This is a genomic window from Acidobacteriota bacterium, assembly GCA_039028635.1.
Lineage (GTDB): Bacteria > Acidobacteriota > Thermoanaerobaculia > Multivoradales > JBCCEF01 > JBCCEF01.
Genome location: JBCCHV010000001.1, coordinates 1 through 56950 on the forward strand (window position 1 = coordinate 1; position 56950 = coordinate 56950).

47 protein-coding genes and 1 tRNA gene (1 of these 48 cut by a window edge) are annotated in these 56950 nt (G+C 68.2%); 26 read left to right on the forward strand and 22 right to left on the reverse strand.

Annotated features, from left to right (window positions below):
• Positions 1–160: 160 nt before the first annotated feature.
• The 3 genes from AAF604_00005 to epmB all read right to left on the reverse strand — a co-directional run bounded on the left by AAF604_00005 (position 161) and on the right by epmB (position 2589).
• Positions 161–652 (reverse strand): helix-turn-helix transcriptional regulator, encoded by a 492-nt coding sequence (locus AAF604_00005; protein ID MEM7048005.1) that lies wholly within the window; start codon positions 650–652, stop codon positions 161–163.
• Positions 653–802: 150 nt separating this feature from the next.
• Positions 803–1564, reverse strand: coding sequence for a thioesterase domain-containing protein (locus AAF604_00010; protein ID MEM7048006.1), 762 nt, complete (start codon positions 1562–1564; stop codon positions 803–805).
• Positions 1561–2589, reverse strand: coding sequence for an EF-P beta-lysylation protein EpmB (epmB, locus tag AAF604_00015; GenBank protein MEM7048007.1), 1029 nt, complete (start codon positions 2587–2589; stop codon positions 1561–1563). Before epmB ends, AAF604_00010 begins: the two co-directional genes overlap by 4 nt.
• A 68-nt stretch (positions 2590–2657) precedes the next feature.
• Here epmB and efp point away from each other — a divergent pair, with 68 nt between their 5' ends.
• The 6 genes from efp (at position 2658) to AAF604_00045 (ending at position 9263) form a co-directional block, all read left to right on the forward strand.
• The gene (efp, locus tag AAF604_00020) at positions 2658–3227 is read left to right on the forward strand and encodes an elongation factor P (GenBank protein ID MEM7048008.1); all 570 of its coding nucleotides are present in this window, start codon (positions 2658–2660) and stop codon (positions 3225–3227) included.
• 5 nt (positions 3228–3232) lie between these two features.
• Positions 3233–4198: an EF-P lysine aminoacylase EpmA gene (gene epmA, locus AAF604_00025; protein MEM7048009.1), complete on the forward strand. Its 966-nt coding sequence runs from the start codon at positions 3233–3235 to the stop codon at positions 4196–4198.
• Between the two features lie 55 nt (positions 4199–4253).
• Complete coding sequence (locus AAF604_00030; GenBank protein MEM7048010.1) at positions 4254–5135, forward strand: metallophosphoesterase; 882 nt, start codon at positions 4254–4256, stop codon at positions 5133–5135.
• An 84-nt stretch (positions 5136–5219) separates the two neighbouring features.
• Positions 5220–7136, forward strand: coding sequence for a biosynthetic arginine decarboxylase (gene speA, locus AAF604_00035; GenBank protein MEM7048011.1), 1917 nt, complete (start codon positions 5220–5222; stop codon positions 7134–7136).
• A gap of 67 nt (positions 7137–7203) precedes the next feature.
• Positions 7204–8088 carry a ribonuclease HI gene (rnhA, locus tag AAF604_00040; protein ID MEM7048012.1) on the forward strand — a complete coding sequence of 295 codons (885 nt, stop codon included), beginning with the start codon at positions 7204–7206 and terminating at the stop codon, positions 8086–8088.
• The gene (locus tag AAF604_00045) at positions 8085–9263 is read left to right on the forward strand and encodes an HRDC domain-containing protein (protein MEM7048013.1); all 1179 of its coding nucleotides are present in this window, start codon (positions 8085–8087) and stop codon (positions 9261–9263) included. Before rnhA ends, AAF604_00045 begins: the two co-directional genes overlap by 4 nt.
• A gap of 157 nt (positions 9264–9420) precedes the next feature.
• On the opposite strand, the gene AAF604_00050 is transcribed toward AAF604_00045, so the two are convergent.
• Complete coding sequence (locus AAF604_00050) at positions 9421–10446, reverse strand: DUF4397 domain-containing protein (GenBank protein ID MEM7048014.1); 1026 nt, start codon at positions 10444–10446, stop codon at positions 9421–9423.
• 300 nt (positions 10447–10746) lie between these two features.
• Here AAF604_00050 and AAF604_00055 point away from each other — a divergent pair, with 300 nt between their 5' ends.
• Positions 10747–11520, forward strand: coding sequence for an alpha/beta fold hydrolase (locus AAF604_00055; GenBank protein MEM7048015.1), 774 nt, complete (start codon positions 10747–10749; stop codon positions 11518–11520).
• Positions 11521–11716: 196 nt separating this feature from the next.
• Here AAF604_00055 and AAF604_00060 read toward each other — a convergent pair whose 3' ends face one another.
• The gene (locus AAF604_00060; GenBank protein MEM7048016.1) at positions 11717–13993 is read right to left on the reverse strand and encodes a transglycosylase domain-containing protein; all 2277 of its coding nucleotides are present in this window, start codon (positions 13991–13993) and stop codon (positions 11717–11719) included.
• 156 nt (positions 13994–14149) lie between these two features.
• On the opposite strand from AAF604_00060, the gene AAF604_00065 reads away from it, so the two are divergent.
• From AAF604_00065 to AAF604_00075, 3 genes are read left to right on the forward strand one after another with little or no spacing between them, the layout of a single operon-like run.
• Positions 14150–16639, forward strand: a complete 2490-nt coding sequence (locus AAF604_00065; GenBank protein ID MEM7048017.1) for a LamG-like jellyroll fold domain-containing protein — start codon at positions 14150–14152, stop codon at positions 16637–16639.
• Between the two features lies 1 nt (position 16640).
• On the forward strand, positions 16641–18050 hold the full coding sequence (locus AAF604_00070) for an MBOAT family protein (protein MEM7048018.1): 1410 nt from the start codon (positions 16641–16643) through the stop codon (positions 18048–18050).
• Positions 18050–19204 carry a hypothetical protein gene (locus AAF604_00075; protein ID MEM7048019.1) on the forward strand — a complete coding sequence of 385 codons (1155 nt, stop codon included), beginning with the start codon at positions 18050–18052 and terminating at the stop codon, positions 19202–19204. The genes AAF604_00070 and AAF604_00075 overlap by 1 nt, the downstream gene beginning before the upstream one ends.
• Positions 19205–19251: 47 nt before the next feature.
• On the opposite strand, the gene AAF604_00080 is transcribed toward AAF604_00075, so the two are convergent.
• From AAF604_00080 to AAF604_00090, 3 genes are read right to left on the reverse strand one after another with little or no spacing between them, the layout of a single operon-like run.
• Positions 19252–20142, reverse strand: coding sequence for a 5'-3' exonuclease H3TH domain-containing protein (locus AAF604_00080; protein MEM7048020.1), 891 nt, complete (start codon positions 20140–20142; stop codon positions 19252–19254).
• On the reverse strand, positions 20135–21469 hold the full coding sequence (locus AAF604_00085) for a hypothetical protein (GenBank protein ID MEM7048021.1): 1335 nt from the start codon (positions 21467–21469) through the stop codon (positions 20135–20137). The genes AAF604_00080 and AAF604_00085 overlap by 8 nt, the downstream gene beginning before the upstream one ends.
• Before the next feature lie 9 nt (positions 21470–21478).
• The gene (locus AAF604_00090) at positions 21479–22582 is read right to left on the reverse strand and encodes a hydroxymethylglutaryl-CoA synthase (GenBank protein MEM7048022.1); all 1104 of its coding nucleotides are present in this window, start codon (positions 22580–22582) and stop codon (positions 21479–21481) included.
• Positions 22583–22663: 81 nt separating this feature from the next.
• Between AAF604_00090 and AAF604_00095 the strand changes: the two genes are divergently transcribed.
• Together AAF604_00095 and AAF604_00100 are read left to right on the forward strand one after the other, a co-directional pair.
• A complete protein-coding gene (locus tag AAF604_00095; protein MEM7048023.1) occupies positions 22664–23872 on the forward strand; it encodes an endonuclease/exonuclease/phosphatase family protein in 1209 nt (402 codons plus the stop codon).
• Positions 23869–24522, forward strand: coding sequence for a hypothetical protein (locus AAF604_00100; GenBank protein MEM7048024.1), 654 nt, complete (start codon positions 23869–23871; stop codon positions 24520–24522). The genes AAF604_00095 and AAF604_00100 overlap by 4 nt, the downstream gene beginning before the upstream one ends.
• 201 nt (positions 24523–24723) lie before the next feature.
• Here the strand turns inward: AAF604_00100 and hrpB are convergent, their stop codons facing one another.
• The 5 genes from hrpB to AAF604_00125 all read right to left on the reverse strand — a co-directional run bounded on the left by hrpB (position 24724) and on the right by AAF604_00125 (position 29275).
• Positions 24724–27267, reverse strand: coding sequence for an ATP-dependent helicase HrpB (gene hrpB, locus AAF604_00105; GenBank protein ID MEM7048025.1), 2544 nt, complete (start codon positions 27265–27267; stop codon positions 24724–24726).
• Complete coding sequence (gene bla, locus AAF604_00110) at positions 27264–27995, reverse strand: subclass B1 metallo-beta-lactamase (GenBank protein MEM7048026.1); 732 nt, start codon at positions 27993–27995, stop codon at positions 27264–27266. The genes hrpB and bla overlap by 4 nt, the downstream gene beginning before the upstream one ends.
• A 38-nt stretch (positions 27996–28033) precedes the next feature.
• The gene (locus AAF604_00115) at positions 28034–28642 is read right to left on the reverse strand and encodes a hypothetical protein (protein MEM7048027.1); all 609 of its coding nucleotides are present in this window, start codon (positions 28640–28642) and stop codon (positions 28034–28036) included.
• 108 nt (positions 28643–28750) lie between these two features.
• Entirely contained in the window at positions 28751–29167 is a 417-nt protein-coding gene (locus AAF604_00120; protein ID MEM7048028.1) for a DUF3052 domain-containing protein, read from the reverse strand.
• A gap of 33 nt (positions 29168–29200) precedes the next feature.
• Positions 29201–29275: transfer RNA gene (locus AAF604_00125), tRNA-Glu, on the reverse strand.
• A gap of 110 nt (positions 29276–29385) precedes the next feature.
• Here AAF604_00125 and AAF604_00130 point away from each other — a divergent pair.
• Entirely contained in the window at positions 29386–29787 is a 402-nt protein-coding gene (locus tag AAF604_00130) for a nuclear transport factor 2 family protein (GenBank protein MEM7048029.1), read from the forward strand.
• Positions 29784–30683 (forward strand): hypothetical protein, encoded by a 900-nt coding sequence (locus tag AAF604_00135; protein ID MEM7048030.1) that lies wholly within the window; start codon positions 29784–29786, stop codon positions 30681–30683. The genes AAF604_00130 and AAF604_00135 overlap by 4 nt, the downstream gene beginning before the upstream one ends.
• Before the next feature lie 37 nt (positions 30684–30720).
• Here AAF604_00135 and AAF604_00140 read toward each other — a convergent pair whose 3' ends face one another.
• Together AAF604_00140 and AAF604_00145 are read right to left on the reverse strand one after the other, a co-directional pair.
• Positions 30721–31281 (reverse strand): ECF-type sigma factor, encoded by a 561-nt coding sequence (locus AAF604_00140; GenBank protein ID MEM7048031.1) that lies wholly within the window; start codon positions 31279–31281, stop codon positions 30721–30723.
• Entirely contained in the window at positions 31278–33647 is a 2370-nt protein-coding gene (locus tag AAF604_00145; protein ID MEM7048032.1) for a serine/threonine-protein kinase, read from the reverse strand. Before AAF604_00145 ends, AAF604_00140 begins: the two co-directional genes overlap by 4 nt.
• Positions 33648–33748: 101 nt before the next feature.
• On the opposite strand from AAF604_00145, the gene AAF604_00150 reads away from it, so the two are divergent.
• Positions 33749–35173 (forward strand): CSLREA domain-containing protein, encoded by a 1425-nt coding sequence (locus AAF604_00150; GenBank protein ID MEM7048033.1) that lies wholly within the window; start codon positions 33749–33751, stop codon positions 35171–35173.
• A 146-nt stretch (positions 35174–35319) separates the two neighbouring features.
• On the opposite strand, the gene AAF604_00155 is transcribed toward AAF604_00150, so the two are convergent.
• Complete coding sequence (locus tag AAF604_00155; protein ID MEM7048034.1) at positions 35320–36630, reverse strand: amidohydrolase; 1311 nt, start codon at positions 36628–36630, stop codon at positions 35320–35322.
• 218 nt (positions 36631–36848) lie between these two features.
• Here AAF604_00155 and AAF604_00160 point away from each other — a divergent pair, with 218 nt between their 5' ends.
• On the forward strand, positions 36849–38441 hold the full coding sequence (locus tag AAF604_00160) for a hypothetical protein (GenBank protein ID MEM7048035.1): 1593 nt from the start codon (positions 36849–36851) through the stop codon (positions 38439–38441).
• A gap of 20 nt (positions 38442–38461) precedes the next feature.
• Here AAF604_00160 and AAF604_00165 read toward each other — a convergent pair whose 3' ends face one another.
• The gene (locus AAF604_00165; GenBank protein MEM7048036.1) at positions 38462–39202 is read right to left on the reverse strand and encodes a hypothetical protein; all 741 of its coding nucleotides are present in this window, start codon (positions 39200–39202) and stop codon (positions 38462–38464) included.
• Positions 39199–40443 (reverse strand): PQQ-binding-like beta-propeller repeat protein, encoded by a 1245-nt coding sequence (locus AAF604_00170; protein ID MEM7048037.1) that lies wholly within the window; start codon positions 40441–40443, stop codon positions 39199–39201. Before AAF604_00170 ends, AAF604_00165 begins: the two co-directional genes overlap by 4 nt.
• A 291-nt stretch (positions 40444–40734) precedes the next feature.
• Here AAF604_00170 and AAF604_00175 point away from each other — a divergent pair, with 291 nt between their 5' ends.
• Positions 40735–41829 carry a DUF3187 family protein gene (locus AAF604_00175; protein ID MEM7048038.1) on the forward strand — a complete coding sequence of 365 codons (1095 nt, stop codon included), beginning with the start codon at positions 40735–40737 and terminating at the stop codon, positions 41827–41829.
• 340 nt (positions 41830–42169) lie between these two features.
• Here AAF604_00175 and AAF604_00180 read toward each other — a convergent pair whose 3' ends face one another.
• Both AAF604_00180 and AAF604_00185 read right to left on the reverse strand, forming a co-directional pair.
• Complete coding sequence (locus AAF604_00180; GenBank protein MEM7048039.1) at positions 42170–43585, reverse strand: hypothetical protein; 1416 nt, start codon at positions 43583–43585, stop codon at positions 42170–42172.
• A 237-nt stretch (positions 43586–43822) separates the two neighbouring features.
• Positions 43823–44086: a hypothetical protein gene (locus AAF604_00185; protein ID MEM7048040.1), complete on the reverse strand. Its 264-nt coding sequence runs from the start codon at positions 44084–44086 to the stop codon at positions 43823–43825.
• Positions 44087–44391: 305 nt separating this feature from the next.
• On the opposite strand from AAF604_00185, the gene AAF604_00190 reads away from it, so the two are divergent.
• The 5 genes from AAF604_00190 to AAF604_00210 are packed head-to-tail and all read left to right on the forward strand — an operon-like array spanning position 44392 to position 51777.
• The gene (locus tag AAF604_00190; GenBank protein ID MEM7048041.1) at positions 44392–45741 is read left to right on the forward strand and encodes a hypothetical protein; all 1350 of its coding nucleotides are present in this window, start codon (positions 44392–44394) and stop codon (positions 45739–45741) included.
• On the forward strand, positions 45738–46418 hold the full coding sequence (locus AAF604_00195) for a methylamine utilization protein (GenBank protein MEM7048042.1): 681 nt from the start codon (positions 45738–45740) through the stop codon (positions 46416–46418). The genes AAF604_00190 and AAF604_00195 overlap by 4 nt, the downstream gene beginning before the upstream one ends.
• 43 nt (positions 46419–46461) lie before the next feature.
• Positions 46462–49008 carry a protein kinase gene (locus AAF604_00200; protein MEM7048043.1) on the forward strand — a complete coding sequence of 849 codons (2547 nt, stop codon included), beginning with the start codon at positions 46462–46464 and terminating at the stop codon, positions 49006–49008.
• Between the two features lies 1 nt (position 49009).
• A complete protein-coding gene (locus AAF604_00205) occupies positions 49010–50218 on the forward strand; it encodes an HD domain-containing phosphohydrolase (protein ID MEM7048044.1) in 1209 nt (402 codons plus the stop codon).
• 2 nt (positions 50219–50220) lie between these two features.
• A complete protein-coding gene (locus AAF604_00210) occupies positions 50221–51777 on the forward strand; it encodes an adenylate/guanylate cyclase domain-containing protein (protein MEM7048045.1) in 1557 nt (518 codons plus the stop codon).
• On the opposite strand, the gene AAF604_00215 is transcribed toward AAF604_00210, so the two are convergent.
• Positions 51726–52232 (reverse strand): tRNA (cytidine(34)-2'-O)-methyltransferase, encoded by a 507-nt coding sequence (locus AAF604_00215; GenBank protein ID MEM7048046.1) that lies wholly within the window; start codon positions 52230–52232, stop codon positions 51726–51728. The two genes, AAF604_00210 and AAF604_00215, sit on opposite strands and share 52 nt — an antisense overlap.
• Entirely contained in the window at positions 52229–53104 is an 876-nt protein-coding gene (gene speB / locus AAF604_00220) for an agmatinase (GenBank protein MEM7048047.1), read from the reverse strand. The genes AAF604_00215 and speB overlap by 4 nt, the downstream gene beginning before the upstream one ends.
• 138 nt (positions 53105–53242) lie before the next feature.
• Between speB and radC the strand changes: the two genes are divergently transcribed.
• From radC to metG, 4 genes are all read left to right on the forward strand, one after another.
• Complete coding sequence (gene radC, locus AAF604_00225) at positions 53243–53932, forward strand: DNA repair protein RadC (protein MEM7048048.1); 690 nt, start codon at positions 53243–53245, stop codon at positions 53930–53932.
• A 26-nt stretch (positions 53933–53958) separates the two neighbouring features.
• A complete protein-coding gene (larC, locus tag AAF604_00230) occupies positions 53959–55437 on the forward strand; it encodes a nickel pincer cofactor biosynthesis protein LarC (protein MEM7048049.1) in 1479 nt (492 codons plus the stop codon).
• Positions 55430–56314: an Hsp33 family molecular chaperone HslO gene (hslO, locus tag AAF604_00235; protein MEM7048050.1), complete on the forward strand. Its 885-nt coding sequence runs from the start codon at positions 55430–55432 to the stop codon at positions 56312–56314. Before larC ends, hslO begins: the two co-directional genes overlap by 8 nt.
• An 80-nt stretch (positions 56315–56394) precedes the next feature.
• Positions 56395–56950, forward strand: the start of a protein-coding gene (gene metG / locus AAF604_00240) for a methionine--tRNA ligase (GenBank protein ID MEM7048051.1). It continues 1394 nt past the right edge of the window; the window shows 556 of its 1950 coding nt (coding positions 1–556); its start codon is at positions 56395–56397; its stop codon lies beyond the right edge, outside the window.

Consider the following 56950-nt stretch of genomic DNA (forward strand, 5'->3'; position numbering starts at 1 on the left):
CGGCAACCTGCGACCGGGCCCGAGAGGGCCCGGCGGCGAAGCCGTGAGACGGGGTGAGCCCGAAAAATCGCACTTTTTCGGGCGAGGGGGCGCTTAGCCCCCTGAAACAAACAGCTAGCAGCGCTGGAAAAGCCGCGAAGCGGACTTTTTCAGCAGCCTGCTAGCCCTTGCCGTTGGCCGATCGTCGGTCGCTGCGCGCCTCGCGGGCGGCTCGCCGAGCCTGCTCGAGGTGGAGATAGCGCAGCAGCTTGTGAAAGCCGCCGAGCATCTCCGTCAAGGCCAGCTCCTCGGCCGGCGGCAGCGGATCCTGAACTCCCAGAACGCGGTAGACATCCGGATTCTCGGCGACCTCGAGGGCCGGCGCCGGCAGGCGGCGGTAGAGAGCTTCCGGTGAGGGCCGGGGCGAGAGCAGGGCCTGATCCCGCTGCTCGGCGACCAGGGCGCGGTGGAGGTCGCCGAGGTCGGCTCCCAGGGCGTCGAGGAGATGGGCGAGGGTACCCAGGGAGGGGCGTCGCTTGGCGGTTTCGTAGGCAGAGAGCATGGCCTTGGTGATGCCGGCCGCCTGAGCGGCCTCGAATTGCTTCAGCCCACGGTGAACCCGTAGGCGGCGAAGCGCTTGCCCGATACCGTCGAAGTGCGTGCCCTGAACCATCCCTTTCTCCTTCTGCGACGGGCACCATGCCCGATTCCCTTTTTCCGGCAGAGGCTGATCCGCCCACCTTGATTCTGGGTGAGATTGTAGGCGTAAACAAGGCGTAAGTCAAGGGCGTAAACCGGCCGATGAAGGGACCAGGGCCGGGCCTCAGGAGCTGGAGGGGAGCAGCGTTTCGACCACCAGCCGGCGCAGGTTGGCGCCCTCGGGGCCATGGAGAAAGAAATGATCCCCGGGGAACTGGCGGCTGGAGAAGGCTCCCCGGGTATGTTGCCGCCAGGCCTCCAGATCATCGGCCGTGACGTCGCCGTCGGTGACGCCGCCGAAGGCCGACATGGGAATGTCGAGGGCCGCGTCGGGAGCGCAGCGATAGGTCTCGTTGAGGGCGAAGTCGGCCCGCAGGACGGGCTCCAGCAGCTCCATCAGCTCGGGATGCTGGAGGACTTCTTCGGGGGTGCCATTGAGGCGCCGCAGCCGATCCCGGAACTCCTCCGGAGGAAGATCGTGGATCGCTTCCTCGCGCAGCGGTTGGTGGGGGGCACGATGGGCCGACATGAACAGGTGCCGGGGAGCCGGCAGCTGCTGCCGTCGCAGCCAGCGGCTGAGCTCGAAGGCGATCAGCGTCCCCATGCTGTGGCCGAAGAAGGCGAAGGGCAGATCCGTGAACCAGGAGCGGTGGCGCTCGCCGAAGTCCTCCACCAGCGGCTCGACGCTGCGATAGGGGGACTCCTGGATGCGGTTCTCGCGCCCCGGAAGCTGAACCGGGCAGACATCGATCGCCGCCGGCAGCTCTTGGGGCCAGAGGCGAAAGATCGACGCTCCGCCGCCGGCGTAGGGGAAGCAGAACAGGCGAACCTCGGCCTGCGGCCGGGGCTGCCGGTGACTGAACCAAGAGGGTTTCGAGCGGGTCATTGGGAGGGCTCCGCGCGGTAGGCGCTGCGTAGGTCGACGGGTACTTTGGCGGCGGCTCCGGGCTCTTCTCGCACCAGCCGGGGTACCAGATAACCGGGCAGGCGAGCGGCGGTGGCGGCGAGCAGCTCCTGAGCGCGCCCCTCCGGAACGTCGAAGTGAGCCGCACCGGCAACCGGGTCGAGAAGATTGAGATAGTAGGGCAGGACGCGGTTGGCGAACAAGCTCTCGGAGAGCTCGCACAGGGTGTCGACCCGGTCGTTGACGCCCGCCAGCAGCACGGCCTGGTTGAGGACCGTCGTGCCGCCTGCCACCAGCCTTTGCAGTACGTCGCCGACCTGGTCGTCGATCTCGCGGGGGTGGTTGGCGTGGACCACCATCACGGTCTGGAAACGGGGCCCGCCGAGGATCTCGAGGAGCCCGGCGTCGACCCGCTCCGGCAGGACGATCGGTAGCCGGCTGTGAATGCGCAGCCGGCGCAGGTGGGGAATCGCGGCGAGCTCGGCGACGAGCTCACCGAAGGCGCGATTCGACAGCGACAGGGGGTCGCCGCCGCTGAGGATGATCTCGCGGATCGAAGGATCCCCTTCGAGGGCCGCCAAGGCCTGGCGCCGAACCCGCTGCGTCGCGCTTTGCTCGCCGTAGGGAAAGTGGCGCCGGAAGCAGTAGCGGCAGTGCACGGCACAGGCCCCGGTGGCCACCAGCAGGGCGCGGCCGCGGTACTTGTGCAGCAGGCCCGGTGCTTTGATGGCCTGCTCTTCGGCGAGGGGATCATCGACGTAGTCCGGATGCCGCGACTCCTCGGCGCGGGTCGCCAACACCTGCAGCAGCAGAGGGTCGCGGGGATCGCGCGGCTGCATGCGGGCGACGAAGGACCGTGGCACCCGCAACGGGAAGTCGAGGTGCTCGTCCGGCAGCTCGACCTGGTCACTGGTCAGCTCCAGATGGTCGAGCAGGACACCGACGTCGGTGATCGCCTGGCGATAGGAAGATTGCCAGTCAAAGTCGCCCTCGCTTCGCGATATCATCGCCAGAAGGTACCCTTTCGGGTCGATCCTTTCAAGACAATTTCCAGTGGGTTTCGGGTGAGGAGAGTATGCCGAGCTACAGCACCAACGAGTTCCGGTCGGGCCTGAAGATTCTGATCGACGGGGACCCGTGCGCCATCATCGACAACGAGTTCGTCAAGCCCGGCAAGGGCCAGGCCTTCGTGCGCGTGAAGTACCGCAATCTGCTCACCGGACGGGTGATCGAGAAGACCTTCAAGTCCGGCGAGAGTGTCGAGGCCGCGGACGTTCGCGAGACCGACATGCAGTACCTCTACAACGATGGCGAGACCTGGCACTTCATGGTGCCGGAAACCTACGAGCAGCACGAGGCCAACGCCGACGCCGTAGGCGATGCGGCGCAGTGGATCAAAGAGCAGGACATCTGCGCCGTCACCGTCTACAACGGCAGCCCGCTGTTCGTGGCGCCGCCGAACTTCGTCGTCCTCAAGGTCACCCAGACCGATCCCGGTCTGCGTGGCGACACCTCGAGCGGTGGCAACAAGCCGGCGACCCTCGAGACCGGCGCCGTCGTGCGAGTTCCCCTCTTCATCCAGGAAGGGGAGCTGCTCAGGGTCGACACGCGCACCGGCAACTACGTTTCACGCGCCAAGGAGTAGCCCCCATTTCGCCTTCCGGAGGGCCCCAGTGGCGCCCCACGGCGGCGCCCGAGGCCCTGCGCCTGCGAGCGCGCCTGGCGGCTCGAGTGCGGGCTTTCTTCGCCGCCCGCGAAGTGCTCGAGGTGGAGACTCCGCTGCTCTGCGGGGCGACCGTCACGGATCTCCATCTCGCCAGCATTTCAGCGGCCGTCGGCGGCCGGGAGCACTTCCTCCAAACCTCGCCGGAGTACGCCATGAAGCGGCTTCTGGCGGCGGGTCTCGGGGCGATCTTTCAGCTCGGCAAGGCCTTTCGCGATGGCGAGTCGGGGCGACACCACAATCCCGAGTTCACCCTTCTCGAGTGGTACCGTCCGGGATTCGATCATCACGCCTTGATGGCTGAGGTCGAGTCGTTCTTCCGTGAGGTCGTGGCGGCGCCGGAAGCGGACTGGCTGTCCTATCGCGAGGCCTTCGAACGGGTCTTCGCGATCGATCCCCACAGCGCGCCGGTGGCTGTCCTCGATGCCGTGATCGCCGCCCTGCCGACGTCCCCTCCTGCCTTCGCCGAGGACGATCGCGACGGTCGCCTCGACTACCTCCTGACCCACGGCGTCGAGCCTTCCTTCGCCAGCGATCGGCCGACCCTGCTCTACGACTATCCGGCCTCCCAGGCGGCCCTGGCGCGGCTGCGACCGGGGGATCCGCCGGTCGCTGAGCGCTTCGAGGTCTACTGGGGCCGGATCGAGCTCGCCAACGGCTTCCACGAGCTCACCGATGCCGTCGAGCAGCGCCGGCGTTTCGCGGCGGATCTCAAGCGACGACGCGCTGCGGGCCTGCCGCCGGTCGCCCTCGACGAGCGCTTCCTCGCCGCCCTCGAGGCGGGCATGCCGGCGGCGTCCGGGGTGGCCCTGGGGTTCGATCGCCTGGCGATGATCGCCGCCGGCGCCGACCACCTCGACGAGGTGCTGGCTTTTCCCCTCGCGCGCGCTTGAGAATCAGCGGCCGAGTCTCGAAAACCGATCGCGCTGGAACCACGGAATCGTCATCATGAAGCTCTACGCCATCGCCGACCTCCATCTGCGCCATCGCGAGACCCGTGAGGCCCTCGAAGCTCTGCCCGCGATGCCCGACGATTGGCTGATCGTGGCCGGCGACGTCGGCGAATCGGCGAATCTGATGCGCTGGGCTTGGCACACCCTGACGCCGCGCTTCGCCCAGCTCATCTGGGTGCCTGGCAACCACGACCTCTGGACGCTGCCCAACGATCCCGACCCGCGGCGCGGCGTCGCCAAGTACGAGCACCTGGTGTCGATCTGCCGCGACGCCGGAGTGTTGACGCCGGAGGATCCCTTCCCGCGCTGGACCGGCGAAGGGTCGCCGTGCACCCTGGCGCCGCTCTTCTTGCTCTACGACTACACCTTTCGGCCCGACGAGGTGGCGGTGGAGAAGGCGGTCGCCTGGGCCGCCGAGGCGGAGATCGTCTGCGCCGACGAAATGCTCCTCTATCCGGATCCCTATCCCAGCCGGCAGGCCTGGTGCCGGGCCCGTTGTGACCAGGCCGAGGAACGGCTTTCGGCGGTGGAGGGGCCGACGGTGTTGATCAATCACTGGCCGCTGCGCCAGGACATCCTGACCTTGCGCAAGGTGCCGCGCTTCTCGATTTGGTGCGGTACCCGGCGTACCACCGACTGGCACCTGCGTTTCGATGCACTGGCCGTGGTGCACGGTCATCTCCACGTCCGGGCGACCCATCGGCGCGATGGCATCGCCTTCGAGGAGAGCTCGCTGGGTTACCCGCGAGACTGGGACCGGGATCTCGGCGTCGCCCCTTATCTGCGGCAGATCCTGCCCATCCCGCAGGGGTATCACGAGCTGCCAGAGCTGACCTTCCGGACCCGACCGGATGGTGCTAGGCTGCCGCCGCCCTAGGCGCTCCGGCGGCCGCCGCCCTGGGCGCCCCGACATCACGAACGGTAGATCGAAGGACTTCCGAGACGCACAGGAGATCGCCCCATGGCGCCCAAATCTCTCGCTTCGCGTTGGTCTTCCGAGGACTCGAGCGAGCTCTACAACATCGGAGGCTGGGCCAACGGTTACTTCTCGGCGACGCCGGCGGGAACCCTCGCCGTCCATCCGGAAGGCGAGGCTGGTCCCCGCATCGATCTCAAGGAGCTGGTCGACGAGGTCAGCGAGCGGGGCATCGGATTGCCCTTGTTGATCCGCTTCTCGGAGATCGTCAAGGCGCGGGTCGAGGAGCTCCACGCCGCCTTCGAAGGCGCCATCGACGCCTACGACTACCGGGGCAGCTATCAGGGCGTCTATCCCATCAAAGTGAATCAGAACCGCTTCCTGGTGGAGAAGCTGGTCGAGTACGGGCGGCCGTACAACTACGGCCTCGAAGCCGGCTCGAAGCCCGAGCTGCTGGCGGTGATGGCGATGCTAGACGATCCCGCAGCCCTGATCATCTGCAATGGCTACAAGGACGAAGAGTACGTCGAGACCGCCCTGTTGGCCTCCAAGCTGGGCCTCAGGGTCGTGCTGGTGGTCGAAAAGCAAAGCGAGCTCGAGCTGGTCCGGCGGGTGGCGGAGCGCACCAAGGTGCGACCGATGTTGGGGATTCGGGCTCGGCTCTCGGCCCGCGGCTCCGGCCATTGGGAAGAGTCCGGTGGCGACGGCTCCAAGTTCGGCCTCGGCAGCCGTGGCCTGGTGGCGGCGGTGCATTTTCTCGCCGCCGCCGACATGCTCGACTGCTTTCAGCTCCTGCACTTCCATATCGGTAGCCAGATCTCCGCCATCCGCTCGGTCAAGGAGGCTCTGCGGGAAGCCAGCCGGCTCTATGTCAACCTGGTGCGCATGGGGGCGCCCCTCGGATTTCTCGATGTCGGCGGAGGTCTGGGGGTGGACTACGACGGCTCGGGAACCGATTTCGCGTCGTCCCTCAACTACACCCTGCAGGAGTACGCCAACGACGTCGTCTTCGGGGTCAAGGACGTCTGCGACTCCGCCGGCGTCGCCCATCCGGTGCTGGTCTCCGAGTCCGGCCGCGCCACCGTCGCCCACCACGCCGCCTTGGTGGTGGAGACCCTGGGCGTCGCCGAGTTCACCGTCGGCGAAATCCCCGAAGCCCTGCCGGACGACGTCGAGGCGCCGTTGCGCAACCTTCTCGACGGCCACCACGAGCTCAGCGAGGAGAACTTCCTCGAGACTTTTCACGACGCCCTCTCCTACCGCGACGAGTGCCTCAGCCTGTTCAGCCTCGGCCACCTCTCCCTCGAGCATCGCGCCCTCGCCGACGACATCTTCCTCGCCACCTGTCGGCGCATTCTCGACATCGCTCGGGCCCGTCGCCAGATGCCGGACGAGCTCGAAAGCCTCGAGCATCTGGCCGCCGACACCTACTTCTGCAACTTCTCGATCTTCCAGTCGCTGCCCGATTCCTGGGCCATCGACCAGCTCTTTCCGGTGATGCCCATTCACCGCCTCGACGAGGAGCCGGAGCGGCGGGCGACGCTGGCCGACATCACCTGCGATTCGGACGGCAAGATCGACCGCTTCATCGATCGGCGCCAGGTCAAGCGGCTGCTCGAGCTCCACCGGCTGCGGCCGGGCGAGCCCTACCTCCTGGGCGTCTTCCTGGTGGGGGCCTACCAGGAGTCCCTGGGCGATCTGCACAATCTCTTCGGCGACACCAACACGGTGCAGGTCTCCCTCGACCGGGAGGGCGGCTACAGCATCGACGACGTCGTCGAGGGGGACACCGTCACCGAAGTGCTGCGCTACGTGCGCTACTCGCGCCGCGAGCTGCTGGCGCGGATTCGGCGTTCCGCCGAAGGTGCCTTGCGCCGTGGCATGATGAGCCGCCAAGAGGCCCGCGACCTGATCTCCCTCTACGAGACCGGCCTGTCCGGATACACCTACCTGGAGCACTGATTCTCGAGGAAGCGAGTGCGCCGGCGGTCGGCGTTGCCGGCCGTACGAGGCGTGGCGAGGGAAAGCGATGAACACGAACCTGCTGACGATCTACACCGATGGCGGCGCCAGTCCCAATCCCGGCCCGGGAGGCTGGGGGGCGGTTCTCCTGGAAGGCTCCGAGGTCCGCGAGCTCTCCGGTGGCGAGGAGCGCACCACCAACAACCGCATGGAGCTGACGGCGGCGATCCGCGCCCTCGAGTCCCTCGGCGGGGAGCCGCGCGAGGTTCGGCTGATCACCGATTCGCAGTACCTGCGCCGCGGGGTGACCGAGTGGCTCGCCGGTTGGCAGGCCCGCGGCTGGCGCAAGAAGACCGGCGACGAGGTGCTCAATGCCGATCTCTGGAAGCGCCTGGCCGCGGTGATCTCGAGCCACCGCATCGAGTGGTCGTGGGTCAAGGGGCACTCCGGCGATCGCTGGAACGAGCGTGCCGACGAGCTGGCCACGGAGGCCGGGCGCAAGCTGCGCCCCAGCCCGCCGCCCCCGCCCGTGGCCGAAGGCGAGGTCTTTCTCAAGGTCTCCTGCTCGCGCGGCCGCGGAGGCTGGGCGGCGCTGATCCGCGATGCCGCCGGCGAGCGGGTCCTGCAGGGCCGCCGGCAGCGCACCACCGCCAACGAGCTCGAGGTTCTGGCGGCGGCGGAGGCTCTCGAAGCGGCCGCCGGGGACGGCTCGCTGTCGGTTTTCACCGGCTCCGACTATCTGCGCCTGGGGGCCACCCGCTGGTTGGCCGGCTGGCGTCGCAAGGGATGGCGAACGGCTACCGGCAAAGCGGTGCAGAATCGCGCCGCCTGGGAACGCCTGGCGGCGGCGATGAAGGGACGGAAGCTCTACTGGCCGGGTGCCGGCGATGATCCCGATGCGATGGCGAGGCTGGCGCAGGCGCTGGGTCGAGCCGCGGGAGGTGGGCGATGAGCGCTTCCGGGGCGGTGATCGGCGATGCCTCGGCCCTCGAGCACCTGGTCGACGAGCTGCGCAGTGTCGGCCGCTTCGCCATCGACCTGGAGTTCGTTTCAGAGTCGCGCTACGTCCCCGAGCTGTGCCTGGTGCAGGTGGGTTGGGGCGAGGTCGAGGACCCCCGGGTCGCGGCCGTCGATCCGTTGGCGGTGGACGTCGGTTCCCTGGCGCAGCTCGTGGCGGATCCCGCCGTCGAGAAGGTGCTGCATGCCGGCCAGGCGGATCTCGCCCTTCTCGGCCAGCGCTTCGCAGTCCGCGGTCGCAACGTCTTCGACACCCAGATCGCAGCGGCCTTCGTCGGCGTCGGCGATCAGATCGGCTATGGCCCGCTGGTCGGCCGGCTGCTCGACCTCGAGCTCGACAAGGGAGCCCAGTTCACCCACTGGGATCGTCGCCCGCTGGCGGCGGAGCAGCTGCGCTACGCCCTCGATGACGTGCGCTACCTGCCTCGGCTCCACCGCGAGCTGGTGCGGCGCCTCGAGGGCCGGCAGCGCCTCGCCTGGGTCGCCGAGGAGTCGAAACGACTGGCCGAGACCGCCGCCACTCGACCGGCGCCGGGCGATCGCTTCCTCAAGGTCAAGGGCTGGGACCGGCTGCGTCCGCCGGCGTTGGGTGCGCTGCGGGCGCTGGCCGCCTGGCGCGAAGAGCAGGCCCTCGAGCGCAATACACCGCCGCAGTGGATTTTGCAGGACCGGGTGCTGCTCGAGATCGCTCGCCGGTTGCCCAAGTCGACGCGTGACCTGGGCGCCATGCGTGGCATCAAGGACGGTCTGGTGCGCCGCCACGGCAGCGCGCTGGTGGAGATCCTGCAGTCCGGCGCCGGCAACCCCCCGAGCCTGCCGAAGCGCCCCAAGCCGCTGAGCGATCGCGGCAAGGTGTGGAGCGCCATGGCTTCGGCCATCGTTCAGGCCCTGGCGCGGAAGGCCGGCGTGGCGCCGCGATTCCTGGCGGCTCGTGACGATCTCGAGAGCCTGGTGCGCTGGTACCTGTCGGGCAATGACGTCGAGCCCGAGATTCCTCTGCTGCAAGGTTGGCGGCGGGAGCTGGCCGGTGCTGCGGTCTGTGATTGGCTGGCCGGAGGATCGGCGATCATCGCCAGCGAGCAGGGGATCGAGCTCGTCTCCCGTCGCTGAACCCAGGATCGGTGGCGACAGCCTCCGCCAAAATCAAAAAGAGGCCATCCGTGAGGATGGCCGTGGGAGGGTTGAGATGGAGGACCGTCGGGGCCGGACGGTCCTCCGTGAAACGGCGGCTGCGAAGGACCGCCGATGCCATGATGGCGAAAGAACGTCAGTTGGCGCAGGCGAAGGCGGTGGTGTCGCCGAAGGAACCGAAGTTGCGCGCCTCGTTGCGGTAGACGCGGTTCTCGCCGGTGGCCGTGTAGGTCACCCGGATGTCGTACTCGACGTTGCTGAGGGCGCCGTAGAAGAACCAGAAGAAACCGTTCTCACTGCAGCCATCGAGGGACTTGATCACCAGCTCGATATTGTCGTCGTCGAAGAACCAGAAGAAGCCGCTCTCGGCGGTGCGGCCGACGGCGCGGCCGAAGCCGGAACGGTTCTCGAAGTCGGTCCAGTCGACCTCGACCCGGATCTGGTCGTTGGCCACGTAGAGGGTGCGGTCAGCGGCACCATCGGCCACCAGGCCGGTGGCGTAAGCGGTGTAGATGGTGTCAGCGTTGAGCATGATGCCGGGAAGCGTCAGGACCACCGTCTGGGTGCCGGCGACCCGCACCTCGAGATCATAGGTGTTGGCCGGCACGGAGATGTAGTCGCTCGCCTCCTGGAAGGAGATGTTCGGGAACAGCACCGCGCCGCCGTTCGCCAGCGCGATGTCGACCGCCGGCGCATCGGCCGAGCCGTGGAGGAAGCGCACCTTGGCCTCACCAGCCGCCGGAGCGGCGTTGTCGTCGACCAGCACCAGCGGCGTGATGTTGGCGAGGAGATCCGAAGCCACCACCGTGTAGTCGGTGCCGGCGGTGAGGGTCAGATTGGCGTCGATCACGAAGGGACCCGCGTTGTTGGCGCCGGCGGGCTCGACCTGCACCTGGTAGGTGCCGGCCGGCAGCATGGCGTAGTCGGTCACCTGCTCGAAGGGAATGTTCTCGAAGGCCAGACCACCGTCGACGCGCACATCGACGTTGGGGGCGTCGGGCGAGGCGTGGACGACGCGAACCCGCACCATGCCGGCGCCGGGGCTGCCGCCGTCGACGCTGATAACGGCGTTGAGGGGCGCCGGCGAGGCGACGGCGGTGCCGGTGAACACGGTGGTGAGAAGAACTGCGAGAGCGGACAGAAGAGCAGTCTTGGACTTCATGGGCATCCTCCAAGAGTTTTGAGAATCCTCGGCCGGCCGCGGTATTGCGGCCGGTCCTCTCGGGGGATCGGGGAAGAGGTTCGACCGACTCGGGACTGAGTCGAGCTCCTTCCTCGATCTCCTGCCTAGTCCTTTCGCCTAGGGCTGCTTTTTGGATGAAGACTTTTTTCGAATCGCTCCGGAGAAGGCACCGGCCAAGGTGGTTCTCAGTCCCGCCGAATGGCGATAAAGTTCTCGCCATCAGGGAGTTGAACTGCCCGGTCGCGAGGGCGCCGGAGCGGTGAAATCGGAGGTGATGGGATGAAAGAAACGCGTCGAGCCGTGGGCGAGAACGGTGAAGAGATCGCTCTGCAGCTCGCTCTGCCGGAGATCGCCACCGACCGCGCCATCCTCTACATGCACGGCTTCGGCTCGAGCCAAGAGGGAGACAAGGCCGATTTCTTTCGCCACCGGGCGCTGGCTGCAGGGCTGGCTTTCTGCAGCTTCGACTTTCGCGCCCACGGACAATCGGACGGCTCCTTCCTCGATCTCTCCTTGGGGCGCAATCTCGAAGACATCGCCGTCGCCGAGAGCTTCCTGGGCGAGCACGGCTTCTCCCGCCGGGTGCTCTTCGGCTCATCGATGGGCGGAGCCTCGGCGATCTGGTATGCCGCCCAGAATCCGGCGGCGGCGGAAGCCGGCTTGTTCATCGCGCCGGCCCTCGAGCTCGCTTCCGGCTTGCGGGCCTATGCCGGCGAAGAGGGCATGGAGCGGTGGCGGCGCGAGGGTCGCCTTCGCTTTGCCACCGAGCTGGTCGAGTGCGAGCTCGGCTGGCACCTGTATGAAGACCTGCTGCGCCATCCCACCGCTGACCTGCTCGGCCGCTATCGCCTGCCGAGCCTGATCTTCCAGGGCAAGCACGACCTTTCCGTCGACTGGCGCGACGTGCTGGCGTTCGTCCGCGACTGCGAGTTCGAAGAGCTCGAGCTCCATCTCTTCGCCGACGGCGATCATCGGTTGGTCGATCGCCTCGATCAGCTCTGGGATCAGGCCCTCGTCTTCCTGCGCTCGCGCAGCCTGCTAGCAGGCTGCTGAAAAAGTCCGCTTTGCGACTTTTCCAGCGCTGCTAGCTGTTTGTTTCAGGGGGCTAAGCGCCCCCTCGCCTGCGCGGCCCGGCCCGAAAAAGTGCGATTTTCGGCGGCCCGCGCAGGGGCTCACCCCGTCTCACGGCTTCGCCGCCGGGCCCTCTCGGGCCCGGTCGCAGGTTGCCGATGACTTTTTCAGCAACCTGCTAGCGGACGACCGGTAGGGGCGGATCGCGGCGGAAGATGCGCTTGTGGGGCGGCAAGGCTCCGCGGCGGAAGAGCTCGGCCTCGGCGCCGCGCCGTTCGGCGCGCACTCGGCGACCGGTCTTGGGGTCGTAGTAGTGCTGTTCGACGGCGCGCGGCGCCTCGACCTGGCGCGGCGCCAGCGAGCCCGCCGCGCTGGCCACGAAGGACTGCCAGATGGGGGCCGCCGCGGCCGCCCCGGAGAGGCCGGCGCGACTGTTGTCGTCGACTCCCACCCAGACCACCACCACCATCGAGCCGGCATCGCCGGCGAACCAGGCGTCCCGGCCATCGGAGGACGTACCGGTCTTTCCGGCGACATCGAAGCCGGCCACGGCGCCGCCGCGGGCGGTGCCCTCGCGGGCAGCGGTTCGCATCATGTCGCGCACCAGGTAGGCGCTCGCCGGTCGCACGACGCGTCGGGCGGCGCGGCCCGAGCGGGCCAACAGGGAACGGCCGAGGCGGCGGCCCCCGGGGCGTTCGAGGCTCTCCACCGGGAAGGGGCGCAGGGCTTGACCGGGAGTCGCGAACACGGTGAAGGCCTCGGCCAGGCGCAGCGGGCTGGTCTCGACGGCGCCGAGGGCGAAGGACGGCGGTGGCTCGGCGGGTAGGGCGAGGCCGGATTTGCGCATGCGGGCCGCCGTCGGCCCCAGGCCGCACCAGCCGGCGATGCGGGCGAAGGGGACGTTGAGGGAGCTCGACAGGGCGTGCCGCAGGCTGACCACGCCACGGAACTCACCGTCGTTGTTGACCGGGCGCCAGGAACCCGAGGGCAAGTCGAGGGTCAAGGGCTCGTCGGCGATGCGCGCCGCGGGATAGAGCGGTCGCCGTTCGCCACAGCGCTCGAAGGCTTCGAGGAGGAGCAGGGGCTTGACCGTCGAGCCGGGCTGACGTTGCGCCTGGCGGACGCGGTCGAAGCGATCCTCCTCGCGGTCCGGGTCGCCGGCGACGTAGGCCAGCACCCGCCCATCGCGCACGTCGAGGGCGACGAGGGCCGCCGACAGGGGTCGGTTGCGCAGCCGTCGACGCTGCCGCTTCAGCCGCGACAGGCCGTCGCGCACGGCGCCTTCGGCGAGGCGCTGGAGCTGGGGGTCGAGGGTGGTCGAAACCACCACGCCGCGACCCTTCTCGAGACGACCGGCGGCCGACTCCCGGGCCACCTCTCCCACCCAGCGCACGAAATGGGAGGCGCTGCGGCGAGGCGGCGACGAAGGCCTCAACCCGAGCCCGCGAGCTTTGGCTCGGGCGATCTCTTGGGACGGGGCCCACTCGAGCTCTGCGAGGCGCGACAGAACCCAGTCCCGACGCGCCCGGGCGCGCTCCGGATGGCGCCGCGGGGAGAGCCGATTGGGGCCTTGAACGATCGCCGCCAGAAGGGCGCTTTCAGCCCAATCGAGCTCTTCCGGGGGCTTCGAGAAGTAGGCCCGGGCACCGGCGCCCCAACCGTGAAGGGCCAGGCCGTCCACATGTCCGAGATAGACATGATCGAGGTAGGCCTCGAGAATCTCCTCCTTGTCGTACTCGGCTTCGAGGGTGAGGGAGCGCACCGCCTCGGAGACCTTGCGGCCGAGGGACCGCTTGGGCGTCAGGTCGCGCATCTTGATCAGCTGCTGGGTGATCGTGCTGCCGCCTTGAGCGACGCCGCCGGCCTTGACATTGGCGAGGGCGGCGCGAGCGATGGAGCGGCCGTCGAGGCCGCGGTGGGTGAAGAAGCGGGCGTCTTCGGCGGCCAATAGGGGGCGCCATGCGCGCTCCGGAAGGTCCGCGAAGCGCAGCCGGTGGCGCGGCGCCCGGTCGCCGGCGAGGGACTCTGCCAGCACCTCCGCCTCGAGGGACCAAGAGTCGATCGCCAGGGGTGTACCGGTGGCGTCGAGGAAGCCTTCGATGCGGCCGTCGGAGCGGCGCAGCTCGAGGCCGATCAGGCGAGCTTGTCGGTTTCGCGAGGCATAGGGATCGGCCCGCTGGTAAATCCAGAAGACCTCGTAACCCCAAAAGAACTGGCCGACCTCGGTGGGCTTCCGCCGCACCCGCCGATAGCCCAAGGCCTCGAGCCGGTCCTCGAGTCCCAGGGCCGCCACCGTGGTCCCCGGAGTCAGCTCGTAGCGAGACGACAGGACCCGCACATCGCTACGCCCCAGGGTCTCCGTCAAGCGAAGTTCAGAGGCGCCGGCGGAGGCCCCGCCAAGGGCCAGCGTCAGCAGCACCAGGGCAAGGGAAAGGACGGGAATGATGGGGCGCATTCAGCTCTCCGCGCGGGCTTTGCTACTGTATCTTCGATGCTGCCAGGGGCCTTCGTCCGCGGCAGCCCTCAGGCTGAAAAGACTGCGATTCTTGGGCACTCTCCGCGCGCGCTACCGTACCCCAAGTGGAGCCCCATGGTGTCGACCGATCCCATCATGAGCCGCCGCAAGGGCAGAGAACTGAGCACCGACCTGCTCTGGCTCGGCCTGGCCTGCGCCCTGGCTCTCGGTCTCTCCTGGCGCACCCTGGCGCCACCGCCGGCGTCGGCGCCGCCACCGCCAGCGCAGGCCTTGGGGGCCGACCATTTGGGGGATGGCTTCGTCATCTGGGAGTCCTCGCGCGACGGCAGCTGGCGCTTGTGGCTGCGCCAGCTCGACGGCAGTGGCCTGCGACCGGTGACACCGCCGGAGCCAGGCCGGAGCCACTGCTGTCCTCACGTTTCGCCGTCGGGAAAGTTTCTCGCCTACCTGAGCTTTCTGCCGCAGGCGCCATCGCCCCGCAGCGGCGAGCTGCGGTTGCTCGAGCTCGCCGGCGGCGGTCAGCAGGTGATTGCGACGGCGCGGGTTCCTTCGGAGCACCGGGTGGCGGTTTGGCGCAGCGACGACGAGCTCATCTATATGGGACCCGAGGGCAGGGCCCGCCGCTGGCGGCGGGGCGGTGAGAGCGATGAGATCCTGACTCCGGAGCCGCCGCCCGACGACGGCTGGTTGCTCGATGCCACCCTCTCCTACGGCACCACCGGCTATCCCACCTTTTCGCCCTTCGACGAGCGGACCCGACGCATCACGCCGCGCCCGACGCGCGCCGGGTGCCAGCCCTATTTCGCCCGCGATGGACAATGGGGCTTTTGGGTCGCCGGCGCCGGCGGTCCCATCAAGCGCCTCGATCTGGCCTCCGGTGCCGTCAGCACGCTGCTCGACAAGGGCGACGATCGCTTGCCGCGGGATCGGGGCTACCTGTACTTCCCGATGGTCTCCGGCGATCAGTCGCTGTTGGCATGGGGAGCCTCCGGCGGGGACCATGCCTTCCACCGGGCCGACTACGACATCTTCGTCGCCGAGCTCGCCGCCGGCGGCCAGCGAATTCGTGGTGAGCCGATTCGCCTGACCCGCCACCCGGCTCCGGACCGCTATCCGGAGATCTTCCGTCGCCCCCTCGAGCTCGGGCGCCACCGCGGTGAGGCGCCTTGGACGATCGCCTTCGGCCAGGCTGGGGAAGAGGTCTGGGAGTGGGATTTCGGCGATGGCCAAGGGCAGCGCGATGCCCTCGGTCGGCATCGCTACGAAGCTCCCGGGGTCTACCAGGTGGTGGCCCGCCGAGAGGGCGAGGAAAGGCGAGGGGTGGTCGAGATCGTTCCGGCAGCGCCGCCGCGGGTTCTGGCCCTCGAGCAGCGCTCCGATCGCCGCCTCCGGGTGCGCTTCGACGAGCCGGTGAAGCTGTCTCCCGAAGTGCGGGTCGAGCTGGCTTCGGGAAGGGCGATCGCCGAGCTGAAGGTGACGGGGGAAGACCACGTTTTGGAGATCACGCTGGTCGATCCTCTCGAGTCGGCCGATCGGCTGCGCCTCGTCGGCGTCGAGGACCTGGCGTCCCCGAGTAACCGTCTGGCGGAGACCCGGCTGGTGATTCCGGCTCCCCGTTGGCCCGCCACCGACCGCGGGCTGCAGTTCCTCTGGGAGTCCTCGCGAGCTTCCAATCGCGTCCCTGATCCCGCAGGCGGTCCGGATCGCAGCTTCGAGCTCGAAGCTCGCGGCCTGGCGCGACTCGATCATGGCGGCACGTTGCGCCCGAGCGGTGGCTTCTTCGCCTCCGCGAACGCCGGACGGGAGTTGCGCCGCGCCCTGCAGCGCACGCAGCGGTTCACCGTCGAGCTCACCTTCGAGCCGCCGCCGGCGGCGCCGCAGCGAGAAGGCGTACTGTTGGCTCTCGGGGAGGGCGGCCGCGCCGGCAATCTCGCGCTGCGTCAGCGGGGGGATGAGCTCTTCTTCGAGCTGCGCACCGGCCGGCGAGACCGGCCGCCTTCGCGGGTTGCCCTGGGAGCCGTGGCGGCAGGGACCGCTAGTCATCTCGCCGTCACCTTCGAGCCCGGGCGGCTGCAGGTCTTTCGCGACGGTCGTTTCGTCGAGGCTTGGCCGATCGAGGGCGATTTCTTTCACTGGCGGGACCGATCGCTTCAGGTCGGCCAAGGATGGGGCGGGAGCGAGCCTTGGCGCGGCCGCCTGTGGGGAGTCGCTTTCTGGGATCGGGTGTTGTCCGCCGAGGAGGTGACGGAGAATTGGCGCCGTCGGCCGCGGCCGGAGAAGGTGTCGGGGACCTGGGTGACGGCCGAGCTGATGGCGCGGTCGACCCTGCCGACCCTGGCCGAGATCGCGCCCTACGATCGCGCGCTAGCGGTCTTTCGCTATCGCCCGCTGGAGCCGACCGCCCTCGGCTCGCCGCTACGCGTCGCCCATTGGGTCCTGCTCGATGGCGAGGAGACCCCCGAGGCGGCCTGGCTGCCGGGTCGGCGAGTGCGCTTGTGGCTCGAGCGTTGGCCGGACAATTCCCAGCTCGAGGGGCGGTTTCTCGCCGACACGCTGACACCAGGAGAGCTCTTCTTCGCCGCACCGGAGCCCCTCGTGAGCTCCCCGGCGGGGCTCGCACCCTGAGATGGTCTTCAGCTCCCATCTCTTCGTCTTTTACTTTCTGCCGCTGGTCCTGGCGGCCTACTGGCTGCTGCCTTCGCTGCGCTGGCGCAACCGTTTCCTGGCCATCGCCAGCTATGGCTTCTACGGCTGGGCCAACCCGGTTTTCTTGCCCTTGATGCTGGCCTCGACGGTGCTCGACTACGGCTGTGGTCGAGTCGTCTCCGGCGACCATCCGCGCCGTTTGCGCCGCCTGGCGGTGGCGGCCTCGGTGGTGGGCAACCTCTCCCTACTGGCCTACTTCAAGTACGCCGGATTCCTCAGTGCCAGCGCCCGCGGGGCGCTCCAGGCGATGGGCTGGGACGCTGTTTGGGAACCGGTCCTCGAGGTCACTCTGCCGGTGGGGATCAGCTTCTACACCTTCCAGTCGATGAGCTACACCCTCGACCTCTATCGCGGTCGCGGCGCGCCCCAGAAGAGCTTCGGCGACTTCGCTTGCTACGTGGCGATGTTTCCCCAGCTCGTGGCCGGGCCGATCCTGCGCTACCGCGAGGTCGCCGAGCAGCTCCGCAGCCGCAGCGGCAGTCTGCCGGCGGCGGCCCGCGGCGCTTCCTTCTTCTGTCTCGGGATGGCGAAAAAAGTGCTGCTGGCGAATCCCTGCGGCGAGATCGCGGACCTCTGTTTCGCGGCCAGCTCGCTACGTCCCTTCGACGCCTGGATCGGTGCCTTCGCCTACGGCTTCCAGATCTACTTCGATTTCTCCGGCTACAGCGACATGGCCATCGGGCTGGGGCTGCTCCTGGGATTCCGCTTCCCCAAGAACTTCGACTCGCCCTATCGCGCCGTCTCGATCACCGACTTTTGGCGCCGCTGGCACATCTCCCTGTCGGCCTGGTTGCGGGACTACCTCTACATCCCCCTCGGCGGGAGCCGGCAGGGGCGCTGGCGCACCTATCGCAACCTGGCGGTGGTCATGCTCCTCGGTGGGCTATGGCACGGCGCCGCCTGGAACTTCGTCGCCTGGGGCGCCTTTCACGGTGGGCTGCTCGCGGTCGAGCGCTGGCTCGGCATCGGCCAGGTCACCTCATCGCGCTGGCGCCCGCTTCGCGCTGCCGTCACCTTCCTGTTGGTGACCATCGGCTGGGTGCTGTTCCGGGCCGATGACCTGCCGGCGGCGGGGCGTTATCTGGGGGCCATGTTCGCTCTGCAGGGAGCTCCCTTGGCGGCCGGTCTCCTCGAGGGCATGCTCTATGTGCCTTACTTCACTCTCACTCTGGCGATCGCCGCGCTGGTGACCTGGCGGGCGCCGCAAACTTGGGACTGGACCCGCAGCCTGAGCCCGTGGCGCGCCGGCGTCGCCCTGGTCCTGTTCGCTTCCGCCCTCTCCTTCCTTTCGACCCAAGGGCACAACCCCTTCATCTACTTCCGCTTCTGATGGCGCGCACCCTCTCTCCGACCGAAGTCTCCGCCGGCACCGCTCGCGGCCTGTTGGTCGTCTTTGTCCTGCTTTTGCTGATCGCACCGCTGTGGGATCAGCTCGCTGGCGACGTGCCCTGGCGGGTCTGGCGCACCTTCGGCGAGCAGCCGAGGATCGCCACCCTGAGCACCGCCATGGAGCGCTTCGAGGACGATCTGGTGGCCGCGAGCCCGGCCGCCCGCTGGGCCCGTCGGCCGGCCCAGTGGAGTCGCTCTCACCTGGAAGGAGGCAATTCTCAAGTGGCGGTGGGGCGGCAGGGATGGTTGTTCCTCCGCCCCGGCACCTTGTCGCTGCTGCAGCCCACCGCCGACGACTCGCCGCAGCGCGCCACGGTGGCCTTCGCGAAGCTGCTGGCCCGCCAGGGCATCGATCTCGTGGTGGTTCCCGCGCCGTCGAAGGCGGCGCTGGTTCCGCAACGCTTGGCGCCGCGGCTGGCGGCACCGCAGCAGCCCCTCATGGGGCCCGCCGAGCGGGTTTGGCGATCCGCCCTGTGGGAAGCGGGAGTCGAGCTCTACGATCCGGCTCCGGACCTGCTCCAGCGGCTCGGCGAGGGGGCCTTTCTGAAGTCCGACAGTCACTGGAGCCCGGCGGCCGTCGAGTTGGTGGCGGCTCGCCTTGCCGAGCGCCTGGCGCCGCGGCTCTCGTCCGCGGAGGCAGCCGCCACCTGGACCCGCCGACCGGTCGAGGTGGTTGGACGGGGCGATCTGAGGGATTCCCTCGGCGGCGAGCCGGGAGCCGAGGAAAGGGTGATGGTGCAGCAGGTCACCGCGCCGCAGGGCGAGCTCTGGGGCCCGCAACCGGGAGCTCCGGTGCTGCTCCTCGGCGACAGCTTCAGCAACGTATTCTCGGACGAGCGCCTGGGCTGGGGGCGGGGCGCCGGCCTCGCCGAACAGCTCGCCTTTCGCTTGCAGGTGGCCGTTGATCGCCTGGCGATCGATGCCGGCGGCGCCAACGGCGCACGTCAGCGGCTGCGGGCCCGCTCGGCAGCCGGAGACGATGTCCTGACCGCGACGCGGGTGGTGGTGTGGCAGGTCGCCGGGCGCGAGATCGCCGCCGGCGGCTGGGAGGTGATGGCGAGTCTCGAAGGCCCGGAGACCGTGGTTGAGCCCTAGCCCGCGCTTCTCGCGAGGAGACCTCGTGAGAAAGGCGGGCTGATTCGTCAGTCGTCGGCCCAGTGCGGGATGCGCTCCCGGATGGTGCCGAAGCCGAGGCTTTCGAACAGCGGGTCGATGAGCTCTCGCCGGGCGCCGCGTAGCTCGAGATCGTCGAGGCTGGCGGACACCGGGCCCTGATCGAGAATGGTCGCCAGCCGCAGGGACAGCTCGGCCTGGTCGCGGTGCTCGCGCAGCTTGCGCTCGAGGGAGGCGGCTCCGCGCAGGGGCAAGGACGGCACCTCGTCGAGGCGGCGATAGATCTCTTCGACGCCGCCGAGGGCCTGAATCAGCGCCGCCGCCGACTTCTTGCCGATCCCCGGCACGCCGGGAATGTTGTCCACCGTGTCGCCGGCGAGGGCCAGAAAGTCCTGAATGTGCTGGGGCGGTACGCCGAACTTCTCCTCGACCTCGGCGGGTCCATAACGCTGGCCCTTGGCGAAATCGAACAGCTCGACCTGATCGTCGACCAGTTGGGCGAGGTCCTTGTCGGAGGTCACCACCACGGCGCGGTGGCCGGCGGCGGTCATCTGGCGGGCCAGGATGCCGCACAGGTCGTCGGCCTCGAGGGAGTTGTCGATGAAGGTCTTGACGCCCAGCGCCTCGGCGATCTCGCGACAGCGCGCGACCTGGGCTTTCAGGGACTCCGGCGGGGCGTCGCGCTGCGCCTTGTAGGGCGGGTAGATCTCACTGCGGAAGCTCGCCGACAGGCGGCCGTCGAAGTTGCAGGCCAGGTGGCTGGGCTCTTCCTCGGTGAACAGCCGGAGCAAGAAAGAGGCGAAGCCGTAGATCGCGTTGACCGGCTGGCCGTCGCGATCGGTCATCGACTCGGGCAGGGAGAAAAATGCCCGGAAGATGTAGGGGCTGGCGTCGATCAGGTAGACCGTGCGCTCAGCCATGGGCCGAGGCCACCGGCAGCAGGGCGGAGGCGGTGCGAGGCGAGTTGAGGAGCGACTCGAAGACCTCCCAGCGGCGCTCCGGCGCCTCGACGGTGCCGCCCTGGGACTCGACGAACTGGCGCACCAGGTCGCGTCCCAGGTTGTAGTTGATGACATAGCTGCGATAGCGGTCGACAAAGCGCACCCGCTGCTCGGCGCGCGGCCGGTCGTACATCGCGAAGCGCTCCAGCCAGTCGGCGGCGCCGGCGGCGTCGATCTCGCCGTCGAGATAGCGGCGCGCCGCTTCGTTGCCGGCGTAGGACAGGCCAGACACCAGCTCGGCGACCTCCGCGAACTCGCCGGCACGCTCCGGATCGAGGCCGGCGAGGGGGTAGAGCACGTCGCGCTCGAAGGCGGTTCGCTCGGCGCCCGGGAAGGCCACCTCGATGCCGAAGTTGGCCGTCCCTTCGGCGATCAGGGACATCGGCGAGAACAGCGGATAGACCGACAGCTCGCGCCAGCCGCGGGCGATCACCAGATCGCGCTCGAGCAGCAGGTTGTAGACGTGATGGCCGGGGTAGCCCTCGTGGCAGGCCAGGTCGACGGCGCGGTCGATGGTGATCGGCAGGTCGGTATTGACCTGGATCAGGCTCTTGAAGCCGCCCTGGTACCAGTTGTAGGCGCTCCACGGCTGGTCCGACACGTACTCGACCTCGAAGCTCTCGCCGGCCGGCAGCTCGAGGTACTGGGCGGTGCGCCGACGACACTCCTGGATGGCGGCATCGAACACCGCCGGAAGCTTCTCCGGGGGAATCTCGAAGGCCTTGCGCCAGGCGGCGAAACGCTCCGTCAGGCTGCCGGCGCCCGGCAGGCGGCCCTCGAGCTGGGTCAGGATCTCGGCGAAGTGGGCTTCTTCGTGATGGGGCGCGACGGCATCGTAGAGCAGCTCCGACTCCTGGTCGAAGCTCTTCCGCTCGCCGGCGAGCATGGCGATGCGGGTCTCGATGGCGCGCAGTTGGAGATCGAAAAAGCTCTGCCGGCGCTGATCCACTTCCTCGGAGGGGGCAGGGAGCCGTCGGACCTCGTCGCGCAGTGCCCGAGCCGTGTCGGCGAGCTCGGTGAGAGGTCGAGGCTCGCCCTGGTCCGCCTCCTGGCGCCACTCGCTGGGTCCGTAATAGGCATCGACGAAGTCGGCATCATGGCGACCGACGGCGAGCACCAGGCGGACATAGCCTTCGGCGATTTCGTTCATGGTGGTGGTTCCTTCGGAGGCAGGGGGCGTTCCCGGGCCGCAGGCGGCGAGCAGGCCCAGAAGCGTCAGCGCGGCGAGCAGTGGTCGAAGGCTCATGGTCTTTTCTCAGGCGCGCAGTCGGGTGTATTCGTCGGCATCGATGTGGCGTCGCTGGGCGAGGTCCGCCGTGATGTCCTGCCGCCAGGCGCCTTCCGCCGCCGCCGGGCCGGCGACCAGCGTCAGGAGCTCGGCACCGAAGCCGGAGCCATAGGAGAAGGCAGCGATGCGTTTCCCCGGATCGAGGCCGGCGAGGGCTTCGGCGACGGCGATCCACAGGCTCGCCGTGTAGGCGTTGCCGCAGGCGCGATTCCAGCCCATCGTGGGATCGACCTTGTCGCGGAAGAGCTGCTCCGTCTCGGTTTCCGAAAGACCGAGCGCTTCGCCGATCTGGGCCACCGCCTTCTTGACCATCTTGGGGAACGGCACGTGGAAGCATAGCGCGTCGAGATCCCCGAGGGCCTGGCGCGCTTCGCCGTCACCGATGTAGGCGCGGAAGCAGGCTTCGGCGGCGCGCCGGTAGCAGTCGAGGCTCAACGGCCCTTCGACATTGGGAAAGGCCTGTCCCACCGGACGCCAGAAGTCGAAGGCCGGCTCGCTGTAGGGAAAGGAAGCGGTTTCGATGGCGGCGACACGGGGCTCGTCGATCACCATCGCGACGGCGCCGGCGCCCTGGGTGGGCTCGCCGGGGTCGCCCGGTGCGTAGAGGGCGATGTCGGCGGCGATCACCAGCGCCGCCTTGCCGCCGGAGGCACCGGAGAGGCGCCACTCGGTTCCCTGACGCAGGGCGAGAGTGCCGCCGTAGCAGGCGTGCTTGACTTCGTAGGACCGTACCGCCCCGGAAAGGCCGAGGCCATCGGCCACCCAGGCGCTCAGGGGACGGCTCATGTCCATCGCGGTCTCGGTGCCCACCGCCAACAGAGCGATTTCGGCCGGGTCGCCGCCCCAGCGCTCGAGGGCGCGGCGAGCGGCGGTGGTGGCGAGGTCGACGACTCCGTAGTCGGTCGGACACAGGGCCATTTCCCGGCAGCCGAGGCCGAGGGTGTACTTGTTCGGGTCGACATTGCGCAGCCGCGCCAGCTCCTCGACCGGCAAGGCGAGTGGTGGTAGGCAGAGTCCGATCGCGGCGATGCCGGTGGCCCCCGGAGCTCCCTGATCGTTCTGTTGGCTCATAAGTCGGGGAGTGTACCGACGCCGGGCGGCGAGTGTCCAATGGTGTTTTCGAGACCATCGACACAGTAGAATTCGTTCACCATGAAGACATTCGCGTCGCTCTCTCTGACGCTCTCGCTGCTGGTCGTCGCCTGTGCCGGTTCGGATTCGACGGAGGAGGCTGCGGTGGTCGATTCGCCGGCGGTTCCGATTCGCGTCGCCCTGTTCAATATCAAGGAGCTGTCGACGCAAGCCCTCGCCGACGCCAGCGGCGAGCAACTGCGCGCCGCGGCGGAGATCATCGGGCGGATCCAGCCGGACATTTTGGTGCTGCAGGAGATCGACCACGATCTGTCCCGGCCGGACGACCTGGCCGCCAACGCCCGGCGCTTCGCCGAGGCCTTTCTGGGCGAGCAGGTCTCGCTGCCCTACGCCTATGCGGCGCCCTGCAATACCGGTCGCCTCTCCGGCATCGATCTCGATGGCGACGGCCAGGTCGCCACCGCCGAGGATGTCGGTACGCGCCAGCACGGCGGCGACAGCTACGGCTTCGGCACCTATCCAGGGCAGTACTCGATGGCGGTTTTGTCGCGCTACCCGATCGCCGGCGACGATGCGCGCACCTTCCAGAATTTCCCCTGGCGCTATCTTCCCGGGAACCACCTGCCGAAGGACTTCTACTCGGCGCCAGCGGTCGAGCGCCTGCGGCTGTCGAGCAAGTCCCATTGGGATTTACCGATCGAGGTCGGCGAGAAGCGCTTGCATCTCTGGATCAGTCACCCAACGCCGCCGGCCTTCGATGGCGACGAGGATCGCAACGGTCGCCGAAACTTCGACGAGATCAAGCTCTGGGTGGATTACCTGGAAGGGGTCGAAGCCCTGGTCGACGACCAGGGACGGAGCGGCGGTTTCGCCTCCGCGGCGCCGTTCGTGATCGTGGGCGACCTCAACGCCCGGCCCAACGAAGAAACCTCGCTCTATGACGGCCGCACCGCAATCTCCCAGCTCCTCGACCACCGCGACATCATCGATCCGGTGGAGCATCTGGTTAGCTCCGGAGCGCGCGCCCACCTCGCCGCTTACCTGCGCGAAGGCGGCCCCAAGGCTCGTCCTCCCTCGGGACCTCCGGGGATGGCGACGGCGACCTTCCTCGGCGGCTCGCGGGTCGACTATCTGCTGCCGCGCCAAAACCTGGGAGTGATCGACGGTGGGGTCTTCTGGCCCTCCGAGGAGGAAGATGCGACCGGCTACCGGCTGGCGGAAGAAGCCTCCGATCATCGCCTCGTCTGGCTCGACCTGGTGATGCCATGAGGGCGGCGCGAAGATCGCTGCGGCCGGTCCACGCTCTGGGACTGCTCTTCGCCATCCTGGTGACGCTACCCGCAATCGGCGATCCGATCGATGCCGTGTTCTTCGATCTCGGCAATACGCTGGTCGAGGATCGCGGCGACGGCGTGTTCGTCGTGCGCGACGGGGCCGCGGCCACCGTCGCCGGGCTCCAGGGCCTCGGCATCGGCCTGGGCATCATCACCAATGTGCCGGCTGGCTGGGACCTCGATGACCTGCGAGCCCTGCTCGAGGAGCCCGAGTTCCTCGACCAGTTCGATCCCGTGGTGCTGTCCTCGCAAGCGCCGGCTCCGAAGCCCGATCCACGCATCTACACCCACGCCCATGGCCTGCTGACGCCCGCCGTGGCGATCACGGCGACGGCATTCGTCGGCGAGACCCTCGCTGAGATCGCCGATGCCGAGGTCGATCCGACCAGCGGCGCTCGCTCCGTCGGCATGATCGGCATCCACCTGTCGGCCGGGCCGCCGAGTCCGCTGGCGGACGAAACCGTGGCGCCGGACGACCTGCCCGCGATCGTCGACCTGGTGCGTGCCTCGCGCGGCATCTTCGGCGACGGCTTCGAAACCGGCGATACCTCCGCCTGGGACGGCACCAGCTCCGTCACCCGCTGAGCTCCTCTCCGCTCGCCACTTCGCCGCGCTTGGCTGTCTCGGTCCAAGCGCCGAACGGCACTATTCAGGTGCAATCGGAGTCATGCTCAAGTTTGGATTATTAGGGGCCGCGTCAAGGCCGCGGATCGCCCCCTTTTACGAGCTCCCAGTTCTTTTCTTTCGGCCCTCTCTCGCGACGGCAAACGTGGGGGAGGGCTCTTTTTATCTCGACGAGCGTCGCCGACGGATCGGTGTCGCCTCGGCGCTCCAGGGGTCGGCCGGCCAGGCGTGCTTGGGATAGCGCCCCTGGAGCTCCTTGCGCACCTCGGCGTAGGTGCTGTTCCAGAATCCGGCGAGGTCGCGAGTGACCTGCTGGGGACGGAAATTCGGCGCCAGCAGGTGCAAGAGCAGAGGCACCCGGCCAGCGGCGACGGTGGGCGTTTCGTGCCAGCCGAAGAGCTCCTGGATACGGGCTTCGAGGATCGGCGGCTCGTCCACGCGATAACGAATCGCGGCGCGTCGACCGCTCGGCACCTCGATGCGCGCCGGCACCTCGCGATCGAGCACCGTCATGGCATCGAAGGGCAGAGCGCCCCGCAAGATGTCCAGGATCGGTCGGCGGGCGACAGCGCCGAGGTCTCGGCAACCTTGACAAAGGGACGGCAATAGCGGCTCCCAGAAGCCTTCGTCGATGGCCGGCAGGTCGAGCTCCGGGCGCCAGCGGCGCAGGCAGGCCCAGCGGGCGAGAAAGGACTCCAGGGGGTCGCGATCGAGCCCGAGGCTGCCCGTCAGATCATCTCGGACCGTCGTCACCAGCGCCTCCTGCGCTTGCTCCGGAGTCACCGCGATCTCGACCTCGGAGAGCGGCAGACCGAGGAAGAGGCGCTGTCGAAATGCCCTGGCGCGTCCGGCCTCTGCATCCCAGGCGACGCGCTCTTGCTCATCGATCAGGCGAGCGTCGATCAGACCCTCCGGGATCGGCTCGTAGAGCCACAGTCGGTCATCCCTCCCGGCTCGCGACTGGACCTCGAGAGCGAGAATCAGGCCCTGCGGGACGTGATCTTCGATCTCGACCGCTCTGCCGCCGACGCGCCGGCCGCGAGCGGCGCCGGGGCTGGCGCGCCGAACGGCGGTGAGGCGGTCCGGAAAGGCTGCCAGGAGGGCGCGGCGGAGGGCATCGGCCTCCCGGCCGGTCGGGCTCGATGGTTGGGACCCCGCACCTTCGACCTCGCTTTCATCCTGGGACAGGGTGCGGCAGAGCTGATCCCTCACCTGGAGCAGGTAGCGGGCGGCGCCGGGCCGAAATCCCGCCGAGGGCACCGAACCGCCTTCCGCGAAGTCTTCGAGGGCTTCGAGACGGGGCAGGAGAGCCGCGGCGCGCGCCCCCCTGGCGAAGGGACTGCGCTCCGCCAGGAGAGCGGCGGCGAGAGCCCCGCGCCGACCGCAGCCGCCTCGCTCGGCGGTGATCAAGAGCGCTGCCAGGCGCGGCGACAGGGGCAGCTTCGCCATCCGCCGGCCGAGGGCGGTGAGACCGATGGCGGAGTGGGCTCCCAACTGGCCGAGGAGCTCGAGGGCCTGTCCGACACTGGAGGAGCGTGGGGCCTCGAACCATGGGAAACCTGCGGGATCCGGCTCTCCCCAGGCGAGGAGCTGGAGCACCGGACCGCTGAGGTCGATGCGTCGTACCTCCGGCGCGTCCCGTTCGCGCCGGCCACGCTGGTCGTGCTCGCTCCACAGGCGCAGGCAGCGGCCCGGACCGAGGCGGCCAGCCCGGCCCGTCCGTTGATCCGCCGCGGCTCGACTGATACGCACCAGCTCGAGACGGTTGAGGCCGGTGGCCGGGTCGAAGCGCAATTGCCGGGCCCAGCCCGAGTCGACCACCGTGGTGATGCCTTCGACGGTCACCGAGGTTTCCGCCACGTTGGTGGCCAGTACGACCCGGCGCAGCGGTCCGGCGCGCAGGGCGCGATCCTGATCGCGCGGCGAGAGATTGCCGAACAGCGGCACCAGATCGACCGAGGGGAGGTCTGCGAGGTGGCCGCGAGTGCGCTCGATCTCGCCGACTCCCGGCAGAAAGGCCAACACGTCGCCGCCGTTCGGGTCGTCGGCCAGGACACGCCGAATCGCCCGCGCGGTGCGGGCAGCGATCTCCCGCGGCGAGGGCGAGAGCTCGTCGGTGCCGGTGTCGTACTCGACCGCCACCGGATGCAGGAAACCCTCGCTTTCGACCGCCGGGCAGTCGCCGAGGAAGGTGGTGATGGGCTGCGGATCGAGGGTCGCCGACATCACCACCAGGCGCAGCTCGGGCCGGATCTCGCACTGCACCCGGCGCGCCAGGGCGAGGGCGAGATCGCTGTCCAGGCGGCGCTCGTGAAACTCGTCGAAGATCAGCGCGCCGACCCCCTCCAGGAAGGGGTCCGCCTGCAGGCGCTGTAGCAGGATGCCCTCGGTCATCACCACCAGCCGGGAGTCTGCGCCGGCGCGGTGATCGAAGCGCACCCGGTAGCCGACCTCTGCGCCGAGCTTGGCGCCGCGCTCGTCGGCGATGCGCCGGGCCGCGGCGCGGGCCGCCAAACGGCGCGGCTGAACCATCCAGACGGCGCCGAGGCCGGCATCGAGCAGCGCTGGCGGAACCCGAGTGGTCTTGCCGGCACCGGTGGGGGCGCGCAGCACCAGGGACGAGCCGTCTTGCAAGTGGCCGAGAATCTCGGGCAAGACGCCATCGATCGGCAGCGGGGCCGAGGGCGGAGGTCGCTTTGGGCTCACGGGGAGGAGTGGTCTTCGGCCAAACGGCGGGTCGCGGGCAAGAGCTCGAAGTCGCCCGGCGGGCCATGTCCCGGCACGACGATGCGGGCCTGGGGGTAGCGCCGCTCGAGGCGGGCGATGGTGGCGGCCCAGCCCTCCGGCACCGCGTCTTCGAGATTGCCCAGACCCTTGGCGCCAGCCCTTCTCACCAGGCAGCCCCCGAATAGCACCCTGGCCTCCGCGAGCCAGACGACGGCGTTGTCGGGAGTATGCCCGGGGCCGGGGTAGAAGATCTCGCCAGCCACTCCCCAGCCGTTGAGGGAGGCGCGGCGGAAGACCCGGTGGAGGGGCCGCGGCCAGCCACCGGCGACGGCGAGTCGGGCGGTGGAGCGCAGGCTCAGGGTTGGAATGCCGCGGTCGTGAACTTCGGCGATGCCGCCGAGCCGATCGTCGTGGAAGTGGGTCACCACGACGAGCTCGATGCGGCCGAAGCGCTCCGTCACGCGGTCGAGCAGCTCAACGGTCGCTGGCAGGCCCCAGGCGGTGTCGATCAGGATGACGCCGCGCTCAGAGCGCACGATCAGGCCATTGGAGGGAAAGGGTCCGATTCCCTCGAGCTCCTGATACGAGATGTGGCGCCAGACGCCGGGTGCGAGTTCCTCGATGCGCAGCTCGTCGGCGGTGAGCGATGCCGGCGGGACGAAGACCAGCAGAAGGACAAGTAGAGGCCATCGCGACAAGGCTGCCATGGGGCGATTATTCCCCATGGCGCGCCGTCACGACAGCTTCAGCGAGCCGTCCAGGGGAAGGTCGCCTCGCGACCGCCACCGTAGCGCCGATTCGCCTCGTCGACGGTCAGGCGGTCGAGCTTCATCTCGGCCTGATGGCTTTCATCGCCGAGGCGGTAGCTCAGGGTGAAGGCCAAGCTGGTGGCGTAGCTGAAGATCGGAACCTGGGCAGGCTCCCATTTGGCGATGCCGCTCGCCGGTACCGTCACCAGATGGTCGAGCTCCGCGCTGTGGCGACCGAGAGTCACCGACTCCACCACGATCTCCATCGACTCGGGCTGCAGGTTGTGGAAATAGAGCGTGATCAGGCCACCGGCGCTGAGATCGTCGGGGCCGAGCAGGCCCATCGCTCGGCGAAAGTCGTAAACGCCGGGAACGCGCTTCTTGATCTGGTCGACGACGGCGTGGAGGCCGACGGTCTCCCCGGCCAGGTACTGGGCGGTCTCGAAGTACTTGGAGTAGCGGGTGGTGGTGACCTTGCCGGTATCGCCGTCGACGGTGGTGACGGCGAGGCCGCCGGCGGAGCAGCCGGCCTGCAGCAGGCAGAGGGCCAGCAGGACAGAGACCGGGCAGGGACGAAGACGGAGGATCGAGCTTCGAGCGGTCATGGGAAATCTCCCAGGGAAAGCTCACGGCGGCGGGCGTCGAGCCGGTGTCAATACGTGATCGCGACTCGACCTTAGCATCCGTCCGCCGTCGGCCGAAGAGGGAGAAATTCAGCGCGAGCCGCGCAGCTCTTTGCGAATCACCAGCTTCAGCCCCGACCACACCTCGTCGACGGCGCACACCTTGACATCCACCAATCCGAGCGGCAGGGCGACCGCTCGCACCACATCCTCGGTGACGTCCGTCGGCACCTTCGAGGCCTTCTTCGGCCACGAGACCCAGAGGGCGCCATCAGGCCGAATACTTGCGAGGCACTGCGGAACCCGTCGTTCCAACACCCGGCGTTGGTCGCTGAACAGATGCACCAGGTCGAGATCCCTACCCAGCCGACTGAGAATCCGAACCCTCGGCGGCAGCGGCGCCACCAGCTCCCGGTAGTGCTCCGGAGCATTCAGCAGCGCGACCCGAAAGCCCTCCTTGTAGCCGAGCTTGCGAGCCAGGGGAGTGGCGGAATATCCGGCAGGCATGGGCGGGCGATGAGAATGGGTGGAAGAGAGAAATGGTGTCCCCAACGGGATTCGAACCCGTGTTGCCGCCTTGAAAGGGCGGTGTCCTAACCCCTAGACGATGGGGACACGTAGATGCCGGCACCGGACGGTGTCGGCAGGAGAAACTGTAGCATGATTTAGGACGTAAGGAGGACCCTCGGCGGGGTGGTCAATGGACTCTCGATGGGAGGCATGGGATGAGCAAGGGGACGCCTGAGGAGTTGGTTCGCCGGCTGAACGAGACTTGGCTGGCGGGGGATCTCGTGGAGTTGGCGGCCTGCTTCGATTCGGCGGCGGTTTTGCTGCCGCCGGGAGGTGGTGAGGCGATCGTGGGCCGCGATGGGATCATCGATGGCTATCGCCAGTACCTCGCCGCGGCGACGACCCATGAATTCGAGGTGCGGTCTGTCGAGACCTTCTCCTTCGGAGAGACCGCGGTGGTTCACCTGCGCTTCGAGGTCGAGTATTCGTTCGGCGAGGAGCGCTCCCGCGAGAGCGGTCTCGAGATCTATGTGCTGCGCCGCGACGACGCTGGGTGGCGGGTGGTGTGGCGCGCTCAGAAGCCGCTGCCCGGCGATGCCGAGGGCGGGGAGGCATGATCACCAAGGGACGTCTGCTCGCCGTGGTGGTCGGTCTCGCCCTGTTGGTGCTGGGCTCTTACTGGCTCTTGGGCTGGAGCCGACTGGAGAGCTATCAGCCGGGTGATGTCGGCGCGTTTCAGGCTCCCTTTCGCACCATGGCGGAGCACAATCAGGTGATGCGGGGGAGGGAGTGGCCCTACATCCTGGAGCTCGAGGCAGCCTCGGGCGCTCTGCTCTACTTCGGTTCGCGCCATACGGACGATCCGACGGATCCCCAGATCGCCCAGATGGCGGCGCGCTGGGATGCCTTCAGTCCCACCGTTGCGCTCACCGAGAACCGCCTCGGCCTGTTCATCGGGACGCCGGCGATGGGGATTTCGGCCTTCGGCGAGTTCGCCCAGGCGGCGGCCCTGGGGCGGCGCGACGATCTGCCGGTCTATAGCCTCGAGCCGACCTGGGAGGTGGAAGTGGCGGAGATGAAGGCCGCCTTTCCGGTGGCGGAGGTGACTCTCTTCTACACCCTGCGAGTGTTCATGAGCGAGCGTGGAAGCGAGCGCGACCGCGCCGCCCTCGACCGGCTGGCGAGCCACCTTCTCGAGAAGCGCGGCTCGCGTCCCGGTCTCGAAGGCTCGCTGCCGGATCTCGCTGCCTTCGATCGCCTGTGGGACGAGCGCTTCGGTGACCTCGGGCCTTGGCGCGAGCTGCCTCGCGAGGCCTGCGACCCGAGCGCCGAGCCGACCCGGCTGCAGGCCCTGGCGGTGCTCGCCAACGAGGTGAGGGATCGCCACGCTGCCCGGGTTCTGATCGACCTGGTGTCCCGCGGCGAGCGCGTCTTCGCCATCGCCGGCGGCAGTCACGTCGTCAAGCAGGAACCTGTGCTGCGGGCGGCCCTCGGGCTGTCGCAGGTCGACTGAGGGCGCAGCCTTCGGTGACCAGGTCGGGCGAAGGCCCTCAGGGCAGGAGCTCGGAGCGCAGCCAGGCGCGCGCCGCCAGCCAATCGCGCTGCACCGTTTTGGTGGAGAGGCCGAGGGTGGAGGCTGTTTCGGCGAGGGACAACCCGGCAAAGAAGCGCAGCTCGACCACCTGGTGAGCCCGGGCGCTCGAGGCGCGCAGGCGTTCGAGGGCTTCGTCGAGGGCGACCAACTCGACATCCGCGCCCGGTGCCTGCAGCCAGGGCAGGACTTCCTCGATCGGCTCGCGTTTCTGCTCGCCGCCGCGCTTGGCGGCGAGGCGCTGGCGGGCGGCATCGACCAGAATCCGCCGCATGGTGACGGCGGCGGCGGCGAGAAAGTCCTGACGGTCGGCGGGTAGCAGCCGATGTTGATCGCTGAGCCGCACGTAAGCCTCGTGGACCAATGCGGTGGTCGACAGGGTGCGCTCCGGGCGCTCGCCGCGCACCTGGCGCCGGGCCACCGCCCGCAGCTCCTGGTAGAGCAGGGGAACGAGCTGGTCGAGGGCTTGGTCGTCGCCCTGGCGCAGGCGGGCGAGCCAGTGGGTGATGCCGGCGGTCATCGGCCGTCTGCCGATGGCTCGAGGCGCTCGAGGGCGGTCAAGGCGCGCTGTCGTTGGGGGTCATCGCCCGCCATCGCCGCGGCGGCGCGGCGCAGGAAGGTCTTCGCTTCGCCTGGACGCCCGCCTTCGGCCAGCAACTCGCCCAGGCGCAGCCAGGAGGAGGCGATGTAAGGGTGCCCGGCGGGCAGAGAAGCCTCGTCGATGGCGAGGGAGGCGCGCAGCGCCCGCTCGGCGCCGGCGAGGTCGCCGTGGTCCCACAGCGCTTCGGCCAATCCGAAGAGGCCGACGCCGACCCGCGGATGGCTTTCGCCGAGGGAGCTCTGCCACTGCTCGATCGCCTCTTCGAAGAGGACGATCGCCTCGGCTTCGCGGTCGAGGTCGTCGAGCAGGTTGGCGAGGTTGTTCTTGACCGTCGCCACGCTCGGGTGATCCGGGCCGAGGCGAGTCTGGCGAATCGCGAGGATGCGTTGGTAAAGCTGCTCGGCCTCGGCGAGGTCGTCTCTTTCGGCGCGCTGTAGGAGGAAGGCCGCCAAGCCGTTCAGGCTCTGCAGGGTATCGAGGTGATCTCGGCCGAAGAGCTCTTCGCGGAGGGTGACGGCACGGCGGACGAGGGCTTCGGTTTCGCTGCGTTGCGACGGCTCTGCGGCCGCCAGTAGCACGATCGCGAGATTGTGGACGCTCTCCGCCACCTCCGGGTGACTCCGACCGTGGACCCCTTCGCGCAGCGCCAGGGACTCGCGCAGCAGTGCCTCGGCGGCGGACCAGTCGCCTTCGTCTTGACGCACCGTGGCGAGGCTGACGAGGCTGTAGGCGAGCTCCGCCGGCGGCGTGTCGGAGCGTTGGCGGCGCAGGACGAGGGCCTCTTCGGCGAGCTGGCGGGCCCGCGGTAGCTGGCCGAGGTTGCCGTGGAAGCGCGCCAGCCGGCTGAGCAGGGCCGCCAGTAGCTGGGGACGGTCGGCGAGCTGGCGCCGCAGGCCGGACTCGCGGCTTTCGAGAAACTCGCCCAGGGTGGTGGTGTTGCGCAGCCCTTCGCCGTCGGCATAGGGATCGACGGAGAACAGGTCGGTGACGAACTCCGAGACCTGGCGGGCGTTGTCGCGCTCCCAGCGCGCCTGATCGCGCTGCTCGGCGAGCACGAAGGACTGCTGCCAGGCATAGGTGGCGAAGCCGATGACGAGCAGCGCAATGGCGGCCGCGGCCGCCACCGCTCCACGATGGCGGCGGGCGAACTTGCCGGCCAGGTAGAGGAGATGGTCCGGCTGGGCCCAGATCGGTCGTCCCTGACGAAACAGGCGCAGGTCTTCCGCCAGGCGATCGACCGAGGGATAGCGCCGTTCCGGATCGCGCTGCAGAGCTTTGGTGAGGATGGTCGTGAGGTCGCCGCGCAGGGCCCGGATCAGCGCCGCCGGCGTGGTCGAGCGCAGTTGGGCGACCTCAACCGGGGCGCCGTCGAGGATCTGTTCCGGCCGCTTCATGGCCTCCGCTTCGACGGACCGCACGAGCTCGCTCCAGGTGCCCTGAGGGCGATCGTAGGGGCGCTGCCCGGTGAGCAGCTCGAAGAGCAAGATGCCGAGGGCGTAGATGTCCGTGGCGGTGGTGATGGCGCCCCCGAGGATCTGCTCCGGACTGGCGTACTCCGGGGTCGCCAGGCGTTGGACGGTGCGGGTCAGGCCTTCGCCGCCGTCGTCGAGGAGCTTGGCGATGCCGAAGTCGAGCAGCCGGACGTCGCCGCCTTCAGCGACCAGGATGTTGGCCGGCTTGAGGTCGCGGTGGACGACCAGGTTGGCGTGGGCGTAGGAGACCGCGTCGCAGACCGCGAGGAAGAGCTCGAGCCGCTGATCGACGCTCAGTCGAAGCTGGTCCGCCGCCGTCGTGATGGCCTCCCCTTGAACATACTCGAGGACCAGGTAGGGAACCTCGTGCTCGTCGATGCCGCCGTCGAGAAGCATGGCGATACCGCGATGGGAGAGGCGCCCGAGAACCTGCCGTTCGAGGGCGAAGCGCTGGCGGAGCTCGGCGCTGCGCCAGCCGGAGCGCAGGCGCTTGAGGGCGACCTGACGCCGGTAGTCGGGGTCTTCGTGCTGCGCCAGCCAGACCTCGCCCATGCCGCCCTCGCCGAGCAGTGAGAGCAGGCGGTAGCCCCCGATCACCTGCTGCGCCGCACCCGGTTCGCTCCCCGAGGATTCGACGAGGGCTTCCGCCAGCAGCCCGCGATCGTCGTCGTGGGAGGCGAGCATGGCTGCCAAAGCACCGGATAGCTGCTCATCGAGGTCGAGCTCGGCGAGGCGGCGTTCACGCTCCGTGGGCGTCAGGGCGCAGAGCTCCTCGAAGTGAGTTGCGAGCCGCTCCCAATCGTCAGGATGCACCGTGGTCGATCTCCAAGACATACCTATGCCTGTAAAAGTCTACCGCTCGAATGTCCACTCTTCGCTGCCTTTTCCGCCATCACCGGAAAAGGAGGTTCTCAATGCTCGGACGTTACGCAGTGCTCTTGGCTCTCATCGCTGTCCTGTGGAGTAGCGCCCCGATCTCCGGGGCGATTCTGGAGGTCACCACCGATGTGGATATGGATGCCGCGGATGGAAAATGCTCGCTCCGCGAGGCGATCCTGGCGGCGAACCTGGACGCCACTTACCAGGAGTGCGATGCCGGCTCGGGTGTCGACCGTATCGGCTTCGCTCTCGAGCTCCCGGCCACCATCGTTCTGACCGACTCGCTACCGGCGATCACCGGTCCGCTTCGCATCGACGGACCTGGTCGCGACCTCCTGACGATCGACGGCGACGACCAATTCCGCCCCTTCGAGCTCGATTCGCCGACCGACGATGCCCTGCTGGTGGTGCGCGACCTCAAGTTGACGAACGGCCGGTCTTCGACCAGCGATTTCGGCGGAGCGGTTCGCATTGCGCCGCGCGAATCGGCGATCTTTCGGCGTGTCGACTTCGTCGCCAACCGCGCTGCCAACGGTGGCGGCGCGGTTTTTGTCGCCGCCACCAGCGGCACCACCGACCTGTCGACCTTCGTCACCTTCGAGGACTGCTACTTCCTCAAGAACCTTGCCGAAGGGCCTTCCGGCGGCGGAGCCATCCAGGCCTCGACGGTGTCGGAGGTGCGCCTCTTCGATAGCACTCTGGCCGGCAATCAGGCCCAGGCCGGCGCCGGCGGCGGGCTCGCCTGTCAGCGCTGCAGCGCCGTCATCGAGCGCAGCACCCTGAGCAGCAATATCGCCGACCAGTCCGGAGGTGGTGTCTTCGTGCTGGCCAACTCTGGGATCGAGGTCTCGCTCACCCTGCGTCACTCGACCATCTTCCGCAATATGGCGGGCGACCCGATCAACAACGGTGGTGGTGGCCTCAGTCTCTCTGGCAGTCAGACCACCCATCTGACCCTGGAGAACACCGTCGTGGCCGAGAATGTCGACAGCACCTTTCCGGAGGATCCCGACGTCGCGTGCGGCTCGGCGGTCCAGCTGGTCGCGACCGGCTTCTCGTTTCTGGGCGCCAACGATGGATGCTCGTCCCTTTTTCCGGCGGCCAATCCGAACGGCGACGACAACTACGTCGGCACCGTGGCCGTCCCGCTGGTGCCGTTGCTCGGAGATCTCGTCTTCGACAGTGGTCTCGCGGTGCCGGTCCATTTGCCGTCGCTGGGGCCCATCTCACCGCTTCTCGACCAAGGCGACTGCCGAGGCGAGCGCACCGACCAGCGGGGCTTCGGCAACCCGGTCACCGGCGGACGCATCGTCGACCTCATCCCGGTGTCCAATGCCGCCAACGGCGATGGCTGTGACATCGGTGCCATCGAGCGCAGCGCCGAGCCGATGCCGGCGGAGATCTTCAGCGACGGCTTCGAGAGTGCCGACCTCTCCGCCTGGACGGGGATCGAGAGCTAGCAGGCTGCCGAAAAAGTCCGCTTCGCGACTTTTCCAGCGCTGCTAGGGACGAATCAGTGGTTCCGGCGGCCCTCTTCATCGACGGCTTCGAGTCCGGCACCAATCTGTCGTGGACCGGGCGGGTCCTGTAGGCTGCGGCGCGGCTCCTACGGTGTCGCCCCACGCAGGTAATCGAGCAGCAGATTGGACATCACCCGCATGCCGACGGCGACGGAGCTGTCGTCGGCGCGGAAGGTCGGAGTGTGGTGCGAGCCCGAGGTGGTTCCCGGCTTGACCATGCCGAGGCGGTAGTAGAAGCCCGGGACCTCATTGGCGAAGTACGCGAAGTCCTCGCCGCCCATGGTGGGCGGAATGACTTCGACGTTCTCCGCGCCGAGCACTCGATGGAGAGTGGGCGCCATGCGCGCGGTGAGGTCGCGATCATTGAGGGTGGCCGGGGTGACCCGCACGTACTCGAGGTCGTAGCTGCCGCCGGCAGCGGTGGTCAGCCCGCGGAGGATCTCGTTCATTCGCTGCTCGACCTGGTTCTGGGCCTCGGCGCTGTAGGTTCGGACGGTGCCTTCGAGGTGGACGCTTCCGGGAATGATGTTGAAGCGCGTGCCGCCCTGTACCATCCCGACCGTCACGACGCTCGGCTCCAGCGGGTCGAGGGTGCGCGAACGGATGGTCTGGAAGGCGCTGATCACCTGGGCCGCCAGCACCACCGTGTCGATGCCCTGGTGGGGGGCCGCCCCGTGGCTCTGCTTGCCATGGAGGTCGATACGAAAGTGATCGACGGCGGCAAAGGCCGGCCCCGGCGTGTAGCCCGCCTTGCCGACCTCCATCGAGGCGAAGGTGTGGAGGCCGAACACCGCCTCCGGCCGGGGGTCGGCGAAGGCTCCCTCTTCGACCATCATGATGGCGCCCCCTTCTTCCCCCTCCGGAGGGCCTTCCTCCGCCGGCTGAAAGATGAACAGGACCGTTCCGGGGATCTCGTCCTTGAGGGAGGCGAGCACCGAGGCGACGCCGAGCTGCACGGCGGTGTGAATGTCGTGGCCGCAGGCGTGGCTGACGCCGACCTCTTGTCCGAGGTACTCGGTGCGCACCGTCGAGCGGAAAGGCAGATCGGTGTCTTCCGTCACCGGCAGGGCGTCCATGTCCGCCCGTACCGCCACCACCGGCCCCGGCTTGCCGCCTTCGAGGACGGCCACCACGCCGGTGTGGGCGACGCCGGTGCGCAGGCCGGTGAAGCCGAGCTTCTCGAGGTGGCTCTGGACCAGCTCGGCGGTCTTGAACTCGCGGTTGCCGAGCTCCGGGTACTGATGGATCCGGTGTCGCAGCTCGATGATCTCCGGCTCGAAGCGGTCGACTGCGGCCTCGACGGCGGTGTCGAAGGGGCCCGCCGGCTCTGCCAGGGCGCTGGCGGTCGGGATCAGGGCGAGGAGCAGGGCGATGGCGAGGAGGCGGGAGATTCGCATGGGGCTCTCCGGGAAGCGAGTTCGAAATGCGCACGGACATTGGAAAACGGCCCCATTCTAGCGGCCACGCGGGCGCCGCGAGGATTCCGGTCTGTGATCGATTCCGGGGAGTTGAGCGGCGTCGCCCTCGGGATCTTCCGCAGTGGCGGATCTGCACCGTTTTTATTGTTGAGAATGGGTTACCCTTATCGAATGGCTGGGACTCTGGAGACGCGTTGATGGGGGAGGGATGGATCCTGCTGGCGGGACTGCTGCCGCTCGCCGTCGGCCCGCTGTTGGCGATGTGGTTCGACCAGCGTCCGGTCGCTCGCGGCGCCCTCGACAGCTTCGTGGCGATCACCCTCGGCGGGCTGGTGCTGCTCCATCTCTGGCCCCATGCCTTCGAGGCCGCTGGCTGGCTCGGAGTGGTCGCCGGCATCGCCGGGCTGGCGCTGCCCTACCTGTTCCACGGCATTCTTCATGCCGGTGAGGAGAAGGCTTTTGCCGGCTTGATCGGCATCGCCTTTCTGGGTTTGGCCCTGCACGCCATGATCGACGGTGCCGCCTTGGTGGAGCGAGATCCGGCACCGCAGGGCGGAGAAACGGTTCTCGAGGGCTTGGCGTCGGACCATGACGAGGAGGATCATCACCACCTCGAGGAAGCGTCTGCGGATCATCACCACGGCGATGGCGAGCCCAGGCTGCTGGCAACGGCGGTGCTGTTGCATCGTTTGCCGATGGCCCTGGCCATCTGGTGGCTGGTGGTGCCGGCCCTTGGGCGGCGGTTGGCGGTGCTCATTCTGGTGACCTTGGCGGCAGGAACGATCCTGGGATTCAGCATCGCGGGACGATTTCTCGTCGGCCTCTCGACGCCGGCAGCGGCGGTCTTCGAGGCCACCGTCGGCGGCATGTTGCTGCACGTTCTGTTCGGCCACGAGCACCGCCACGAACCCGGCGAGGCGGGCTCCGATACGGCCGCCTCAGCCCGGCGTGCACGCTGGATCTCGGCGGCCAGTGCGCTGGTCGGGGTCGCCCTGCTGGTCGGGCTGACGGCGCTGCATCCCCTCGCCCGCCGTCTGCCGGAGGCGTTGGGAGCGGGAGAGACCTTCCTGCGGATGAGTCTGGTGCTGGCTCCATGGTGGCTGGTAGCGGCGTTCTTGGCTGCGCTGCTGTCCGCCCTCGGAGTCGGGCGCCCGAAGCTCGAGCCCCTGTTGACCTGGGTGATCGCTCTGCCCCTGCTCGGTCCGCTGCTCAGTGCCCTGGCCGGCATCGTTGCCGGACTCGCCGGGGCGCCCATCGGCGCCGAGTCCGAGGGGCCTTCGCGGGGGCAGTTCGGAAGTACCCTGCGCGGCCTGGTGCAGCGGGACTTTCCCTGGCTGCTGACCGGAATCGGGCTGGTCGCCTGGACCGAGCCGATGCTCCGCCTCGACCTACCGTGGTTCGCCCAGGTGCCGCTGGCGCTGGCTCTCGGCCTGCTGGGCTCGCGGTCCCTGATGTTGGCGCTGCCTCTGGCTCACCTGCTCCTGTTGAAGGGATGGTTACCCCCGTGGGCACTGCTCCTGGTGCTCACCGCCGTGGTGCTGTCGTCGCGCTTCCGAGCCCGCGCCTTGGCGCTGGCCATCGTCGCCCTGGCGCTGGCCTTCTGGCTGTCTCTCCAGGACTGGGCTCCGACCCTGGCCGTCGACCTGACGGCCGGGCGCCCGACCGCCTGGTGGGCCTGGGGCGGTCTATTGGCGGCGACGGGCCTCGGCCTCGATGCCCTGTTCCGCCTCGGCTTTCGCGGCTTCGTGTCGCCCGTCCAGGGAGCACTCGTCGGCAAGCATCGGCACTGACCGGAGCGAGCCACGGGCCGTCAGGGATCGGCGACTTCCGGCGGCAGGGCGAACAGCTCCGCCGATAGCTCTGGGTTGGAGGTGATCTCTCGAACTTCGAAGGTGCGAACGTGCTGGCGATCTTCGCGCTCGAACAGCTCCGGCACCAGCACGCCGTCGTGGCGACGGTAGGCTTCGAAGTACCAGGTGCGCTGATAATCGCCACGGCGACCCGCCTGAGTGGAGGTTCGACGCACCACCGTGTGGTCGCCGGCGTCGAGATACCAGTCTTCGATACCGCCACTGGCGTGGGTCAGTCGGAGATGGTCGCAGAGGCGGCCATCGAGGTCTTCGCGAGCGATCCAGGTGACCTGGTTGGCCGAGCTCAGGAGCGGGCTTGTGAAGTCGCCCCACTCCTCGCGCAACAGGCGAGCCCGATCCCCTTCCAGACGGCGCGTCTCTCCGCCCCGGCGCGAGGAGAAGGCCCACGCTCCATCGGGGCCATGGGCCTCGATGCTCTTGCGCTCGCCGAGCTCGATCTCGAGACGAAAAGCATCGGGGCGCTGGCGGTAGAGCACGAACCGGCCGGCCTCACCGTTGAAGGTGTAGGTCCCGGAGATCTCCAGACTGTCGAGGGCCGCAAGGGCTTTGGGACCGCCCAGGCTGCTCAAATGCCCCGCGAGGACGGCGTCGACGGGGTCGTCGGTGGCGGAGACGACCGCTGACGGGCCCGCCAAGGCACCGAGGGCGAGGGTGAGGATGGCAAGTCGGGTGATTCTCACGATTCACCTCCGGACGCCTGCCGTAGGTCGTAGGCGACGATCTCGGCGACGTTGCGGACGATCAGATGTCCGCGGTAGAGGGTCGGCGAGGTCCAACTGCGACCGGAAAGGGCCTGCACTCGGCCGAGCTCGCGGTAGGCCTCGGGGTCGGCCGCGACCAGCCGCAGCTCGCCGGTCTCGGTGAGCACGATCAGCCGGCCGTCGGCATAGATCAAGGATCCCTTGCCGAGGCCGCCCCGCTTGGCCCAGGCGGTGGAAGCGTCGGCGACCTTCAGGCACTTCAGGGTGGCGTTGTCGAAGCCGTAGAGGAAGCCGTCGATCTCGACCGAGGCGTTGAAGTGGTTGCGCATGGCGCGACTGGTCCAGACTTCCTCGACCCGGCGCTCGGCGCCCTCACCGATCTCCCGCAGGAGGAGACCACCGAGGTCGTAAGAGGCCGAAAAGAAGAATTGATCTGGCGCCACCTGCACCGGAATCGCCGGCTTGACGCCGATGTCCGGGCCGAACTCGTGCCTCCAGAGGACCTTTCCCGCCGGGGTCACGGCCAGCGCATGGGTCGGGCTGAGAACGATGGCGCGCCGTTCCTTGCCCGCGCCGACGAGTAGCGGCGTGGAGTAGCCGGTGGCGTCCTCGCCGGTGGTCCAGCGGACCTCGCCGCTGGTCTTGTCGACGCCGGCCAGGGAGCGGCCGCCGGGGCCTCCGGGCTGGAGGATCAGGAGGTCGTCCGCCAGGACGATCGAGCCGGAGAAGCCGCGCCGCGGAATCTCCACTCCGAAGGCCTCTTTGAAGTCGACACTCCACTGAACAGCGCCGTCCTTGCGCCCCAGGGCATGGAGGTCGCCGCGGGAGACGAGCACGAAGACGCGATCTCCGTCGATCGCCGGCGTGCTGCGCGGGCCGTTGCCGAAGGATTCCTCGAACTGGCCGCCGACGCGGGTTCTCCAGACCTCCCGTCCGGTGGCGAGGTCGAGGCTGACGGCGTACTCGCCGTCGGCATCGGAGGTCATCGTGAAGAGGTGGTCGCCGGCGGCCGTGATGCCGGAGAAGGCGGGGCCGAGATCGAGGCGCCAGAGCTCCGGAGGGCCGTCCGCGGGCCAGCTCTCGAGCAGGCCTTTCTCGGCCGAAAGACCGTCGCCGGCAGGGCCGCGGAACTGGTTCCAAGGGCTTTCCGCCAGGGCGGTGGTACCGAGTGACACGACCACGGCGAGGCCGAGTATCGAGAGGGTGGTGATCGACTTCATGGGCGCTGCTCCTCGCGAGCCAAGGTGGACGAAGTGGGTCGGAGGAATTGTATCGGCTGGCGGTGACGGGGCCGTCGTCGCGGCTTTCGTCGGTGAATTGCAAAACATGGAAATACCTGTCGATGGCCCCGGGTTGTCTCCCGTGGCCGGTGACCAAGCCGGCTTTTCAGGTTCACATTGCCGCGTCCTTTGCGCACCGAGGCCGTCCACCCTCGGCAGGGATCCGTGTGCTCTTCGGAGCGCCCGGCGCAGCCTGCCCGATGGAGGCCGTCGCTGATGGAGCAACCCAAGATGGCACGTCTCCCTTTCTTCGCCGTAGTCCTCTTCTCGCTGGTGGTCCTGCCGCTCCCGGCGGCTTCCCAAGAGCCGTCGCCCTATCTCATCGATACAGGACCGCTGAGAATTCGTGACCAGTTTCCTCTTTCGATGGGCTATCTGGCCTTCGATCCGGTGAGTGCCGTCGTGCTCGACCGGGGAGAGTGGCAGATCGACGTCGTCACGACGCTGACCAACACCTGGGCGCAGTCGGACGTAGTCGAGGGCTTTCTCGAAGACCGGGACGGGCGACTGCCCCTGACTCGAGCCGACCTGACACGTCTCGATGGCCTCGATCCCAATCAGGGGTTGGTCTTCGTCGATGCCGAGCTGGTGCGTTCGGCGCTGGCCGTTCGCCGCGGCTTCGGGGATGGCGTTCAACTCGAGCTGGTGCTGCCGGTGCTCAACTACTCGGGAGGATTTCTCGATTCCACCATCGAGGGTTTCCACGACTCCTTCAGCTTTTCGCAGGCCGGTCGGTTGGGTGTCGAGCGAGACGATTTCCGCGCCTTCGTGTCCCATCCGGGAGGAACCTACGAGCTCGATGGAGATCCCGGAGCGCGCTTCGGTGATCTCGTGGTCGGGGCCAAGTTCCGGCTCTTCGAGCCCAACGGTGAGCGGCGATACCATCTCGCCCTCGAAACCGTGCTGGAGCTGCCCACCGGTTCCGCGAGCCAGCTGGGCTCCAACGGCGCCGTCGATGGCGGCGCTCAGCTTCTGTTCACCCGCTACTTCGAACATGCCTGCCTTCACCTGTCGGCGGGAGTGCTCTATCTCGGCGCTTGGGACGAGCTGTCGATCGGGGAGCAGGTGATGCCTTCGGCGATGGTGGCTTGGGAGCAGGGGCTGGGACCCAAGACCTCGGCCTTGGCCCAGCTGACGGTCGGCTTCAGCCCTCTCGACGACCTCGAGATCGACGAGCTCTCGGGCACCACCCTTCAGCTCACGGTTGGAGTGAAGCGGGTGGTGTTCGCCGACAAAGTGCTGTTCCTGGGGATCACTGAGAATCTCCTGCGCTTCGACAGTACGTCCGATGTCGGAGCCCATTTCGGCATCACGACGACCTTCTGAGGGTTCGGGCGAGCGCGGGTGAGCCCGGTGGGCAGGCCGAAAACAGTCGGGCAGGGCAAAAAAAGTGCCGACGCGGCGGAACACGTCGGCAAGAAAGCTTGCGGCGGAGCGAAACCTGATCCGAGGACTGCAGGCCTTGGAAGGCCCGCCCGGTTCAGGTCCGTTCCTTCCTCGACGAGTCGAGGGAGTGGTCAGATTGCTGGCTGGCCGTGGATCCGAAGGCGGGGGCGACGCCGTCGGCGGCTGTTAGCGAGCACACCGTCCACATGATGGTAGGTGCTTGACGGTTCGAAAGTGTGACAGTCGTTGGTTGAATCGCTGTCGAGCGATATGCGCGAGCTCAGGAAGGGGTCCGGCTCGGTGCCGCCGGACCGCTCGGCAGGCGCGACATGCGAGCCTGGATTTCCTGCACCCAGCGCAGGGTGGCGGTTTCCATCTCGAGCGCTCGCTGCAGCATCAGCAGGGCCATGGTGGCGTCGTCGTGGAGGCCGCTCAATCCGAGCAGGGGCAGCATCTCACTGGCCAGGTGGCGGGCTTCTCGTCCGCGGCCCTCTTGCAGATAGAGGGCGACGATGTCGAGACATACCAGGGCGGCCTCGTAGCCGATGTCTTCCGCGATGAAGCCGTTGCGGGCTCGCCGCAGCAGCTCTTCACCGCGTCGCGATTCACCGATGGTGATCAAGGCCATGCCTTCGAGCCAGTAGAGGCGCAGCAGGTCGAGGGCGCCACCGTGATCTTCGGCGAGGCGTTGCACCTTGGGTAGCAACTCCAGGAGCTGTGGGATCAGCTCGCAGTCCCGCAGGTAGGTCGCCAGGTTGTGGTACGCGACCAGCAGCAGGCGGGGCTCGCGCTCGCCATCGATCAGCTCGAGAGCTCGTTCGACCACCGGGATCGCGCCCTCCGGGTCGTCGGCATAGGACAACGTCATGGCCTTGTAGAGCAGAATTCGGCCTTCGCCGTGACGGTCTTGGAGCCAGCGATGAATGGCGGCGGCTTGGGCCAGCAGGCGGTGGGCGTCATCGAAGCGCGACTGCAGACGGCGCAGGCTGGCCAGGAAGCCGAGTAGCTCGGCGCGGGCGCGGGGGTCCTTGCTGCCCTGGGCGAGCAGTCGGTCGGCTTCGGCGAAGCTGACATCGGCGGCGCGAAAGTTCCCCAGGATGCGCGAAACGTTGCCTTGGTAGGTATGGGCCTGGGCTTTGAGGTCGAGCACCCGGGTGACTCCGTAGGTCTCCGGATCCAGCTCCTGAACCAGTCTGACGGCCCAGGCGACGAGGTTCTCGGCCCGTTTCGGGTTGTCCGACCAGCAACCCTTGATGGTGCGCAGCAGCAGGGCGACGAAGCCGGCGGAATTGAAGCGCCGAGGAAGGTCCGGACCGGTAGGATCGGCGAGGGAGTACTCGAGCTCGCGCAGTAGCTGGCGAGCCGTCGTTTGCTCTTCGACTCGGCGGTGGCGGATCTCCGTCAGGCGGTCTCCGGCGAGGAGAAAGGCGTTGTCGTAGCGGTCCTGATCGGTCACCGCTGGGAGGACCGAAGCCTTCGAACGACGGCACGAGGTGCGCAGCGTCTTGAGCCACTGGGAAGATGCCGAAGGGACCATTCCAAAGGGCGATTCGACGCTCAGCAGGGCCTCGACGAGGAGCTGCGGCGCGAGGCTCGCCTCGACCCCGGAGGCGCGGAGAATCTCGTTCGCCTCGGCGCGCTGCTCGCTGAGCAGCGCGGCCATTCGACGGTGGGCCTTGCCTTTGGATTGATCCATTGCTTGGATTATGTACCTTCGCATCTTCTGAAACAAGGGTGCGGGCTCGAAGCGAATTCGGGACAAAGATCGTGGCGCACGCCTTCCAGCCGGCGCCTCGAGACCGCAATCCCTCGACATTTTACTGATCTTCCGAAGGCCTTCCGACCGGCCGGTGCGGCTGGCCGAGCCGGTGACCGGAGACCGCGCCAAGCTTCTCCGACGGTCCCGTTCGTACTCTTCGCGGGGGTGTCCGACTCATCCCTGTCGACCGCCCGGATCGAGCTGGCCGCGCCGGTCCTGGGGCCCATCTTGCTGGTTGTTCCGAGGCCGCTGCGGCCGGTTGTCCTGGCCTTCAGCCGAGAACTGGAGAACCAGACTTCGGACCCACGAGAAGTCGAGCCAGGCGTCACGGGCTTGGTGCTTGGGGGCTTCCACCGCGGCTTGCGAGGGAGCGGCGAGGAGGGTGGGGGAGGAGAGGGCGGAAATCAGGGCCAGGGCGATGAGTATCTTGAGCTTCACGGAGACTCCTTTGGTTTTCTTCGATGGGGCGAACCCCGGATGGGGTGGGCCGACCGGCTGCCCGAGCAGCCATTTCGTGCAAACTCTAAATTAACGTAAGTAATAAAGCAACCAAATAAGCTCCGGAACCGGGATATACAGGATGGGGGATTTGCGACTTTGGCGATTTCTCTGACCAGGGCTTGGATCGGACCCTGGCAAAGGTTGGGGTCGCGGCTGGTCGCAGGGCAGGCAAAAGAGGGCGCCGCGTGCCTTATAATTCGGAAAAGCCGACGAACCGTGTTTTTGCTTTGGGGGGTCATCGAGTGCGCTTCGCCTTAAGTCGGGCTACGGTGTGGATTGCCGTGGGCTTGTTGAGTGGCTCCGGAATCGCGGCGCAGGAGGAGCGGCGGTTCGATTTCGAGGTCGAGGTCAAGACCCACTATCGCGACTCGGAGCCATTGCGCCTGCAGCTTCCTCTGCTGCGACTCCCGGACGGCACGCCCCTGCTGCCGGAGGCGCCGGCCCTCGAGACGGTCGATCCCGGAACTCATCTCGAGGTGTCGACGGCCACCCTCTATGTCGATGCCGAGTGGGGTGACAGCCTCGCCGCTCACCTCAAGATCGACGTCATCGATCTCTACGACCGCAATCCCACGTCGACGGATCAGGACGTCGACGTCGACGAGGCATGGATTCGACTGGGTCGCGAGAGCGAGCCGGCGATCCTGCCGGAGCGCTCCGGGGGTTACGTCAAGATCGGCAAGTTCCCGCACTTCGAGCGCCAGGACGATCGCCATCTGGAGAGCTACGGTCTGGTATCGACGGCCTTCAATCGCTTCGAGGATCTCGGTCTCGAGGCCGGCGTCGATCTCGGCCGCCACGTTTACCTGAAGGCCTCGGCGACGCAGGGAAACCCGGTCTTTATGCGCGACCCCAATGCGCTGGCCGGAGACAACGGCACCCGCGACCAGGTGGTCCTCGGCCGGGCGCCGCGGCTCAACAGCGGAATCGTGATCCCCTACGACGCCGAGGTCGAAGACATCAATGGAGAAACCGACCTTGAGATCGGCCTCGGCCTCGGAGTGCGCTTCGGCGGCGCCGCCGGCGACGACGGCGTCGACGCCCTGGTCTGGGGCTATCGCCGTGATCTGGCCGAGACGGTGGTTCTCGAGGGCACCGAGTACGGCGGTGACCTCGACCTGCTGGGCGGACCCCTCAATCTGTTCCCGTTCCCCACCACCGGCGATGAGAAGGAAGAGTTCGGGGTCAACCTGTGGGCTTATTGGGGCGGCTTCACGGGCTTTCTGCAGGCCGTCGATCAGGATCTCGCCGGCCTCGAGCGTACCGGCCTGGAAGTCGAGCTGGCGTGGCGCTTCGATCTTCCGGTGCGCTGGGCCGTCGGAGGACGCCAGCTCTTTCCCTATATCGCTCCAGCGGTTCGCTATTCGCGTCTCGAGCCGGACTTCGGCAATCCCGCCGGTGGCCCGACGCCGAGCTTCACCTGGGAGTGGGAGAAGGTCGACCTCGGCTTGCGTTTGGGGTTGGTTCCGGGCGCCGACCTGACGATCGAGCATGCCGACAACGAGTTCATCCTCGCCTCCGGGGCGTCCGTCGGCAACGACGAGCTCTTGACGACGGTCCGTTGGCGTTTCGGGCGGGGGAGCGGTTCTTGATCCGACGTTTCGGGGCCTGCCATGCCCTGATCCTGCTGGCCGCGGTGCTGGCGCCGGCCTCGGTGGCTTCGGCCGCGGTGCTGTCGGGACAGGTGCAGCTCGTCACTCGCAGCGGTCGACCGATCACGACCAGCGGTGACGTGGTGGTGATCTATCAGCCAGACCAAGGGCTGGAGAATCTGCAGCCCCTCGAGCTCGAGATCGAAACCCGCAAAAAGAAGTTCACCCCGCGGGTCACGGTGCTGCCGGTCGGCAGCTCGGTGCGATTCCCGAATCGCGATCCCATCCTGCACAACGTCTTTTCGGTGTCGAAGGGCAATGCCTTCGACCTCGGTCTCTACCGCGCCGGTGCCGGCGAGACGGCGGTCTTCGAAACGGCCGGTCTGGTGAGGGTCTACTGCAACGTTCACCAGGAGATGGTGGCCTACGTCTGGGTGGTCGAGACGCCGCACACCACGATCGCCGACGGCAAGGGGCAGTTTCGTCTCGAAGGTCTCCCGGACGGCCCTGGAACCTTGACCGTCTGGCATGAACGAAGCGACGTCAAGGTGGTTGAGCTGGCCGCGCCGCGAGCGCTTCGGGAACCGCTGCGCCTGCGGGCCTATCGACCGCGGGTGCCGAAACACCTCAACAAGTTCGGGAGATCCTACGGGCGTTCGCGACGTGACCGCTACTAAATCGAAGGGCTGGTCTCCGGGCCTGGGGGCTCGGATCTTCCTGATGACCGGGCTGTTCATCGCCCTGGCCGTCGGAGCGGCCTTGCTCTATGCCTTTCTGGAGGCGCGCGGTATTGCCGGCGAGAGCGTCGCGGAGGACTTGAGGGAGAGCTCCGCAGCCCTCGCCGAGCTGCGCGAGGTGCGCCTCGATCGCCTCGATTTCGATGCCCGCCAGCTCGCCGGCGACCCCTATGTCGCGGCCCTCTTCGCCGAGGCCGCTGATTCCGGCGACAGCCTCTCGATTCGCGACCTGCTCGAGGAGCGGCAAGGGGATGTCGGCTACGACTTCGCGACCGTCGTGACCCTGGACGGTGTGGTGGCGGCCTGGACCGGTCGTCCCGATGCCGCCGGCACCGATCTCTCGCGGCGGCCGCTGTTGGCGACCGCCCTCGACGAGGGGGCGGCGGCCGGCTTCTGGCGAGACCAAGACTCTCTCTACGACGCCGTCGCGGTGCCCGTGGGGCGGGGTTTCGAGCTGCTGGGTTATCTGGTCACCGGCTACCGCTCCGCCGGCGGCGTCGAAGAGACCGCCGCCCTGAGCAGCTCCCAGCTGGCCTATGCCGCCCCTGCCGCGAGCGCCCTCGAGCTGCGCGGCACGACCCTCGGCGACGATGTCCACCGGGCCCTGATCGCCTCCCTGGCGCGACACCAGGCCGAGGTCGAGCGGGTACTGGAGAGCGGTGACACCGTCGAAGGGTTGGAGCTCGACCTCGCCGGTGCCCCTTGGCTGGCGCAGCTCGATCCTCTGCGGGACGCCTCCGGAGAGCCCGTCGCCCTGGCCGTCACCCTCGACTCCCTCGACCGTCGGATGGCTCCCTTCCGCGCCATCAGCCGCGCCCTGCTGTGGGCGGGCATCGGGTCGGTGTTGTTGGCCCTGGCGCTGAGCTACTGGTTCGCCCACCGCACGCTGCAGCCGGTGCGGCGCCTGGTGACAGCGGCGACCGCGGCCCGTTCCGGCGACTACGACCAGGAGATCGCCGTCGAGCGCGGTGACGAGGTCGGAGAGCTGGCCGGGTCGTTCAACGCCTTGATGAGCGATCTGCGCGAAAAACGTGACATGGAGAGCTATCTCTCGGAGCTCTCGCGCAGCTTGCCGGAGGGTGGTTTGGCGCCGACCGCGCGCCAGGTGTCGGCCTTGCGCGGCCTCGATGGGGTGCTGGTGGCGATCGAGTTCCGCGGCCTCGCCCGGGGAACTTCCGATGCCGCCAAGGCGGCCCGCCAATGGGACGCCTCGGTGCGCATCGTCGAGCAGGTGGTCGAGCGCCGCGGCGGCGCCATCGACGCCCTCGCCGGCCATCGCCTGTGGGCACGATTCGAGGGCGAGGATCGCGGGCCGCGGGCTCTCGCCGCCGCCGCCGAGATCCTGCAGGGCTTCGAAGAGGGCGATCTGCCGGTGCTCGCCCTCACCCGCGGCCGTTGTACGGTGGGCTCCTCTTCCGGCGACGGACGACCCCGCGCCCTGCTGGTGGGGCCGGCGGTGCAACAGCTCGAAGGCCTGGTGCGGGAGGCCAGTCCCGGCGAGATCATTTTCGGTCGGCCGATCTTCGAAGAGCTCTCGGATTACCTCCAGAAGGCTGGCTTTTCGCTCGCCGAGCGGCGCGGTGTGTTGATTCCCCAGCCGCTCTACATCCTGTCCGGCCGCTTGGCTTCGCGCCTGACGGCGACGGTGCCGCGGGTGACCACCACCACGCCCACGGCAGCGATGCCGGTGCGGCCGACGCTCTCGGACATTGGCCCGGGCAGTCTGGTGGGGGGGCGCTTCGAGATCCTCTCGGTGCTCGGCGCCGGCGGCATGGGGGTGGTCTACAAGGCGCGCGATCGCGAGCTCGAAGATCTGGTGGCGGTGAAGATGCTGCGGTCGGATCGTTGGCGCGACACGGCCCTGGTCGAGCGCTTGAAGGAAGAGCTCAAGCTGGCGCGCAAGATCACCCATCCCAACGTCTTGCGGACCTTCGACCTGGGCGAGATCGACGGCACGCCGTTCATCTCGATGGAGTACGTCCGCGGCGTCACCCTCCGCTTCCTGCTCGATCGCACCGATCGTCTGCCCTATTCCGCCGGCCTGCGCCTGGCGCGGCAGCTCTGTCTGGGGCTCGAGGCGGCGCACCAGGTCGGCGTGGTGCATCGCGACATCAAGCCCGAGAACCTGATCCTCGAGCCCAACGGCAACGCCAAGCTGATGGACTTCGGAATCGCCCGGCCGGTCGATCGGATGACCCCGGGGCAAACCACCGACGGCTCGATCGTCGGCACGCCGCAGTACCTGGCGCCGGAGGTGCTCGAAGGCAACGAGGCGGATCCGCGCTCCGATCTCTATGCCGTCGGCGTGGTTCTCTACGAGATGTTCACCGGGGCGCTGCCCTTCGCCGGCACGCCCCTCGAGGTCATCGCGGCGACGGTGCGCGAGGAGCCGAGACCGCCGCGCGACCTGTGGCCCGAGATCCCGCCCTCCTTGGCGGACCTGATTCAAGACTGTCTGCACAAGCAGCCGGAAGAGCGACCGTCGTCGGCCGGTGCACTGATCGCGCGCCTCGACGGGTTGCGAGCCTGAGATGATCGAGCCGCGCCTCAACCTGCAGCTCGGCCTCCCGTCGGCACTGCCCAAGGACGGCGAGATCGAGGATCTCCGCCGTCGCCTGTCGGAGGTCGAGAAGCTCCTCGAGATCAGCGGTGAGATCGGTCGCACCCTCGACCTCGACCGGCTCCTCGACCTCGCCCTGGTGCGAGCCGAGGAAGTGTGCCACGCCGAAACCAGCTCTATCTGGGAGCTCGACGAGGAGCGCCAGGAGCTCTTCTTCCGGGTGGTGCGCGGCAAGGCGGCCCCCGGCATTCGGGGACTGCGGGTGCCGGTCGGGGAAGGCATCGTCGGGGCGGTGGCGGCGAGCGGTCAGCCGGAGATCGTCAACGACGTGTCTTCCGATTCGCGCTGGCGCGGCGAGCCCCTGCAGGGCTTCGAAACCCGCTCCCTGCTGACCGTGCCGTTGGGCGTTCAGCGGCGCGTGGTCGGCGTCATGCAGCTACTCAATCCGGTGGATGCGGAAGGCTTCACCCTTGGCGACCTGTGGCGCATGAACGTCTTCGCCGGTCCTCTCGCCCAGGCGATCGACAACGCCCGTCTGTTCGCCGAGCGCAAACGCCAGTTCTTCGACACGGTGACGGCCCTGGCGGAAGCGACGGAGCTGCGGGATCCCTATACCGGCGGCCATTCGAATCGCGTCACCGCCTACTCGCTGCTGTTGGGAAGCGAGCTGGGCTTGGGGGTCACGGAGCTCGAAGAGCTGATGCTGACCGCCACGCTGCACGATGTCGGCAAGCTGGCGACGCCGGACTCGATTCTGCGCAAGCCGGCGCCGCTGTCGACGCAGGAGAAGGAGGTCATGCGGCGACACCCCGCCGATGGCGCCGAAATGCTCGCCAAGATCCACGGCCTGCGGCACGTCGTCCCGGCGGTGCGCGCCCACCACGAGCACATCGATGGCGGGGGCTATCCGGACGGCTTGCGCGACCAGGAGATCCCCTACTCGGCGCGCATCCTGGCGGTCGCCGATGCCTTCGACGCGATGGTGACGGAACGTCCCTACCGCCAGGGGCTGGCGCCGGTGGAGGCGGCGCGGCGAATCGTCTCCGGCGCCGGCACGCAGTTCTGGGAGCCGGCCGTCGAGGCCTTTGACCAGCTCTTCGACGGTGATCGCTGGGTCCTCGACCACGGTCGTCGGCTCGGGCGCGGCTTCCTCGGTCTCTCCACCGGCCGCGAACTCTGACCATGCTGCGGTTGCGAATCTCCTCGCCGGCGGGGGAGCAAACCTTCGATCTCGGCGACGAGCAGGTCACCATCGGGCGCGGGCGCGACAACTCCATCGTCCTGGCGGATCCCTCCGTGTCCCGTCGTCACTGCGAGATCCACCGCCAGCCGACCGGCTGGGAAGTGGTCGATCTGGGAAGCACCAACGGCGTGTTGCTCGACGACACGCTGGTTTCCAGGGGGCCGATCGAGGCCGGCACGCGCCTCACCCTCGGGACCTTCGACGTGCTGGTCGAGGATCGGGGGCCGACGGTGAGTACGGTGGACGACGAGGCGCAGGTCATCGTCCGCCTCGACAACCTCAAGTCGGTGCTCGAAGACAAGGGCCAGGAAACGCAGATTCTGGCCGCCCTGGTACAGCTCGCCGAAAAGCTGCTGCGCGCCGACCGGGTCGAAGATGCCGCCCGCGCCGTCATGGACGCGGTCTTCGCGGCGGTGTCGGTGGATCGCGGTTTCCTGTTCCTCAAGCAGGACAGCCACCTGGTGTGTGAGCTGGCGCGCTTTGGCGATCAGGTGGTGATGGCACCCTCCGGCGTGGTGCCGGTGTCGACCACCATTCTCAATACGGTGATCGAGCAGGAGGTGGCCCTGGTCACCACCGATGCCCGCGCCGACCATCGCCTCACCGGTGGTGAGTCGATCCGCCTGCATCAGATTCGCGCCGCCCTGTGTGTGCCGATCTGGTCCGAGGGCGGAGTGATCGGTGCCGTTCATCTCGATTCGCCGATCCGATCCGAGATCTTCGGCGAGCGCGATCTCGAGATCGCCACCGCCCTGGCGAGCTACGCCGCGATGGCCATCGAAGGGCTGCGCAACGTCCATCGCCTGGAGGTCGAGCGGCGTTCTCGGGAGCGGCTGGCGCGCTATCACTCGCCGGCGGTGGTCGACGAGATCCTGCAGGGCGAGGCGCAGCGCCAGCATCCGCTACGCACCATGGAGACGACGGTGCTGTTCGCCGATCTGGTGGGGTTCACGCCGGTGGCGGAAAACGCCGGCCCGAAGGCGGTGGCGGACTTCCTCGGCCAGTACTTCGACCGCGCCGTCGAAGCGATCTTCGAGTTCGGCGGCACCCTCGACAAGTTCATCGGTGATTCGGTGATGGCCTTCTTCGGCGCGCCGGTGGCGCAGCCGGATCATGCCGCCCGAGGCGTGCGGGCGGCCCTCGCCATTCAGCGGGCCGTCGCCGAGTGGAGCGTCGAGCGAGAGAGCAAGGGCGAGCAGCCGATCTACGTGCGGGTGGCTCTCAACAGTGGACCGGTGGTGGTGGGCGAGATCGGCAGCGAGAAGCGCGTCGAGTACACGGTGTTGGGCAACACGGTGAATGTCGCCGCGCGGCTCGAGGATGCCGTCGCGGGTCCGGGAGAGATCGTCATCGGACCCCACACCAAGGCCCAGCTACCGGGCGCGTTTCTCTGCGAGGGCCTCGGCGAGACGCAGCTCAAGGGGTTGAGTCGGCCGGTGCGGGCTTACCGCGTCGAAGGTGAGTTCGCCGAGCTCGCGGAGCCCGACGATGCCTGACGCTGGCGCAGCACTTCGTAGAGAGCCAGGGCCACGGTGGTGGAAAGATTGAGCGAGCGCAGCTCCGGATCGGCCATCGGCACCGCGACGGTGCGCTCAGCGAAGCGCTCCAACAGTGGGCGGGGCAAGCCGGTGCTCTCGCGGCCGAAGATCAGGACCGGGTTCCGGCCGTAGTCGGCACTCCACAAATCCCGCCGTCCCTCGGGGGCGAAGAAGAAGAGCTCGCCGAGATCCTCAGTGGCGGTGTGGAACTCCTCCCAGCAGGACCACAGGTGCGGCTGGACCCGCGGCCAGTAGTCGAGGCCGGCGCGGCGCACCCGCCGATCCGAGAGCTCGAAACCGAGGGGCTCCACCAGGTGGAGCTGCGCGCCGGCGGCGAGACAGGTGCGACCGACGTTGCCGGCGTTCCAGTGGATTTCCGGTTCCACCAGCACGGCGTGAATGGTTGGGCTCACGACGCCTTCTGCTGCAGGTAGCCGAGGCACTTGTAGACCAGCTTGGCGGCCAAGAAATCGGGTGCCGTGAGGCCGCCGATGGGGGCGAGCTCGACGACATCCATGGCGACGACCCGCTTATTCTCGAACAACAGACGAAGCAGCTCGAGGGTGGGGTACCAGAGGCCACCGCCGGGTTCCGGCGTGCCGGTGGCGGGGACCAGGGAAGGATCGAAATAGTCGAGGTCGAAGGTCAGGTAGACCGTCTCTGGGAGGTCCGCGAGGAGGTCCGCGAAGCGCTCGGCGAGGTCCCGCCGAGGCAGGTCGTGGCCCCACAACACCGGCATCCGGAGCTGGCGCACCAGGGACGCTTCCGGCACCGAGAGGGAGCGCACTCCGACCGCCAGGGAGGGGAATCCCTGCTCGACGAGGCGGCGCATCACCGAGGCATGGCTGTAGCGGGTACCGTCGTAGGAATCGCGCAGATCGGCATGAGCGTCGAACTGCACGATGCCGATGGCTTCGCTGCAGGTCCTGGCTGCGGCCCGCACCGCCGCCTGACTCAAGCTGTGCTCACCGCCGAGGGTGACCAAGAAGCGGCCGGCTTGCAGGGGAGCGAGGCAGGCTTCCTCGATCTCTGCCAGGGCGGTCTCCAGATCGAAAGCTTCCGGCAGGAAGGCCGGCAGGGTCTCGATGCCTTGCAGCCAGGGCTCTGACTCGAGCTCCTCGTCGTAGAGCTCGAGGGCCTGGGAGGCGCGCAGGATGGCGGCCGGGCCTTCGCTCGTCCCCTTGCCGTAGGAAGTGGTGCGCTCGAAGGGCAGCGGAAGGATGGCGATTCGCGGCTCTTCGGTCGGCTTTGCGAGCTGGCCGAAGGCGTGGGGCAGATGGGGCACGGAGGAGATCTCTCAAAACTGCGAGGAGCGGCCGCTCCCGCGGAGCGCAAGCCTACTCAATTTCGCGCCATTGTTGCATTGGCGAGCGATGCCGGGGCCGATTCCGCGTTCTCGATCCCGAAGGAGAGAAGAACGTCGATGGCGATCATGGATCTTGCGATGCGGCAGCTCCCGGATGGTGAACGGCCGCGGGAACGACTGCTGGCGCAGGGGGCGGGAAGCTTGTCCGATGCGGAGCTGGTGGCGGTCTTGCTGCGCTCCGGCCGCCGGGGCCAGTCGGCGCTGGCTCTGGCCGGCGCTGTGCTGCGCGACATGCGTGGCCTCGAGGGCCTCCTCGGTGCCGATGGCCGCAGCCTGCGCCGCCCGGGTCTGGGGCCGGCGAAAGTGGCGAGTCTGCTCGCCGCCGTCGAGATCGGCCGGCGATTGGCGCGCGCCGAGATGCCGACCCGCCAGCCGCTCGACCGGCCGAAGGCGGTGGCGCGCTACCTCAATCTGCGCTACGGCCTACACGACCAGGAGGTCATGGGGGCGCTCTTCCTCGATACCCGCAACCGCTTGATGATCGATCGCGAGCTCTTCCGGGGAACTCTGCGGCGGGCGGCGGCGGAGCCGCGAGAGGTGCTGCGCGAAGCCCTGCTGCAGGGGGCGGCCGGGGTCCTGCTCTTCCACACCCATCCCAGCGGCGATCCGACGCCGAGCGCCGAAGACCTCCTCTTCACCCGCCGCATGGCCGACGCCGGAGACCTCGTCGGGGTGCCGATGATCGACCACCTGATCATCGGGAGAGGAGGCCGCTGGACCTCACTTCGGAGCCATGGTGCGTGGTAGCTTAGGCCGCTATGAAACGGGCGCAGATGCTTCATTTCGAGTGCTTCAGCGGCATTGCCGGCGACATGTTTCTCGGTGCTTGTCTGGACCTCGGTATGCCGTTGTCGGTGGTCGAGGAGGCGGTTACGGCCCTCGATCTTCCCGGCCTTGCGGTGAGGGCTCCAACGGCCCTCCGCGGGGGAGTCTCGGGGCGGCGTTTCCGAGTCCTCCTGGACGGCGAGCCGGTGGATGGTGGTGGACCTCTGGAGGAGGAGGCCGGCGGACGCCGGTCGGCCCATCACCATTCCCATGATCACCACGGCCACGATCACCACGGGCATAGTCACCACGGCCATGTTCACCACGGGCATAGTCACCACGGCCATGTTCACCACGGGCATAGTCACCACGGCCACGATCACCACCCTTCCCATGGCTCGGCTCCAGGATCCGCGGCCGAGCCGGCCGCAAATCGAGGCGGCGAACCGGACGTCGACGCTGAGCCCGACGTCCACGTCCATCATCACGGCTCCCATCGCGACCTCGCAGCGATTCTCGAGCTGCTCGCCGCAAGCCGTCTTTCGCCGACCGTTCGCGAGCGTGCCGAGAGCTTGTTTCTGCGGCTCGGGGCAGCTGAGGCCAAAGTTCACGCAGTGCCGCTGGAGCGAGTTCACTTCCACGAGGTCGGTGCCCTCGACTCGATCGTCGATCTGGTGGCGGCGGCGGCGGCCTTCGAGTACCTGGCGCCAGAACGCGTGACCTGTGGTCCGGTACACGTTGGCAGCGGCCAGGTGATGACGGCCCATGGCCTGCTGCCGGTGCCGGCGCCGGCGACGGCGGAGTTGTTGGCGGGGATCCCGATCGTCGGCGACGGAACCGGCGAGCTGGTGACGCCGACCGGCGCCGTGCTGCTGGCCGAGCTGGTGGACGAGTTCGTGACCGGAGCACCGGAGATGGTGCTTTCGGGAACCGGCTACGGCTTGGGCAGCCGGGATTCGAAAGACCGACCGAACGTCTTTCGTCTGTTGCTCGGCCGGACTGCCGAGACATCGGACCCGGCGCCGCGAGTCACGGTGGTCGAAGCCCAGGTCGACGACCTCACCGGCGAAGGTCTCGGCTTGGTGGTCGAGCGCCTGCTCGAGCGCGGCGCTCTCGACGTTACCCTGACGCCGGTGCAGATGAAGAAGAGTCGTCCCGGGAGCTTGATCACGATGCTGACGCGGCCGGCCGATCGCGCGACCTTGGCCGAAGTGCTGCTCGAGGAGTCCGGGTCCCTCGGGTGCCGCTGGTATGAGGCCGAGCGTCTCGAGGCGGAGCGCTCGTCGCACGCCGTGACCACGGCCTATGGTGAGGTGCGGGTCAAGGTGGGCCGCTTGCCCGGGCGGCGGCCGATCCTGGCTCCGGAGTTCGACGACTGCCGACGGCGGGCGGAAGCCGCTGAGGTGCCCTGGCGGGTGGTTTGGCAGGCCGCCCTCGGCGCAGCCGACAAGGAGCTCGCGGAAGCCGAGGAGAAGACCCTTGCCTAGCGATGGAAAGCCCTTTGCGGAAGGACGTTTGCGCCTCGGGCTGGCGGGCCGCGACGGTCTGCGCTGGGCGATGGTCGACCTGACCTCAATCCTGGAGACCTATCGTCGACGGCTCGATCTCTCGCCGGTCGCCAGCGCTGCCCTCGGGCGGGCCATGGCCGGTGCCGCCCTGTTGGTTCGAATGGCGGAGAAGACCCCCACCCGCCTGATGCTGGAGGTGCGCGGTGATGGTCCCCTGGGCCAGGTGCTGGTCGAGGCCGATGGCGAAGGCAATCTCCGCGGCCTGGTCGGCAACCGGCTGGTCGACGTGCCGCGGACTCCTGCCAACAAGCTCGACGTCGGTCGGGCCGTCGGCGATGGCCTGCTGCGGGTGGCCCGGGAAGTGGCCGGCCGGCGTTATCAGAGTCAGGTGGAGCTGGTGAGCGGTGAGATCGGCGACGATCTCGCCCACTACCTGGATCAGAGCGAGCAGACCCGGTCCGCGGTGTTGGTGGGCGTCCTGACCCGTCAGCACGGCATCGCCGCCGCCGGCGGACTGATGATCGAGGCCTTACCGGAGGCGGCGCCGGAGGTGGTGAGTCGCCTCGAAGAAAACCTCTCGGCGACGGTCGGCGTCAGCCGCCTGCTGGAGGACGGTGGTGCCGACCAGGTCTTGGGCCAGCTCCTCGCCGGCCTCGAGCCGAGGTCCCTCGATCAGCGGGAGGTCTTCTATCGCTGCCGCTGTAGCCGGGAGAAGCTCCTCGGTCATCTTTCGACCTTGTCCGCTGAAGAGGCGGAGTCGCTGGTCGCCGAGTCCGGCGAGATCGAGGCCGATTGTGTTTTCTGCGGCAGTCAGTACCGATTCGTGACCGCGGAGCTCCAGTCGGTCGCGAATTGAATCGCGCGGGCGCCGGTGGAGACGGGTCCACTGCCGGAGCGCGATTCCCTGCTACGATTCGCCGCCTGGAGGAGGAGCGAATGAACCGGTTTTACGTCACGACCCCGATTTACTACGTCAACGGAATGCCCCACATCGGGCATATCTTCACCACCGTCGTCGGCGACACGCTGGCGCGCTATCGGCGGCTTCAGGGGGAGGACGTTCGCTTCCTCACCGGTACCGACGAGCACGGCCAGAACATCGAGCGGGCGGCGGCCCGCGAGGGCCTGGCACCGATCGAGCTCGCCGATCGCATCGTGGCGCGCTATCACCAGCTCTGGGAGCTTCTCGACATCTCCCACGACGACTTCGTCCGCACCACCGAGCCGCGTCACGCCCTCGGCGTCGCGGAGATCATCGAGCGGATCGCGGCCTCCGGCGACCTCTACACGGCGAGCCACGAGGGCTGGTACTGCGCCTCCTGCGAGCTCTTTTACACCGAGAAGGAGCTGCTGCCGGAGAACCGCTGCCCGGTCCACGAAAGCGCCGCCGAATGGCATTCCGAAGACAACCTCTTCTTCCGCCTCTCGAAGTACCAGCAGCCGCTGCTCGAGCTCTACGACTCACACCCCGAGTTCGTGCGCCCCAAGAGCC

Bases quoted from the DNA above. Each gene is read 5' to 3' on its own strand.
- AAF604_00140 (MEM7048031.1), bottom strand. From the start codon at position 31,281: ATGACCGCCGGCATCACCCACTGGCTCGCCCGCCTGCGCCAGGGCGAC.
- AAF604_00075 (MEM7048019.1), top strand. From the start codon at position 18,050: ATGGCGCGCACCCTCTCTCCGACCGAAGTCTCCGCCGGCACCGCTCGC.
- speA (MEM7048011.1), top strand. From the start codon at position 5,220: ATGGCGCCCAAATCTCTCGCTTCGCGTTGGTCTTCCGAGGACTCGAGC.
- AAF604_00045 (MEM7048013.1), top strand. From the start codon at position 8,085: ATGAGCGCTTCCGGGGCGGTGATCGGCGATGCCTCGGCCCTCGAGCAC.
- AAF604_00085 (MEM7048021.1), bottom strand. From the start codon at position 21,469: ATGAGCCTTCGACCACTGCTCGCCGCGCTGACGCTTCTGGGCCTGCTC.
- radC (MEM7048048.1), top strand. From the start codon at position 53,243: ATGGCGATCATGGATCTTGCGATGCGGCAGCTCCCGGATGGTGAACGG.
- AAF604_00080 (MEM7048020.1), bottom strand. From the start codon at position 20,142: ATGGCTGAGCGCACGGTCTACCTGATCGACGCCAGCCCCTACATCTTC.
- AAF604_00100 (MEM7048024.1), top strand. From the start codon at position 23,869: ATGAGGGCGGCGCGAAGATCGCTGCGGCCGGTCCACGCTCTGGGACTG.
- AAF604_00030 (MEM7048010.1), top strand. From the start codon at position 4,254: ATGAAGCTCTACGCCATCGCCGACCTCCATCTGCGCCATCGCGAGACC.
- AAF604_00065 (MEM7048017.1), top strand. From the start codon at position 14,150: ATGAGCCGCCGCAAGGGCAGAGAACTGAGCACCGACCTGCTCTGGCTC.
- AAF604_00120 (MEM7048028.1), bottom strand. From the start codon at position 29,167: ATGCCTGCCGGATATTCCGCCACTCCCCTGGCTCGCAAGCTCGGCTAC.
- AAF604_00095 (MEM7048023.1), top strand. From the start codon at position 22,664: ATGAAGACATTCGCGTCGCTCTCTCTGACGCTCTCGCTGCTGGTCGTC.
- efp (MEM7048008.1), top strand. From the start codon at position 2,658: ATGCCGAGCTACAGCACCAACGAGTTCCGGTCGGGCCTGAAGATTCTG.
- AAF604_00200 (MEM7048043.1), top strand. From the start codon at position 46,462: ATGACCGGGCTGTTCATCGCCCTGGCCGTCGGAGCGGCCTTGCTCTAT.
- AAF604_00175 (MEM7048038.1), top strand. From the start codon at position 40,735: ATGGCACGTCTCCCTTTCTTCGCCGTAGTCCTCTTCTCGCTGGTGGTC.
- AAF604_00050 (MEM7048014.1), bottom strand. From the start codon at position 10,446: ATGAAGTCCAAGACTGCTCTTCTGTCCGCTCTCGCAGTTCTTCTCACC.
- AAF604_00150 (MEM7048033.1), top strand. From the start codon at position 33,749: ATGCTCGGACGTTACGCAGTGCTCTTGGCTCTCATCGCTGTCCTGTGG.
- larC (MEM7048049.1), top strand. From the start codon at position 53,959: ATGCTTCATTTCGAGTGCTTCAGCGGCATTGCCGGCGACATGTTTCTC.
- AAF604_00090 (MEM7048022.1), bottom strand. From the start codon at position 22,582: ATGAGCCAACAGAACGATCAGGGAGCTCCGGGGGCCACCGGCATCGCC.
- AAF604_00180 (MEM7048039.1), bottom strand. From the start codon at position 43,585: ATGGATCAATCCAAAGGCAAGGCCCACCGTCGAATGGCCGCGCTGCTC.
- AAF604_00155 (MEM7048034.1), bottom strand. From the start codon at position 36,630: ATGCGAATCTCCCGCCTCCTCGCCATCGCCCTGCTCCTCGCCCTGATC.
- epmB (MEM7048007.1), bottom strand. From the start codon at position 2,589: ATGATATCGCGAAGCGAGGGCGACTTTGACTGGCAATCTTCCTATCGC.
- AAF604_00060 (MEM7048016.1), bottom strand. From the start codon at position 13,993: ATGCGCCCCATCATTCCCGTCCTTTCCCTTGCCCTGGTGCTGCTGACG.
- AAF604_00130 (MEM7048029.1), top strand. From the start codon at position 29,386: ATGAGCAAGGGGACGCCTGAGGAGTTGGTTCGCCGGCTGAACGAGACT.
- bla (MEM7048026.1), bottom strand. From the start codon at position 27,995: ATGGCAGCCTTGTCGCGATGGCCTCTACTTGTCCTTCTGCTGGTCTTC.
- AAF604_00160 (MEM7048035.1), top strand. From the start codon at position 36,849: ATGGGGGAGGGATGGATCCTGCTGGCGGGACTGCTGCCGCTCGCCGTC.
- AAF604_00210 (MEM7048045.1), top strand. From the start codon at position 50,221: ATGCTGCGGTTGCGAATCTCCTCGCCGGCGGGGGAGCAAACCTTCGAT.
- AAF604_00070 (MEM7048018.1), top strand. From the start codon at position 16,641: ATGGTCTTCAGCTCCCATCTCTTCGTCTTTTACTTTCTGCCGCTGGTC.
- AAF604_00205 (MEM7048044.1), top strand. From the start codon at position 49,010: ATGATCGAGCCGCGCCTCAACCTGCAGCTCGGCCTCCCGTCGGCACTG.
- AAF604_00010 (MEM7048006.1), bottom strand. From the start codon at position 1,564: ATGACCCGCTCGAAACCCTCTTGGTTCAGTCACCGGCAGCCCCGGCCG.
- AAF604_00055 (MEM7048015.1), top strand. From the start codon at position 10,747: ATGAAAGAAACGCGTCGAGCCGTGGGCGAGAACGGTGAAGAGATCGCT.
- AAF604_00005 (MEM7048005.1), bottom strand. From the start codon at position 652: ATGGTTCAGGGCACGCACTTCGACGGTATCGGGCAAGCGCTTCGCCGC.
- AAF604_00170 (MEM7048037.1), bottom strand. From the start codon at position 40,443: ATGAAGTCGATCACCACCCTCTCGATACTCGGCCTCGCCGTGGTCGTG.
- AAF604_00135 (MEM7048030.1), top strand. From the start codon at position 29,784: ATGATCACCAAGGGACGTCTGCTCGCCGTGGTGGTCGGTCTCGCCCTG.
- AAF604_00115 (MEM7048027.1), bottom strand. From the start codon at position 28,642: ATGACCGCTCGAAGCTCGATCCTCCGTCTTCGTCCCTGCCCGGTCTCT.
- rnhA (MEM7048012.1), top strand. From the start codon at position 7,204: ATGAACACGAACCTGCTGACGATCTACACCGATGGCGGCGCCAGTCCC.